Genomic DNA, 56,084 nt, shown 5'->3' with positions numbered 1-56,084 from the left:
GCGCAACGGCGAGTACGTGGTGGCCCTGGGCGAGTCCCGAGGCAGGGGCGTGGGAACGGAGGCGACCCGGCTGGTGCTGGACTACGCCTTCCACGTGACCAACCTGAGGTGCGTGTACCTGACCGTCCTCGAGCCCAACGCCGGAGCCATCCGCGCCTACGAGAAGGCCGGATTCAAGCGGCAGGGAATGCGACGCAACTCCAACCAGTGGCTGGGTGAGACCGTCAACGAGGTGCTGATGGACGCGATCCCCGAGGAGTTCGAGGGTCCCTCACTCGTCAAGGCCCAGTTCCAGGTGTGAGCATCCGGTGCCCGCCGAGCACGGCGGGCACGACGGGTACCGGGACTCAGTCCGTGTGCAGGCCGCCGAGGAAGTGAGCCCACGCGCCCGGGGTGAAGTCCAGCGGATCCAGGTGGGGGTTCTGGTTGTCCCGGACCCCGTTCACGGGCCCCTCGGAGACCTCCACACAGGTCCCGGCCTCGTTGCTGTAGCTGGACTTGTGCCACGGCGTGGTCTGGGTGCTCATGTGGGGAACCCTCCTCAGTCGAGTGCGGCGATCCGGTTCCGGATCAGGTCACGGCACGCCCCTTGGCCAGGGGGCGGCCTGCGGAACTCGACGCCCTGATCGAGCTGGTCAGCATCTGACGCAGCTAAGGAGACACGGCCCGTGCCCCTCACCTGGGAGGACGGAGCAAGGGATTATGCGTGCGTGGGGTGCGGGCCGTGACCAGCGGACTCCGGACCGACCGAGGCGGCAGGGACCGGTCTGGGCGGGTTTGAGTAGGGCGTTGCTCCGGTGTGCTCCGGCGAGGTGGAGGCACGGCCGAGGCTGAAGAGCACACATGGAGCAATCACCCAGCCCTGAGAACGAGAAAACCCCGAGTCGGGGACCTTGAAAAGGGCCTCTGAACTGGGGTTTTACGGGTAGGCCCCCAGGGGCTCGAACCCTGAACCCACGGATTAAAAGTCCGTTGCTCTGCCAATTGAGCTAGAGGCCCGCGATACGACTCGGAGCGTGGTCCTGGCCGTCGCCGGAGCCAACTCTACCGTAGCCATACGGGTTCTCGATGGCTGGTACACCCCGCCAGGACCCCAAGCTGCCCACTGCTCCACGCACCCACACCCTCACCCGGGAAGGCACGGCAGCGACAGCGGAGCTACCACCGAGCACACCAACACCACCTCATGTCGACGGCACCTTCTTGGTTCGGCACGCAGCAAGGCCCCCGCTCGGGCGTTGGTGCCGTTGGCCTGAGCGGGGGCCGGTGGTGTGCCCGCGCCTACGCCTTCCGTATGGCGGGTTTGAGCATGGCCGCGGTGGCCTCAGCGGCGGCCTTGGCTACGTCCGGGAACACCGTCTGGTAGGTGTCCTGGGTGAAGTGGGTGGTGGCGTGGCCGAGCTCGGCCGAGACCACCTTGACGTCCACCCCTGCGGCCAGACTCATCGACGCCGCCCCGTGGCGCAGCCCATGCAGGCTGATCGGCGGCAGGCCCGCCGCGTGGGCGATACGGGCGAACCAGTCGGTGGCCTGGGCCGGGTGCCAGGCAGTGCCGTCCTGGCGGGTGAACACCAGCCCGGTGTCCTTCCACTGCGGGCCTGCGGCGAGTTTGGCCTCCAACTGGTGGCGCCGCCAGGCGCGCAGAACCCGGACGGTGTCGGCGTCCAGAGTGATGGTGCGCTCCCCGGCCACGCTCTTGGGCGTGCAGGTACGGGTTTCCCAACCGAGTTGGACGATCTGGGTACGGATCGATCTCGGCGTCGGTCAGGCGGGTGTTGGCCCAGGGCAGCCCGACCACCTCACCGCGCCGCAGACCCTTAACCGCGATCAGATGGAAGAGTGTTTCGTGCCGGGTGTGATGGAGGCTCTGGTGTGGGCCGGGTTCCGTGGAGCCGCGTTTCTGGATCCTCGGGCCACGGTGCTCGGTTGTCTCTTCTCGAACTCTTTCCGGCTTACCTTGTCGGCCATCCCTGTAGGTCGGACACGGCAGCGGTTACTGTCGAGCCGGTGCTGAGAGGGCACCGCAGCGCGCGGGGGTACGCCGACCATGAAGGGCTGATCGCATGAGCCAGACCTGACGCTACGACGAGGACCGCACCTACCGGGGCTACCGGAAGGGTCGATGGCGCTCGTTGATCGATGTGGAGTTGGCCGAATACGGCCCGACCGAGCGCAAAGGGTGCGGGTGATCAAGACGATCACCAGTTGCCTTGGCGCACAGCCGGTTGCGCGCACGTGCGAACGTCCCGGTTCGGGGTGTGAGCAACATTGGAACGAAAACCCACGCTGAGCGCCGGATCCTGGTCCGATGCTCCTCAACCCCATGAAGGCGCGGGCGTAGCGTGGCTGACATGACTGCTCATCTGTCCCACGGCGAACGACTCCTCGCGGTCAACGGCGTCGAGCTGTGTGTCGAGACCTTCGGAGAGCACACGGACCCGGCGATCGTGCTGGTTGCCGGGGCCTCTGCCTCAATGCTGTGGTGGGACGCCGAACTGTGCGGGCGGATCGCCGCCCGCGGCCGGTTCGTGGTCCGCTTCGACCACCGCGACACCGGCCGCTCGACCTGCTACCCGCCGGGCCAGCCGGCGTACTCCTGCACCGACCTGGCCCAGGACGTGCTCGGCATCCAGGACGCCCTGGGCATCGAACGCGCCCATGTGGTCTGTCAGTCGATGTTCGGCCAGAGCGGCCTCATCCTCGGCGTGGACCACCCCCACCGGGTCGCGTCGCTGACGTTCGTCTCGAGCTCGACCGGGGCTGAAGACCTGCCACCGCCCTCCAGCGACCTGGCCATGCCCGCCCAACCGCGTTCCTCCGACACGGCCGCGGTCGTGGAGTACGTAATCGCCGATGCGCGGGCCTGCGCCGGCGACTCGCCGTACTTCGACGAGGCCGCGGTCCGGACGCTGGTCGAACGCGACGTGGCACGCGCCAGGAACTACGCGTCTACGCTGGTCAACCACTACGCCATCGACCTCGACGGACCGGCCCGCGGCGGCTTCGGCGACATCGCGGCGCCCACGCTCGTGGTCCACGGCGACCGAGACCCGCTCCTGCCGCCGGCGCACGGCGAGGCGCTGCGCGCGGCGATCCCCGGGGCCGACCTGCTGGTCCTGCGGGGGGTCGGTCACGACCTGCCCGGGCCGGTGTGGGACGACTTCGTGTCGGCCCTGGTCCGGCACACACGAACATGAGGACGATGAGGAGCTGCGATGGCTCGCCGAGCAGGAGAAGGCGGCTGGGTCGTACGGACACCCGCCCCGGACGACGGCCGCTACACCCTCGCCGAACTCACCGGCGTCGGCTTCGACCTCGTGCGCTTGGCAGCACCCACACCTGCGCTCCGTGCGCCGCATCGTCCTCGACTGGCTCAACACGACCGACCAGAAGGCTCTCGCCCGCATCGCACAGAAACCCAGCATCGTCCCCGACGGCCTCGGCTGACAGCCGTCCCGTGCGACGACCCGAGGCGATCGGGTCCAGGTGAGAACCAGCGCGTCGACCCGCCTGTACCTGTACGGCCTCCGGTCCCCGGCCATCCGGGTGGCCGGGGACCGGGGCCGCAGGAGCACCCGAACGCTACGGTGCCTGGGGCGCGACCGGCGCGGCATGCCAGCTGCGCACCACCAGACCCGCGGGCACCGCGGCGAGGACGAAGAGCACCCCGGCCATCAGGACGTAGAGGTACACGCCGGTCGCCGTGCTCACCGGGGCACCGTCGGCGACGATCCCGGGGACTCGGGTGGCCTTGAGGAGTTCGCCGCCGGCGAAGCTGAAGACGACCGAGCCGAGGGCGAACATGACCGACACCAGACCGGAGACCGTGCCCTGCCGCTCAGGCGGCGCCAGGCCGGTCGCCAGGTTGTAACCGGACGTTCCGATCGCGCCGGCGGCCATGCCGACCATGGCCCCGCAGACGGTCGCCAGCGGGAGCGCCGACACGCCCGCCAGCATCATGAAGGTCGCCACCGCCCCGACGGCGATGGCGACGAGGAGGGGCCGTGCGGGACCGAACCGCCCCGCGACCCATCCGGCGAGGATGCCGCCGACCATGATGCCGAGCGAGGGTGTGGCGAGCAGGACCGCCACCGCTCCTCCGTCGCCCAACCCGTAGCCGAGCCCCAGTTCGGGAGGCACCTGGGCGACGATGCTCGTCAGTTGCAGCATGCTCCGGAAGGAGCCCGCGGCCAGTACCAGGGCCAGCAGTGTCAGCAGGACCGGCCGACTGAGGGCCCGGATGTCGATGATGGGTTCGGCGACCCGCAGGGCCAGGACCGCCCAACCGGCCAGGGCGGCGACACCGGCCGCCAGCAGCACGACCATGCCCGCGGACAGCCACCCGGCGTCTCCGCCGAGGCTGGCGTAGGCGAGCACGGAGCCGAGGCCGCCACCCAGCAGGAGCGCCCCGCCCACGTCGATCCGGCCGGTGCCGCGGATCGGCGACTCCGGGATGAAGGAACGCACGCAGAGCGCTGCCACCGCGGCGAGCAGGGCCGCCACGACGAACACGCTCCGGTAACCGAACAGGTCGATGACCGGCACCATCAGGAACGGCTCGATGATCCCGACGACCGCCGAGCCCGACGTCACGAGCCCGATCACGGGCATGGCCACCCGCGGGGCGCAGATCTGGCGTGTGAGGGCCACCGTGATGAAGATCGCGGCCAGGGCTGCTCCCTGGAGGAAACGCCCCGCCAGGAAGATCCAGAGGTTGGGGGCGACGAGGCAGACCAGCGCGCCCGCGCACGCGGTCAACAGCGTGATGACGAGCAACCGGCGCTTGCCGAAGACGTCGGAGCTCTTCGCGAGCAGCGGCGACCAGATGGCCCCGGCCAGCATCGCGCTCGCGTTCAGCCATGCGGCCTGGTCGGTGCCGAAGTGTTCGAGCAGCTGGGGCAGCACCAACAGGGGGGAGGCGATGGCCACGTCGGCCAGGACGTTGGCGAGGATGAGAACGGCGACCCAGAGGACGAGTCGCCTGCTCCATCGGTGCTCCTGAGCGCCGGCAGCGGGCTCTTCCAGCGTGTCCTTCACGTCTATCCTCTCCAGCGCGTCAGGGGTCGAGAACTCTTCGCGCGGGGTTCAGCGCGTGCTGGTGTCCGCCGCGCGCAGGGCCTCGTTGCGGGCGGCGATGGCGGACCAGCTGGTCGGCAGCATGCGGTCGCGGCCGCCGTGGACGCTGGCCTGGGCGAAGGTGACGTAGGGGCGCTGTCGGGCCTCGTACCGTTCGAACGCGGCGGTGTGGTCGCCGCCGCACCGGTCGAGTTCCTCGGCGAGGATGCGGGCGCCGGTGAGCGCGAGTGACGTACCCCGGCCGGAGAGGAAGGCCGGGCTGTACCCGGCGTCCCCGACGAGGGCGACGCGGCCGCGGTGCCAGGAGGGCAGGTGGATCTGGCTCGCGGAGTCGAAGAAGAAATCGGGGTCGGCGCGGACCGCGTCGAGCAGTTCCGGGATCCTCCACGACCGGTGGTCAGCGAAGGCGTCGATGACGATCTTCTTCTGGGCGTCCAGGTCGTGGCGATCGTAGTCGAGCGGTTCCGAGCGGAACTGGAAGACCGCGACGGCCCTGTCCCTGTACCAGAAGGTGCCCGCCAGCCTGCTGGGGACGTTGTGTATCGAGTTGACGCCCTCGGTTCGGGCCTCGCCGGGGAGGGCGGCGAGCGCGATGTAGACACCGAGGTGGTGGAGGTAGTCCTCCTCGGGTCCGAACACCAGCCTGCGTACCGCGGAGTGCTGGCCGTCGGCACCGAGCACGAGGTCGTACCGACCGGTGCGGCCGGAGGCGAAGCGCACGCTGACACCGTCGCCGCTCTCGGTCAGCGCCTCGATCGAGTCCCCGAAACAGAGCGCCGCGGTGCCCGGGAGCGCGGCGGCGAGGATGCGCATCAAGTCCTCGCGAAGGATCTCGATGTCGTCGTCGGAGTCGCTTATCTGGGCTATGGGGATGCGGCCGACCGGCTCGCCCTCGCTGTCGACGAACCGGGTGGACTCGGTCATCCGCACCCGTTGCTCCTGGATCCTGGCGAGCAGTCCCATCCTCTCCACGGTTTCGACCGCGTCACCGCGGATGTCGATGGGTGTGCCCGCGAGCCGGAGGTGGCGGTCGTACTCGACGACGGTGACGTCGTGGCCGCGGGTGCCGAGTTCACGTGCGGCGGCGAGGCCGGCGATGCCGGCTCCGGAGACGAGGATGTTCACGGTGTGTGCTCCAGGTGTGTCTGGGCGGACGTGCCGGTCGGGTCGCTGGTGGCCCGCCGGTGGGCGGGGGAAGCACGGGGCAGCGCGGTCGGCTCATGGGCCGCGGCCGCGGTGACCCGAAACTTAAAGCAACTATATGTAGCTTTTAAGGAGCTTACTGGCGACCGGCTTGCACCGCAACGCCACGCCTGGCCACAATCGGCACCTGAGCAGAGAACGGGAGGTGAGCGTGGAGATGGCCGACGGGACCGCTGACCGGCCGCCCGCGCGGCGCCCCGGCGGCCGCAACGCGCGGGTGCGGGCGCAGGTCCTCGCCGCGACCGCCGAGCTCGTCGCGCGCGACGGCATCGTGGGCTTTCGCTACGAGGAGGTCGCCGAGCTCGCCGGCGTGCACAAGACCAGCGTCTACCGCAACTGGCCCGACCGCGAGGAGCTGGTCGTCGACGCCATGCTGCGCTACGCCGAGGACCTCGCCTCGATCGCCGACACCGGCGACCTCCACCGGGACCTGGCGGACTTCCTGATGGGCCTTGCCGGTGGCCTGGAGACGCCGTTCGGCCGGACGCTCGAACAGGCCATCCAGCCCACCCACCAGAGCCCCACCGTCCGGCAGGCGCTGGCCAGGATCCTCGACCAGCGCGTGGCCGCCATGCAACGGCGGGTGGACACCGCCGTCGACCGGGGTGAACTGCCCCCGGTCGACAGCTCCTTCCTCGGCGAGATGATCTCCGGCCCGGTGCACCTCGTCGTCAACCGCGGCCTGCGCGCGTTCACCCGCACGGACGCGGAGCGCGTCGTCGCCGTGGTGCTCGCCGGAATCCGGGCCACGGCACCGCACGGCTGAACCGCGTGACTGGCTCAGGGTTTCCTGGAAAGACCAGAGCTCTGGGCCACCGTTTCTGATGACCTCCGGGAGCACGCCGGAGCTTCGGGGGTACTGTGCTGGGAACTTCGGATCGTGGGAGCGGCGATGTGGGCGGTACTGGGTATCTGCGGCAGCTTGCGCCGGAACTCCTACAACGCCGAACTGCTGCGCCTGGCTGGCCGGAGCAACCCCGACATCTCCGTGATCGGCGGCGACCTGGCCGGCCGTCTCCCCCTGTTCAACCCCGACCTGGACGACGACGAGGACCTACCGGAGGCCGTCACGAGGTTCCGGTCCTGCGCTGACCAGGCCGAAGGCGTGATCATCGCGACCCCCGAGTACGCGCACGGCCCCTCCGGAGCCACCAAGAACGCCATGGACTGGCTGGTCGGGTCTGGGGGGCTCGCGGGAAAGCCGACCCTCCTCATGAGCGCGTCACCGGGACAGGCTGGCGGTATGCGCGGCCACCTCGCACTGATTCCCACGCTGACCCTGATGGGGAGTGTCCTGGTCGACTCGGTCACGGTTTCCGGGGCTCCCGCCCGGGTGGACTCCCATGGTGAGTTCCGCGATCCGGCGGTGCTGGAGCGGGTCCGGTTGGCCATGGACGAGATGGCCACGGCCCTTTCCTACTCCCAGCAGAGGACGACGGGCCTGCTCCGGGAGTAGCCACGCTCTTTCACCGGCTTCGTGGGCACCAGGGCACCGCCACGTCCCCGGCCGGGCCCGTCCTGCTGGCCGCAGCCGCGGCCACGGGGCCGTTCCGGCTGCCAGGACCGGTGCCCGGCACGTGCCCTGACCCGCACACGGCCCCGGCGGGCGACGCCGACCGATCCTGTGCGAGGTGTGGGAGCGGTGTGACTTCTGCGAAACGGGGAACCTCCTCATTCCCCCCTCCTGTCGAACACAGCAGATAACGGAGTGAAGTCAGCGTGCGCATCCAGCAGACAGCCCCCCGCATCGCGGCGTCGGCGCTCATCGTGGCCCCCGTCCTCGCCCTGGGAACCCCGGCACAGGCCGAGCAGGTGACCGACTGCCTCGGTGAGGACGGTGCCACCGTCGAGGAGGCGCGGGTCGTCGAGGAGGTCCCCCAGGAGATCCTGCGCAGATCCGGGTTCGTCATGAGCGTGGACCGCTTCACGCGGGAACTGTGCGCGGCGTCCGGCGCGGACGAGGCGAGCGCGGTCGTCGAGCGCCACGGGGACGCGCTCTGGCGGAAGGCGGTGGAGCGGGTCCAGGGCAACGGGAACGTCGAAGGGAGCCTGAGCGCAGGGGACGACCGGCCGGTCTACTGGGCCCGGCTCGCCATGACCTCGGCCCTCAACCGCTGGGAACCGGGCTTCGAGCTGGGCGAGGCGGACCGCGCCGGACTCGTGGCCGACATGGACCGCCGCTCCCGTGGCCACGACGACACGGACTTCGCCGAGGTTCCGGGGGAGCCCGAGGTCCTCCACGTCGTCGTGACCGGCTTCGACCCGTTCCGCCTCGACAACGACATCCGCCAGGCCAACCCCTCCGGTGCTGCCGCCCTCGCCCTGGACGGGGCGGTGGTCGAGACCGACGCCGGAGTCGCGGTCGTCGAGACCATGCTCTTCCCGGTGCGCTGGCGCGACTTCACCGACGGCATGGTCGAGGAGGCCCTCCTGCCGCACTACACCGGCGACCGGCCGGCCGACGTGGTCATCACCGTCAGCCAGGGCCGACCGGACCAGTTCGACCTCGAGGCCCACAACGGCGCCTGGCGCGGCGGTGCCGCGGACAACGAGTCGGTCGGCACGGAGGAGATGATCCCCGTCCCCGACGGCGTTCCCACCGTCACTCCGCAGCCGCAGTGGTCGGACTCCTCCCTGGACCACCCCGCCATCGTCGAGGAGACCACCGGCGCGCCGTTCCCCGTGGTCGACAACACCACGGTGACCGAGATCCCCGAGGGCGAGACCGAACCGGTGGTGAGCGTGGACGGTCCCACCCCCGGCTCCGAGGCACGGGCCGGAGGCGGAGGCGACTACCTCTCCAACGAGATCGCCTACCGCAACACCCTGCTGCGCGACGCCACCGGCCTGGACATCCCCGCCGGCCACGTGCACACCCCGGTCCTGGAGTTCGGCCCCGGCGACAGCGTCACCGACCCCGAGTTCGAGGGGAACCGCGCGGCGATCGTCGGTCAGGTCGAGGACATCGTCGCGGCCGCCGTCCGCGGGTGACGTCCGGGGCCGGTGAGACCGTGGTCGAAGAGCCGGTTCCCCGACACGGTCCGTCCGCCTCGGGCGCGTCGCCGCGTCCGCCTCGGGACGTGTTGGTGTACTCGAGACCATCGGCGTCAACCGACGACAAGGAGTGACATGGCGTTCTCAGAGAAGCAGCAGGCGGTCCTGCGCAAACCGGCCTTCGGACACGTGGCCACGCTCGGCCCGGACGGCTCCCCCCAGTCCAGCCCCGTGTGGATCGACTGGGACGGCGAGTTCCTCAGGTTCAGCCAGACCACGACGCGGCAGAAGCTCCAGAACCTCAAGCGCGACGGCCGGATCTCGGTCTCGGCCACCGACCCCGACGACGCCTACATGTACGTGGAGGTCCGCGGCGTGGTCGACCGGGTGGAGGAGGACCAGGACAAGGCCTTCATCAACGAGATGGCGCAGAAGTACCTCGGAACGCCCTACCCGTGGGACAACCCCGACGAGGAGCGTGTCATCGTCTACGTCCGGCCGGAGCGCTTCGTCGGCCGCTAGGACACGGGCGCGGCCCCGCCCCCGGCGGGGCCGCGCGCTCCGGTGCGCGCGGTCTCCGTTCCTGGGGGATACTTGTGGGAAACTTTGCATGGACTGCAAGGATCGACCTTGTACGGGAGAGGACCATTGGGGCTTCGCGAACGCAAGAAGCAGGCCACGCGCCGTGCCCTCCAGGACGCGGCCGTCCGCCTCACGCTGGAGCGCGGCCTGGAGAACGTGACCGTGGAGGAGATCGCGGCAGAGGCCGACGTCTCCACCCGGACGTTCTTCAACTACTTCGCCACCAAGGAGGACGCCCTCCTCGGTGAGGTCCCGCGGTGCCCCGACGAGGACATGCGCAGGCAGTTCGCCGAGGGCGGCCCCACCGGTGACTTCGTCGAGGACCTCATCACCATGCTGATCGCGTTCCTGGTCAGCACCGACGACCTCGACACCCAGCGCGACGACATGCGCCTGCGCAAACAGCTCATGGACCGCGAGCCACAGCTCGTCCCCAGGATGCTCGCCCGCTTCCACACCGTGGAGATGGAGCTCGCCGCCACCATCGCCGAGCGGACCGGCGTTCCCGCCGAGGACGACCGCTCGGTCGTGGTCGCGGCGGCGGCCATGGCGGTGATGCGCCACACGATGAGGCGCCTGCGCTTCTCGGAGAACGAGGAGGCGGCGGACGTCCGCGCCAGGCTCCGCACCGACTTCCGCTTCCTGGGCGAGGTCTACGGGCGGCCCGGCCCCGCTGACTGACCCGGGGCCCCGCTCAGGCCCTCCGTTCCCGGACTCCGCGCCCGGATCTCAGGGACCCGGACTCCAGTCTCCGCCTCGCCCGCGGCACGGTCTCCGCGCCCGGTGTGCTCCACGCCTCAGCACCTGGCCGGAACGCCGCGCGCCCCCGCCCGCGTCCAACCCCCTGCGGGGCGCGTCAGCACCCCGTGTCCGGCCCCTCCGGGGGGCTCGGGGGGATGTCAGGGGACGCCCAGGGCTGTCCCGGATGGGAATCGTCGTCAGGAGGGGGCAGGGTGGAGACATGAACCAGAACTTCCAGAGCAAGCGCTTCCGACGCAGCGGAAGCGACCGCTACCTCGCCGGTGTCTGCGGGGGGATCGCCGAGTTCCTCAACGTCGACTCCACGCTGGTCCGCCTGGCCTTCGTGGTCCTGACGGTCCTCGGGTTCAGCGGCGTCTTCGTCTACATCCTGGCCTGGCTGATCATGCCGGCCGAGAACGAGAAGCGCTCCTTGCTGGAGCAGATCATCCGCAACTTCCAGGGAAAGCCGAGTCAGAACTGATGTGGACCCTCAGAGCACAACCGGGTTGGAAGCGACGTGAGCTGCGCACCCCGCGGGAGGAGCGCGAGGTCGAGCAGACCTGCGAAGCCCCCGCGGAGTGCGGCAAGGAGCGCTAGGAACCCCGTGCGGCGGGGATCCTAGGCGCCGTCCCCGGTCGCGTTCATCTGATCGATGGTCTCACCGGCCATCCGCGACCACGGGAGCGCCAGGAGCAGCGCGCAGACCACGCCGATGGCACCGGCCGCGGCGATGACGACACCGGTGCCGAACTTCTCGGCGAAGAACCCGGCCACCAGGATGCCCACGCCCTGCGCGGCCTGGAGTCCGGCCGCGACCAGCCCGAAGGCCAGTCCGCGGCCCTCCTTGGGCACGCACAGCACGAACGCCGCGTTGGCCACGAACTGGTAGGAGCCCGCGACGCCGCAGAGCGCGAGTGCGGTCACCATCAGCCACAGCGGCGGGTCGGCCAGCCACAGCAGCAGCGGCGCCGAGGTGAGGACGGCCAGCGGGCCGAGCAGGCGCATGCGGGTGGGCGGCGGGATGAACCGGGTGAGGACGAACCCGCCGACGAAGGCGCCGATCGCCGAGCCCGCCATGATGAACCCGGCCGCGGCCGCTCCGGCACCGATCTCCTCGGCCATCGGGTTGGCGAGCCCGTAGGGGATGCCGTACAGGCCGGCGAGCCAGGCGAGCAGCGCCAGGGTGCGCAGCCTGCGGTCGGCGAAGACCAGCTTGGCCCCGTCGCGGGTCATCGCGGCGAACCCCGGGCGGCCCTCCTGCTTCCCGCGGGGCGCGGGGCGCGCGGCCACACCCAGCAGCACGGTGAGCGCGGACAGCACGAAGAGGACGCCGGTCGACATCACGGCGATGTTGGGGCCGATGACGGCGACGATCAGGCCGCCGGCGACCAGTCCGGCGAGCATGCCCAGCTGCGAGGTGAGCTGGATGATGGCCGTGCTGGCGACGTAGCGCTCGCCCTGGATGATCTCGGCCATCATCGCGGCGCGGGCCGCGGCGAAGGGGACCGACGGCAGCACCGAGCAGAAGAGCAGTATCCAGACGGCCCAGATCGGCATGCCGGGGATACCGATGAGCACGATCACGGCCGCGCGCGCGAGGTCGCAGGCGATCATGACGCGGCGGCGGGGGAGGAGGTCGGCGAGCCCGGAGATGAGCGGGCTGATGATCGGGGGCAGGAAGGTCAGGGCCAGGGTGACGCCCGCGGCCAGCGCGGAGCCGGTGATCTGGAAGACGAGCACGCTGGTGGCGATGTTCAGCAGGTTCGTGCCGATCACCGAGAGCGCGTGGGCGAGCCAGACGGACCGGAACTCGGCGATCGCCATGACGTCGCGGTAGCTGCTCCGCCAGTCGTCGTTGTTGGGGGCGCTCGAAGACTCGTGGTCTCCGTTGTCAGGTGTGTTGTCGAGGCGCGGATTGGCCACCCGGCACTCCCTTACTGTTACAGGGTTGTAATCACGCTGTGTCGTGTCCCAATAACCAACAGTTCCGGAAGGTGAGCTTCGTCGCAAGCCGTTCTGGGGAATTCGTGTCTGATTCGTTGCTGTGGGTGAGGAATGCCGGGTGGATTCGTCCGTGTTGTCGAGCCGCCTTGGGCGGATTGTTTTCGCTGGTCGCGCCGTGTCTGTGTGGAGTCGCGTGCCTGCCCCGGAATGTCGTGCATGAGCATAATGTTGATAAATATGTGCGAAGAGTGACGAAAAGCGTGATCCGAAGGAGACCGCGGTCCGGGGGCGAAGGGCCGGAGGAGCGCCGGGTTCAGCCCCAGCCGAGCTCGGTCAGGCGGGAGTCGTCGATCCCGAAGTGGTGTGCGATCTCGTGGATCACGGTCACGAGCACCTCCTCCACCACCTGCTCGGGGGTCTCACAGAAGGCACAGATGTTGCGCCGGTAGATGAAGATCTGGTCGGGGAGCACGCCGAAGTAGGAGTCGCCCCGCTCTGTCAGGGGGATGCCCTCGTACAGGCCGAGCAGCCCCTCCGACGACTCGTCCTCCACGGTGATCACCACGTTGTCCATGAGCTGCGCCAGCTCGGGCGGGATCTGGTCGAGGGCGTCGGCGACCAGTTCCTCGAAGTCCCTGCGCGTCAGTTCCACCACACCTGCCATTGTGCTGCCTCCCCGCGACGCACCGGAAGCGACATAACACTCTCGAAGGGGAGGAAACACGGGAGCGCCTCCCCCGGAGGGGCATGATGGGGGTGTGTTGTCTTGGGAAGCGATCCGCGGATACGACCTTCGCGGAGCCCTCCGACGGCTCCGCGGCACCTTCGACCGGCTGCGCTCCGGCCGCGCGTGGCGGTGGGGGTGCGTCGTCGTCGCAGGCCTGGTCGGCGGCTGGCTGGGCCTGGCCCTGGGCGGCCAGGTGGTCACTCCCATCGGCCCCGCGGACGTCACGATGAGCCTGAGCCCCCAGTGGCGGGGTGAGACGGTCGTCGACGTGGCCCCGCTGGGGCAGCTGGCCTTCGACACCCACAGCGCCCCGATCAAGCTGGAGGCGAGGATCTCCAACATCCGGCTGTCCGCGGCCGAGGAGGTGTTCGCCGACCCCGAGGCGATCAACCGCATGGCCGCGGGGATCGGTTCCGACCTGCGCGCCGGTGTGATCGGCCTGCTGGTGCGCGCGGTGCTCGCCGCGGCCCTGGGGGCCGCCGTGGTGGGACTGCTGCTCTTCCGCAACGTGTGGCGGGCCCTGGCCAGCGCCCTGGTGTCGCTGGGCGTGCTCGTGGCCTCCGGAGCGGTGGCCGCCAACACCTTCAACCCCAGCGCCATCGCCGAGCCCCGCTACACCGGACTGATCGCGGGAGCCCCGCAGGTGGTGGGCAGCGCGGAGGAGGTGGTGGGCCGTTTCAGCCAGTACCAGGAGCAGCTGGCGGGGCTGGTCGGCAACGTCGCGATGATCTACGAGGCCACTTCCACCCTCCCCGTGTACGAGAAGGACGAGTCGGTCATCACCGTGCTGCACGTGTCCGACATCCAGCTGAACCCGGCCTCGTGGAGCATCATCCGCACGCTCCGGGAGCAGTACGGGGCGGACGTGGTCGTGGACTCGGGGGACCTCACCGACCGGGGGAGCGCGGCCGAGGACACGTTCGCCGACGAGATCGGCGAGCTGGACGTGCCGTACGTGTGGGTGCGCGGCCGACACGACTCCATGGGAACGCAGCGCGCGGTGGCGGCGCAGGAGAACGCCGTCGTGCTGGACGGTGAGGCCCGGGAGGTGGGCGGTCTGACCTTCTACGGGTCGGGGGACCCCCGGTACGTCCCGGACGCGACCCGGCTCAACCCCGACGCCTCCGAGGTGGCCGCCCGGGGCGAGGAGGAGGCCGAGAAGGTGGTCGACTCCCGCGAGGACGTGGACGTGGTCGTCATGCACACGCGCACGCAGGCGGAGGCCTTCGACGGGGTGGTGCCGCTGGTGCTGACGGGCGACGACCACCTGCGGTCCACCGAGCTGACCGACCTGGGCACCCGGTTCCTCGTGCAGGGGTCCACCGGTGGGGCCGGTCTGCGTGGGCTGGATCACGGTCCCGGCCGTCCGACCCCCTACCAGGCGTCGGTGCTGTACTTCGACGCCGAGACCGGGCGCCTCCAGGCCCGCGACGACATCGACCTGGGCGGCATCGGACTGACGTCGGCACAGGTCGAGCGGCACATCGAGACCGACCCGCAGCGCCCGGTGGGCGAGCCCTCCGAGGAACCGGAGGAGGAGGCCAGCGACGGGCAGCGGACTCCCTGACCGGCGCGTCGCCGCAGGTGGAGGAGGCGGCGACTGGCCGGGCTTATCACTTTGGTGTTGGTTGCTAATCTCCCCTATGCTTGGTGTGTCACACGGGCCCCCATCGTCTAGCGGCCTAGGACGCCGCCCTTTCAAGGCGGTAGCGCGGGTTCGAATCCCGTTGGGGGTACGAGGCGGTTCGAGCACTACCGGACATCTGGCAGAATGAGAACCGCAGCAAGAGCACGGGGCCCGGCGCCCGGTGCGACAACTGAACAAGGTCCTGTGGAGCAGTTAGGAGTGCTCGCCACCCTGTCAAGGTGGAGGCCGCGGGTTCAAATCCCGTCAGGACCGCCGTCGCCGAAGCATCGGCGAGTGCGGCTAGGTAGCTCAGTTGGTACGAGCGTCCGCCTGAAAAGCGGAAGGTCGGCGGTTCGACCCCGCCCCTAGCCACTCACTCTGAGCAGTGCGAACGCCCGGAAGGCCTCACGGCCCCGGGCGTTTTCGGTGTTCGCTGCCAGGGGGCGTCCATCAGGCGGTTCTCCCAGGCCCAGGCGGCGACCTCGACGCGGTTGCGCAGGCCGAGGCGGGCCTGGACGGCGGACACGTGGCCCTTGACCGTGCTCAGGGAGATGAACAGCTCGTCGGCGATCTCCTGGTTGGTGCGGCCGCGGGCGATGGCGAGCACGACCTCGGTCTCGCGGGCGGACAGCGGGTGCGGTCGGCCGCCTCCGGGCGGGGTGGCCGCGGCGGTGAGGTGGCGCAGGAGCCGCAGGGTGATCGACGGTGAGATCAGGGCGTCCCCGGCGTGCGCCGAGCGGACGGCCTCCACGAGCAGGCTCGGGCCCGCGTCCTTGAGCACGAACCCCACGGCGCCGCCGCGCAGCGCCCCGTAGACGTACTCGTCGAGGTCGAACGTGGTCACCACGACCACCCGCAGTGGGTCGGCCGCCCTCGGACCGGCCAGGGCGCGGGTGACCTCCAGGCCGTCCAGGCGCGGCATGCGGATGTCCACCAGGCACACGTCGGGGCGCAGCCTTCGGGCAAGCTCCACGGCCTCGGCTCCGTCGGCCGCCTCGGCGACCACGGTGAGGTCGGGCTGGCTCTCCAGGATCCGGCGCAGACCGCCTCGGATCATCGCCTGGTCGTCGGCCACCAGGACCCGGATGGTCATCGGTCCCTCCGATCCGGAGCGGGGAGGACCGCGAGCACGGACCAGCCGCCCCCGCTGGGCGGGCCTGCGCGCAGTGTGCCCCCGAGGGCTTCGACCCGCTCGCGCATCCCGACCAGCCCGTACCCGACCCGTCGACGGTGGCGGGACGGGGCCGGGGCGTCGTCGGTGACCTCCACGGTGAGGCCCCGCCCGTCCCGGACCACCCGGACGGCGACCGAGCCCGCGTCCGGGGCGTGGCGCGCGACGTTGGTCAGCGACTCCTGGACCACCCGGTAGACGGTGGCGGCGATCTCGGGCGGCCAAGCCCCCCCGTCCTCCGGCAGGCGCAGTTCCACGGCGGGGCCGCCGCGTTCGCGGAACCGCTCGACGAGCGCGGCGAGCCGTTCGGGGCCGGGCGCGGTGAACGCCGCCCCGTCGGTGTCGCGCAGCAGGCCGACGACGCTGCGCATGGCGGTCAGCGCCTCGGTCCCCGCGCCCTCGATGGCGGCGAAGGAGGCCCTCGCCCGGTCGGGCTGTCCGATGGCGTCGAGCTGCCCGGCCTGCGCCTCGATCACGATGCCGGTGATGTGGTGGGCGACGACGTCGTGCAGCTCCCTGGCCAGTTCCAGCCGTTCGTCGCGGCGCACCCTCTCGGAGATCCGTCGGTGGCGGGCTGCCAGGAGCCGCGGCACCAGGCCGCCCGCGACACCGCCCAGCCACGTGAGCGAGTTCAGTATGACCACTGGCATGCCGGAGGAGGATCCCAGCTGGGTGAGCAGGCTGACGCCGATCACCGCGAGCCCCCCGGCCGCCACCGCGCAGGCCGACCGGGCAGGGAGTTCCCTGACGGCGGATCCGGTGAGCACCGCCAGCGCGAGGGCCATGGCCGGGCCGGGCTCGGAGGGCAGGCCGAACGCCCAGGCGATCAGCGTCGAGACCACAGCCACGGCCAGTCCCGCGGTCGCGGCCACCGCCCGGCCCCGGCAGCGCACCAGGGCGAGCACGCTCACCACCGCGCCCGCGGCGGCGTCGAACCACCAGTAGCCGCCTCCCCAGGTCGACGCGAGCCTGGCCGCCTGGAAGACGAGCGCCAGCGCGAAGACCGCGGCGAGACCGAGATCCGCCACCCAACCGAGTCGCCTCAGCCACACGGGACGCCCGGGCCACAGCAGCCACTCCGGCCGCACCGGTCGCCCCGGCGAACCGGGTGACCCGAGTTGGCCTTCCCCACTGTTCACACCACTCAGCCTAGAGAGGCCTCCCCACCGCCGAACCGGCCGAAAGTACCGTTGTGGGCGTCACGAACCCTTCTTTCGCCCCGTGACCGGGCCCGTGCCACCCCTCAGGCTTGGATCTCATGACAGACAACGTTTCCCTTGCGGGGCACGGCGCCGAGGCCCCACCCGGCCGGGCCCGCATCGTGGCGCTCGACGTGCTGCGGGGGTTGGCCCTGTGCGCGATCCTGGTGGCCAACATCCAGTTGATAGCCAACGCCGGCACCGCCGTCGCGGAGCGGCCCACGGGTGACGTGCCGGCCTGGCTCGGGCTCCCGGTCTTCTCCCTGCTGTTCGGCATCGGGTTCTCGCTGCTGCTGGACTCCGCCGTGGACCGCGCCCCGCGCCCGCGGCTGGTCCTGCTGCGTCGGCTCGTGGCGCTGCTCGCGATAGGTCTCGGGCACATGCTGCTGTGGCGGGGCGACATCCTGACCGACTACGCCGTCGTCGGCCTGCTGGTGCTGCTGCCCTCGACCTGGCTGCCGCGGTGGGCCGTGGCCGCTCTCGCCGCCGCACTCGTCCCGACGGCGCTCGTCGGCACCGGGGGCGGACCCCTGCTGATCGCCGGGCTGTTCCTGGCGGGTTCGGCACTGGTGCGGTACGGGGTGGTCCAGCGGATCGAACGATCCACCCGGGGGCCGCTCCTGGTGGGCCTGGTCTTCGCGGCGGGGGCGGCCCTCACCCTGTGGGTGCAGGCCGACGCGCCCACCGGTCCGGGTGCCATGCAGCCGCCGCCCCTGGCGTTCATGCTGGCGGAGCTGCTGCTCACCGGGGTGTACGTGTGTGTCCTGCTGATCCTGCTCAGAACGCCGCTGAGACCGCTGCTCCTGGCCGCCTTCGCGCCACTGGGGAGGATGGCGCTGACCAACTACCTGACCGCCACGCTCCTGGTTCAGGCCGGCGCCCACGTCCTCGGCCTGCCGATCGGCCAGTCCGTGGAGACGGCGTTCCTGGCCGTGGGAGCCATTCTCGCGATCCAGTTGCTGTTCTCCACCCTGTGGCTGCGCCGGTACCGCCAGGGGCCGGTCGAGTGGCTGTGGCGCTGGGCGACCTGGGCGCACCGGTCACCGCTGCGCGCCGAGGTCCGGGATACGCGGAGAGCGCAACCCCGGTCCGCGCCCCGGCCGCCGGGCGCGTGAACCACCGTGGGGACGGCGGACGGGCGGACCGTCCTGGGCGCCGTGCCACGAACCCCCGGGCCGCTCCGGGCGTCGGGGTGACGCCGACCACGGCGTGCGCGGAGCTCCTCGGGTAGTGTCCGGACCCGTGAGCCACGTGACCGCAGCTGACGGAACCCGCATCTGGTACGACGTCCTCGGGCAGGGTGATCCCCTCCTGCTCCTCAACGGACAGTCCCTCGACCACGAGATGTGGGACGGGGTGCACACCGACCTGGCCCGGCACCACAGGGTCGTGCGGATGGACTTCCGGGGGACCGGCGGCAGCGACGCGCCCCTGGACGAGCCCTACACCTTCGGTCTGTTCGTGGACGACGCCCTCGCCGTCCTGGACGCCCTGGGGATCTCCCGTACGCACGTCTACGGGTTCTCCATGGGCGGGAAGGTCGCCCAGACCTTCGCGGCCACCGCACCCGGGCGCCTCGGCGCGCTCGTGCTGGGCTCCACGGCGCCGGGTGGGGGCAACGAGGTCGAACGCCCGAGGTCGGCCACCCTCGCGCTGCGCAGGGCCGGTACGGCCGAGGGGCGCGACATGATCGCCGAACTCTTCTACGGCCCCGAGTGGGCCGCCGCCCACCCCGACACGGTCACCCGCGTCCTGCCGCGCGGACCGCTGCGCGCCCAGCGCCTGCACTTCGGCGCGAGTTCGGGCTACGACGGCTGGGACCTGCTGCCCTCCGTCCAGGCGCCGACCCTGGTCGTGCACGGTGAGGACGACGTCCTCACCCCGGTCGGCAACGCCGCCCTCCTGGCGGAGCGCGTCCCCGGCGCCCGGCTGCTGGTTCTGCCCGGCATGCGCCACGGCTACCTGCACGAGGACGCGGCCAAGGCCACGCACGAGGTGCTGGACTTCCTGGCGGAGCACCCGCTTCCCCAGCAGGACTGACCGTTGGGGCTGACCGGCGGGACCGACCGGCGGGGTCCGAGCCCCGGGCGTGGCCGTTCCCGCTGGCCGGTCCCGCCGGCCGTGCGCTACGGCGCGCCCGTTCCCGCCGACCGGTTCCCCCGGCCGTGCGCTACGGCGCGGGCGGGCCCGGCGGGAAGTCGCTGCGCAGCCTGTCCAGCAGGCGGCGGTCGCGCTTGGTCGGCCTTCCGGCTCCCCGGTCGCGCCTGATGACGGGCGTGGTCGCCTGCGGCGGGGGCGTCGGCGTCCTGTCGGTGTAGCAGCGGGCGGCGATCGGCGCGCTCACGCGCTTCTCGATGACATGACCCACATCGACCGTGCGCGTGGTCCCGTGCAGCCGGACGCGCACCTCGTCGCCGACCTTGACCGTGGTGGCGGGCTTGGCCGGGCGGTCGTTGACGCGCACGTGCCCGCCGCGGCAGGCCTGGGCGGCGTCCGAGCGCGTCTTGGTGAGGCGTACGGCCCACATCCAGCGGTCGACCCGGGTGCTCTCCGGGCCCGACGGCAGGGGCGCCGAGAACTCGTTCACGCCGGTTCCTTCCACTCTCCTGGGACGTTTCCCGCCACTCTAGGCGGCCACCGGTACGAAGTACTCCGAAGTCGCGCTAGAGTTGTCCATGCAGCGAGGTCCTGTGGAGCAGTTAGGAGTGCTCGCCACCCTGTCAAGGTGGAGGCCGCGGGTTCAAATCCCGTCAGGACCGCATGGTGAAGGCCCGGTGTCGTTTTCAGACACCGGGCCTTCGGCGTTCTGCGGCCGACACGGACACAGAAGGGCATGAGGGACCTTGGGTTACCGGTACGCCGTCGAGCGGACCGACCACTCGGCCCTGGCGAGCGGACACGTGCTGCGGTCCGCACCGGGCTTTCCGGGTTTTCCGGTGCGGCTGGCCAGTGAGCTGTTCCAGCGCGCGATGGTGCACACCGGAGGGGAGGCCGTCCGCCTGTGGGACCCGTGCTGCGGCAGCGGGTACCTGGCGACGGTGCTGGGCCTGCTGCACCGGGACCTCCTCACCGGCGTCCGCGCCACCGACGTGGACGCCGAAGCGGTCGCCCTGGCCGCGCGCAACCTGCGGCTGCTGACGGCCGAGGGGCTCGCCGAACGCGAGGAGGAGCTGCGCCGCTCCGCCCGGGACTTCGGCCGCGTGGCCTTCGTGGAGCGCGCCGAGGCCGCCCGCGAGCTGGCGGCGGGGCTGGCCGCCCAGGGCGGCGACCTGCCCCACGAGGCGGCCGTGGCCGACGTGTTCTCCCTGGACGAGGGTGTGGACGCGGACCTGGTGGTGACGGACGTGCCCTACGGCGAGATGACCCGGTGGGAGGGGAACGTTCCCGGCGGCGCGGGGGAGCCGATGCGGGGGCTGCTGGCCTCCCTGGGGCGGGTGCTGCCCGATCACGCCGTCGTGGTGGTGACCGCCCGCACGCGGCGGGTCGTCCTGCCCGAGGGCGTGCGCGCGCTGGAGCGGGTGAAGGTGGGCAACCGGGCCGCGGTGCTGGTGCGCGCCCGCGACATCGTGCCCTAGTTGGACCGACCGGAACCGCTGCTGGTGTGACACGAGGGCCCGGCGAACCTCTGTGGTCACCCAGGCAGCCGGGCCACGGTCTCCGGCCGCGGCGCTTCGTCCACAGGCTGTGGACAACCGTTCGCGCTGACCCGCTCCGCGCGTGGTCTCCGCTTCCTGACCCCGTGTACGGTTCCCCGGCGCGGCACGGGACTGCTGCCTCGGCGATCGGACCCGCCCCCGGCCGCCTCATCCCCGCACGTGGGCGAAGGCCCTCCACGCGTACAGGGCCACCGCCAGGGCGACCGCCGCCAGCAGCACGAAGCCCAGCGTGTAGGCCCCCGTCGCCTGGTACACCGCCCCCATGAGCAGCGGCGGGAAGTAGCCGCCCAGCCCGCCGGCCGCACCCACCAGACCCGTGACCGTGCCGACCCTCGACGGCTCCACCAGCTTGGCCACCAGCGCGAACACGGCTCCGGTGCCCAGTCCCAGCGACAGCGCGATCAGGACGAACGCCGCACCGGCGGGGAACTCCGCGGGCGGGTGCAGGGCCAGCACGACCGCGAACACGCAGGTGCCGACGAACGAGACCAGGCACACCCGCACCGGTCCGATCCGGTCCGACAGGACGCCGCCGACCGGCCGGGCGGCCACGGCGGCCACCGCGAACCCGGCGGTGCGCAGCCCCGCGGCGGTCTGCGCGTAGTCGTAGGCCAGCGTCAGCAGCGTCGGCAGGTAGGTCGAGAAGGCCACGAAACCGCCGAAGGCGACCGCGTACAGCAGCGACGCCTGCCAGGTCGCCCGCAGCCGCACCGCCTCCCCCATGCGCGGCAGCGCGGGCTCCGTGCGCGGCCGCCACTCCGGTGAGTCCCGGCACAGCAGCCACATCACCACGCCCATGGCCGCCAGCGCGACACACAGCAGCAGGTGGGTGGTGAACAGCCCCACCGAGTCCACCAGCCAGGGGGTGAGGAAGGACGACAGGGCGGTGCCGCCCATCCCCGCGCCGAACACGCCCGTCGCGAACCCGCGCCGGTTCGCCGGGTACCAGGCGTTCACGAACGGGATGCCGACCGCGAACGACGTGCCGGCGACGCCCAGGACGAAGCCCCACAGCAGCAGCATCCCGTAGGAGTCCCCCGACACCCCCACCAGGAACGTCGGCACGATGCTCGCGAAGCACAAGGCCGTGAACATCAGCCGTCCGCCGTAGCGGTCGGTCAGCGCGCCCACGGGGATGCGCCCCAGCGCCCCCACCAGCACCGGGAAGGCCACCAGGATCGAGGTCTGCGTGGGCGTCAGCCCCAGGTTCTCGGTGTAGGTGCGCGACAGGGGACCGATGAGGTTCCACGCCCAGAAGGTGAGCGTGAACGCCGCCGTGGCCAGCGCGAGGTTGCCGCCCGCCGTGCCGCGGCGCGACACCCTTCTCCCCGATTCCGTACGCATCCGCGCGCCCCTTCCTCCGCCGTTCCATGCGATTGTCACCCGATCCGGTGTGGGATGCGTCTTTTTCACGCCGGAGAAGGCATATTTGTTGGCGGAATGCAGTGGGTTCTGGCCCGGCGTCCCCGCTGGGGGCCAAGGAACGGTAAATGAGGTGTTGTCCGTATGGCGGCGGAAAGCAAAAAAGGCGGCGCGGGGAACGCCCTTCTGGCGCTGGGTAACCACCTCACCCGATCGGAGCCGCTGGACGGCGACCGCGCCCAGGTCAGGAAGGGCGGACGCCAGGGCGACTCCTTCTACCGCGACCGGTGGAGCCACGACCGCGTGGTCCGTTCCACGCACGGCGTGAACTGCACGGGATCGTGTTCCTGGGACGTTTACGTCAAGGACGGAATCATCACCTGGGAAACGCAGGCCACCGACTACCCCTCCGTCGGTCCGGACCGTCCCGAATACGAACCGCGCGGATGCCCGCGCGGCGCCGCATTCTCCTGGTACACCTATTCGCCGACCCGTGTCCGCTACCCCTACGCGCGCGGCGTCCTCGTCCAGATGTACCGCGAGGCGCGCGCCCGCCTGGGCGACCCGGTGGCGGCCTGGGAGGAGATCACCACCGACCCCGACAGGCGCGGCCGCTACCAGCGGGCGCGGGGCAAGGGCGGCCTGGTCCGGATCACCTGGGACGAGGCCCTGGAGATCGTCGCCGCCGCGCACGTGCTCACCATCCGAAGGTACGGACCGGACCGCATCGCCGGGTTCTCCCCGATCCCCGCGATGTCGATGGTCTCCCACGGCGTGGGCGCGCGCTTCGTGAACCTGCTCGGCGGCTCCATGCTGTCCTTCTACGACTGGTACGCCGACCTGCCCGTCGCCTCGCCGCAGGTGTTCGGCGACCAGACCGACGTCCCCGAGTCCGGTGACTGGTGGGACGCCGCCTACCTGGTGCTGTGGGGCTCCAACGTCCCCGTCACCCGCACCCCCGACGCCCACTGGATGGCCGAGGCCCGCTACCGGGGCCAGAAGGTGGTGGTCGTCTCCCCGGACTACAGCGACGCCACCAAGTTCGCCGACGAGTGGCTGGCACCCCACCCGGGCACGGACGGGGCCCTGGCGATGGCCATGGGGCACGTGATCCTCAAGGAGTGGTTCGTCGACCGCACCACGCCGCGCTTCGACGACTACGTGCGCCGCTACACCGACCTGCCGTTCCTGGTGGCCCTCGACAGCCGCGACGGCCGCCTCGTCCCCGACAAGTTCCTCACCGCCGCCGACCTGGGGGACACGGGGGAGAACGCCGAGTGGAAGCCGGTGTTCTGGCCGGAGGGCGAGGACGCCCCCGTCGCGCCCAACGGCACCGTCGGCCACCGCTGGGGCGAGGCCGGGACCGGCCGGTGGAACCTGGACCTGGAGGGCCGCGTCCCCGCCCTCACCCTCTACGCGGAGGGCGGGGAGGCCGCCGAGGTCGCCCTGAACCGCTTCGACAACCCCGGCGGCGCGGCCGAGGTCCTCACCCGCGGCGTCCCGGTCCGCAGGGTCGGCGGACGCCTCGTCACCACCGTCTTCGACCTGGTCCTAGCCCACTACGGGGTGCGCCGGCACGACCTGCCCGGCGTCTGGCCCACCGGCTACGACGACGCCGCCGAGCCCTGCACACCCGCCTGGCAGGCCGAGCTCACCGGGGTCCCCGCCGACCGGGCGGCCCGCATCGCCCGCGAGTTCGCCGACACCGCCGAGGAGTCCGGCGGCCGGGCCATGATCATCCTCGGCGCGGGCACCAACCAGTGGTTCCACGGCGAGAACGCCTACCGCGCCTTCCTGTCCCTGCTGCTGCTCACCGGGTGCCAGGGCGTCAACGGCGGCGGCTGGGCCCACTACGTCGGCCAGGAGAAGTGCCGCACCTCCGCCGGGTGGGCCGCGTTCGCCTCCGCCGCGGACTGGACCCGGCCGCAGCGCTTCATGGCCGGAACCTCCTACTGGTACCTGCACACCGACCAGTGGCGTTACGACACCTACCGCGCCGACGCCCTCGCCTCGCCGCTCGGCCCGGGACGGGTGCGCGGACAGCACACCGCCGACCTGGTCGCCGCCTCCGCCCGGATGGGGTGGATGCCCTCCTACCCGACCTTCGACCGCAACCCGATCGAGCTGGGACGCGAGGCGCGCGAGCGCGGGCAGGACCCCGCGGAGTACGTCGCCGACCAGCTCCACAGCGGCGGCCTGCGCTTCGCCGCCGAGGACCCCGACGCCCCCGAGAACTGGCCCCGGGTCCTCACCGTGTGGCGGTCCAACCTGTTCGGCTCCTCGGCCAAGGGCAACGAGTACTTCCTCAAGCACCTGCTCGGCACCCGCTCCAACCTGCTGGCCGAGCCCGCCGGGCCGGGGGACCGGCCCGCCGACGTCACCTGGCGCGAGGACGTCCCCGAGGGCAAGCTCGACCTGCTGCTGTCCATCGACTTCCGGATGACCAGCACGACCCTGCTGTCCGACGTCGTGCTGCCCGCCGCGACCTGGTACGAGAAGCACGACCTGTCCACCACGGACATGCACCCCTTCGTGCACTCGTTCAACCCGGCCATCGACCCGCCCTGGGAGACCCGCACCGACTTCGACGCCTTCCACGCCCTGGCCAGGACGTTCAGCGCCCTGGCCGCCGACCACCTGGACGAGGTCACCGACCTGGTGGCCGTCCCCCACCAGCACGACACCCCCGGCGAGCTCGCCCAGCCGCACGGCGTCCCGCCGGACTGGAAGGCGGACGGCACGCGGCCCGTCCCCGGCCGGACCATGCCCGCCGTCGTGCCCGTACGCCGCAACTACTCCGAGGTCGCGCAGAAGCTGGCCGCCCTGGGGCCGCTGGCCGAGTCCCGGGGGCTGCCGGTCAAGGGCGTGTCCTTCACCCCGGACCTGGAGGTGGAGTGGCTGCGCCAGCGCAACGGCGCCGTCCGGGGCGGGGTCGCCGACGGCCGCCCGTCCCTGGACACCGACGTCAAGGCCTGCGAGATGATCCTGGCCCTGTCCGGCACCAGCAACGGCCGCCTGGCCGCGCAGGGCTTCCGGCTCCTGGCCGAGCGCACCGGCACCGACATGGACGAGCTGATCCACCAGGCCGCAGAGCGCCGGGTGGTCTTCTCCGACGCGAGCAGGGGGCCCACGACGGTGGGCACCAGCCCGGAGTGGTCGGGCAAGGAGGCCCCCGACCGCCGGTACTCGCCGTTCACCATCAACGTCGAGCACGACAAGCCCTGGCACACCCTCACCGGCCGCCAGCACTTCTACCTCGACCACGACTGGATGCACGAGTTCGGCGAGGCCCTGCCGGTCTACCGGCCGCCGCTCGACATCAGCCGCCTGTTCGGCGAGCCGCGTCTCGGTCCGACCAGCCAGCGCGAGGTGGTCGTGCGCTACCTGACCCCGCACTCCAAGTGGTCGATCCACTCCGAGTACCAGGACAACCTGCTGCTCCAGACCCTCTCCCGCGGCGGCCCCACGATCTGGATGAGCCCCGCCGACGCCGAGGCGATCGGCGCGGCCGACAACGACTGGGTGGAGGCGGTCAACCGCAACGGCGTCGTGGTGGCGCGGCTGGTGGTCTCCCACCGGATGCCCGCCGGGACCGTGTACATGTACCACGTCCAGGAGCGCACCATCGACGTGCCCAAGTCCGAGACCACCGGCAGGCGCGGCGGCATCCACAACTCGCTCACGCGCCTGCTGGTCAAGCCCACCCACCTCATCGGCGGCTACGCGCAGCTCACCTACGCCTTCAACTACCTCGGCCCGACCGGCAACCAGCGCGACGAGGTCACCGTCGTGCGCAAGCGGACCACGGAGGTGCGTTACTGATGGCACAGGCCCACGGCAGCGGGGACGGGACCGGCGGCTCCGGAGGGGAGCGGCCGATAGGCAGGGTCATGGCGCAGGTCGCCATGGTGATGAACCTGGACAAGTGCATCGGCTGCCACACGTGCTCGGTCACCTGCAAGCAGGCCTGGACCAACCGCAGCGGCGTCGAGTACGTGTGGTTCAACAACGTCGAGACGCGGCCCGGACAGGGCTACCCGCGCACCTACCAGGACCAGGAGCGCTGGAAGGGCGGCTGGGTCCTCGACGCCAGGGGGCGCCTCAAGCCCCGCGCGGGCGGGCGGCTCAAGCGGCTGTCCACCATCTTCGCCAACCCGGTGATGCCCTCCCTCCAGGACTACTACGAGCCCTGGACCTACGACTACGAGACGCTGACCAACGCGCCCCTGGGGGACGACTTCCCGGTGGCCGAGCCGCGGTCGGCGCTCACCGGCGAACCCATGAAGGTCAGCTGGAGCGCCAACTGGGACGACGACCTCGGCGGCGGGCCCGAGCTGACCCGCCAGGACCCGATCGTGCGCAGGCTCGGCGACAAGGTGCGGTTCTCCTTCGAGGAGACCTTCATGTTCTACCTGCCGCGCATCTGCGAGCACTGCCTCAACCCCTCGTGCGTGGCCGCCTGCCCCAGCGGAGCCCTGTACAAGCGGGTCGAGGACGGCATCGTCCTGGTCGACCAGGACCGCTGCCGGGGCTGGCGCATGTGCGTCACCGGCTGCCCGTACAAGAAGGTCTACTTCAACCACAAGACGGGCAAGGCCGAGAAGTGCACGTTCTGCTATCCGCGGGTGGAGGTGGGCATGCCCACCGTCTGCTCCGAGACGTGCGTGGGGCGGCTGCGCTACCTGGGCGTGGTCCTCTACGACGCCGACCGGGTCCGCGAGGCGGCGTCGGTGGCGGACGAGAGGGACCTGTACCGCGCCCAGCTCGACGTGTTCCTCGACCCCTCCGACCCCGCCGTGCGCGCCGCGGCCCAACGCGACGGCATCCCCTACCGCTGGGTGGAGTCGGCCGTCCGCTCCCCGGTCTACGCGCTGGCCAAGCGCTTCCGGGTGGCGCTGCCACTGCACCCGGAGTACCGCACGATGCCGATGGTCTGGTACATCCCGCCGCTGTCCCCGGTGGTGGACACGCTCTCCTCCACCGGGCACGACGGCGAGGACGCCGACAACCTCTTCGCCGCCATCGACACCCTGCGCATCCCCGTGGAGTACCTGGCCGAGCTGTTCACCGCGGGCGACACCGGCCCCGTGGACCTGGTCCTGCGGCGGCTCGCGGCCATGCGTTCCCACATGCGCCGGATCAACCTGGGCCGGGAGCGCGACGACTCCATCGCCGCCTCCGTCGGGATGACCGGCACCGAGATCGAGGACATGTACCGGCTCCTGGCCCTGGCCAAGTACGACGAGCGCTACGTCATCCCCACCGCCTACGGGGTGGACGAGGCCGACCGCGGGGTCATCGACGAGGTCGGGTGCAGCCTCGACTTCGAGGGCGGGCCGGGCATGGGCGGCATGGGCGGGAGCGTGCCCTTCGGCGAGGCCTCCGGGCAGCCCGAGGCCGCGACCGTGGAGAACTTCCACGCCCTGCGCACCCGCCAGACCAGCGACGCCCAGGCGGACACGAGCGGCCGGGTCAACCTCCTCAACTGGGACGGCAACGGCCGCCCCGCAGGGCTCTTCCCACCCCGACGGGGTGGCGACGACGACGGCGGTGGCGGCGACGCCGCACCGCGGAAGAGGGGGAGAGGATGAGCACCACCGCTGACGCCGACGGAGCTGGCGGGACGGTACGGAGCGGCACCGGGTGGCTGGGAGCGGCGCGCACCATCCGCCGGGCGCACCGCGTGGCGGTCACCCACCAGTCCGCCTCGGTCCTGCTCGGCTATCCCGACCAGGTCTTCTTCGAACGCCTGCCGCTGGTGGCCCGCGCGGTCGCCGAGCTGCCGCGGGGAGGGGTGCGCGCGGCGCTCCAGGAGTTCTGCGACCACGCCTCCACCGCCTCCGAGCTGGAGCTGTGCGAGCACTACGTGGACGTGTTCGACCTGCGCAGGCGCAGGACCCTGTACATGACCTACTACACCGACGGCGACACCCGCCGCAGGGGGCACGCCCTGGCCGAGGTCAAGCGCGTCTACGCCGAGGCCGGGTGGCGGGTGGAGAACCGCGAGCTGCCCGACCACCTGGCGGTGGTCCTGGAGTTCGCGGCCCGGGGGGACGCGCGCGCGGGCGAGGCCCTGCTGCTGCGCTTCCGGCCGGGCCTGGAGCTGATGTCGCGGACCCTGCACGACCACGGCACCCCGTACGCGCGGATCGTGGACGCGGTCCGCATGACCCTGCCCGCGCAGGACCGCGGGGACCTGGAGCTCGTGCGCAGGCTCGCGGCCCAGGGGCCGCCCGCCGAGGACGTGGGCCTGGAACCGTACGGGGTGCGGGCGCCGCGGCCGCGGACCGAGGCCCCCGGCCGCGACGGGGAGGAGCGGTGAACGGGTACGGCGCACTCGACCTGCTGCTGTGGGGCGTGCTGCCCTACGCGGTCCTGGTCCTCGTGGTGGGCGGTCTCGTCTGGCGGTACCGGTACGACCGGTTCGGCTGGACCACCCGCTCGTCCGAACTGTACGAGTCCAGGCTGCTGCGGATCGGCAGCCCGCTGTTCCACGTCGGCCTGCTCCTGGTGATCGGGGGCCACGCGGTGGGGCTGCTCGTGCCCGAGGGCTGGACCCGGGCGCTCGGGGTGTCCGACACCGTCTACCACGTCACCGCCCTGTCGCTCGGGCTCGTGGCGGGGGTGTGCACGCTCGGCGGGATCGCCCTGCTGATCTGGCGCCGCCGCACGACGGGCCCGGTGTTCAGCGCCACCACGCGCAACGACAAGCTCATGTACCTGGTGCTGGTCCTGGCCATCGTCACCGGGCTGGGCATGACCGCCTACTTCGCCGGGGTGGAGGTGGCGGGCGGACACACCCAGGACTACCGGCGGACGGTGTCGCCGTGGTTCCGCTCCATCTGGGTGCTCCAGCCCGACGTCGCGGCGATGTCGGGGGCCGAGGCCCCGTACAAGCTGCACGCCCTCGTAGGCCTCGGGCTGTTCGCCCTGCTGCCCTTCACCCGCCTGGTGCACGCGTTCAGCGCGCCGGTCGGCTACCTCTTCCGCCCCTACGTCGTCTACCGCACGCGGGACCGGTACCCGACCGCCGCAGGGCAGGCGGAGCGGCCCGCCCGCCGGGGCTGGTGACCCGGCCGCCCGCGCGGTCCGGGAGGCTCGCGGGCCTCCCAGATCACGGACGATGACCGCGCGACCGGGGTGTGCGCGACGGTTATGTGTGGGAACGTGGTCATTGGCCCGCGCACACCGCGTGCGCGAACACGGGGAGTGGGAGAGAGTGCCATGGACCTGACGGTCGTCGACGTTCCGGAACGCTCGCGCTACGAGGTGAGCGTCGACGGGGCGGTGGTGGGGTTCTCCGCCTACCACCTGATCGACAAGGGCGTGTACGCCCTGCCGCACGTGGAGGTCGACCCCTCCTTCGAGGGCAAGGGGGTGGCGAGCCGCCTCATGCGCGACTCCCTGGACCACATCCGCTCGCGCGGGCTCAAGATCGTGCCGATCTGCCCGTTCGCGCAGGCCTACCTCAAGAAGAACCCGTCCTACGCGGACCTGGTCCACGAGGGCTGAGCCCGCGGGTCCGCGCGGGGCACTCCGGGGCGGCTCCGCGGGCCGGAGGCGAATAACGGGAACATCACCATCCGGGCACGGCGTGTCCCGGATGGTGATTCCGTGCACTTCACGGGTATGTGGGGGCGGTTGTCCTCTTACGGAGCAAAGGAGCCCCGCCCCGTGTTGCCTGCCGACCAAGCCCCCACCCTGGATGCGCGCCTGACCGACGCGATAGCCACGTTCAACAACGACTTCTTCTGGTCCTGGATCCTGATCCCGCTGCTGGTGGTGGTGAGCGTCTACCTCACCATCCGGACGGGAGCCGTCCAGTTCCGGATGCTCCCGGAGATGTTCCGGGTGCTCAGGAGCAAGCCCGAGACCGCTCCCGACGGGGGCAGGGCCGTCTCCTCGCTCCAGGCGTTCATGATCTCGGCCGCGGCCCGCATCGGCACGGGCAACATCGTCGGCGTGGCCGTCGCCATCTCCCTGGGCGGTCCGGGCGCCGTCTTCTGGATGTGGGCGATGGCGATCCTGGTCGCCGCGGCCAGCTTCGTCGAGTCCACCCTGGCCCAGCTCTACAAGGTCCGGGACTCCACCGGCTACCGGGGCGGCCCGGCCCACTACATGGAGAAGGGCCTGGGGCAGCGCTGGATGGGCGTGCTCTTCGCGATCGTCCTCATCCTGACCTTCCCCATGGTCTTCAACGCCGTGCAGAGCAACACCATCGCCGGGGCCGTCACCAACTCCGCCGAGAACCTGAACGTGGGCTCGGGCCTTGGCCTGTCGGCCGTGGTCGGCCTCCTGCTCGTCGTGGTCACCGCGCTGGTGATCTTCGGCGGCGTCCGCAGGATCGCGCAGACCGCCCAGGCCCTGATCCCGGCCTTCGCGCTGATCTACCTGATCATGGGCGTCATCATCGTGGGGATGAACATCGAGCAGGTCCCCGGAATGTTCGCGCTCATCTTCGAGCACGCCTTCGGCGTCCGCGAGTTCGCCGCCGCCGGTCTGGGCACGGTGATCATCCAGGGCGTGCGCCGGGGCATGTTCTCCAACGAGGCGGGCCTGGGATCGGCCCCCAACGCCGCGGCCAGCGCCGCGGTCACCCACCCCGCCAAGCAGGGTCTGGTGCAGACCCTCGGCGTCTACTTCGACACCCTCGTGGTCTGCTCCGTCACGGCCTTCATCATCCTCATCGGCTACGAGAGCGGTTCCGTGCGGGAGCTGGAGGGCGACCTCACCCAGATCGCGGTCACCGAGGCGCTGGGCCCCTGGGCGCTGCACCTGATGACGCTGATCATCCTGCTGGTCGCGTTCACGTCGGTGCTGGGCAACTACTACTACGGCGAGTCGAACCTGGAGTACCTGACCGCCGACCGGCGCGTCATGCTCGGCTACAAGATCGTCTTCCTCGTGGCCAGCTTCCTCGGCTCGCTGGGCTCGATCGACCTGGTCTGGACGCTGGCGGACACGACCATGGGCATGATGGCGCTGATCAACCTCGTGGCCATCGCACCGCTGGCCGCGATCGCGGCACGGGTGCTCAAGGACTACAACGACCAGCGGCGCCAGGGCATCGACCCCGTGTTCACGCGGGACCGGCTGCCCGACCTGCGCGGCGTGGAGTGCTGGGAGCCCAGGGAGAGGGAGACGGCTGCCGAGTCCGACCGGGCCTGAGGGCCGCGGGACGGAGCCGGGACCCGTGCTCCGCCCGGCCCCCGGCCGTCCCGGGCTCCGGCCGGGGTTCTGATCCGTCCGTCGGCGGGGCGGGGGGTTGTAGCATCTCCCGCCCCACCGGCGTCTTCAACGGGGCATTCAGTGACAGAACCCACCAGGTAAGGCTTTTCAGTGCATCTGTGTTCTTTCGGTCACGGCGAATAATCGCTAGTGTGCTGGATCACAGTTGTGGCGGCCCGTGTGTCTCGTCGAGGGAGTCCGATGTCCATCGTCTCAATCGAGCCCGCCACCGCCGAGCGGTGGGAAGACCTGGAGAACCTGTTCGGACCGACCGGAGCCTACGGGCACTGCTGGTGCACCTTCTTCCGGAGGCGGGCCAAGGACCACACGGCCAGCACCTCCTGTGACCGTTCCCAGCGCGGTGTGGACAACAAGGAGGAGCTGCGGCGCCTGACCCTGGACGGGCGGGTGCCCGGCCTGCTCGCCTACGACGAGGACGGCCCCTGCGGGTGGGTGTCCGTGGCCCCCCGCGAGGACTTCATCCGGCTGTCGCGGTCGCGGTCCCTGCGTCCGGCCGATCCCCGTGAGCCCGGCGTGTGGTCGCTGGTCTGCTTCTGGCTCCCGCCCCGCCGGCGCAGACGCGGCCTGGGCAGCCGCCTGCTGGACGGGGCGATCGAGTACGCCAGGACCAACGGGGCGCGCGTTCTGGAGGCCTACCCGGTGGACACCGCCGGGGGCAGGGCGCCCAGCGCCGAGGTCTACACGGGGACGGTGGAGATGTTCCGGCGGGCCGGGTTCGCGCTGAGCAACCACCACGCGAGCGAGCGCGTGGTCGCCCGCCTGGAACTCAAAGCCGAGTAGCTTCCGCCCCCTCTTTTTCCTTTCCCTGATCCGCCTCCCACCCCCTGAGCCCCCACCCCCTGAACCCCCGCCCCCCATCGCAGCCCCCTTCCGGCTTCTGACAGTCCCGCCCCGCGGAACCCGGTGCACCCGCCGCCCCCGCTCTCCGGTCCGAACACGGGCCGCCCCCGGAGAACGGGGGGAGGGTATCCGGAACACCCGTCGGGGTTCGCGGACGCCTCCCCGTTCCCCGGGGGCGCCGCCCGAGGTCCTCGCACGTCGCGTGCGGGGGCCTTCGTCGTTCCCGGGGGCGGCGCGTTCGGCGGACATTTGACAGCACCATACCCCTGAGGGGTATGTTGAACGCATCGGAGCCCGGTCCCAGGAGGACCGGCACAGCACACATGCCCCAGGAGGCGAAATGGCTGCCACCACCACCGCTGTTTACACCGTTGACGGCATGAGCTGCGGACACTGCGTCAACTCCGTCACCGAGGAGGTCGGCGGGGTCGCGGGGGTCACCGACGTCAAGGTCGACCTCGACAACAAGAAGGTGACCGTCACCAGCGACGGCCCGGTCGACGACGCGTCGGTCCGCGCCGCCATCGACGAGGCCGGCTACGAGGTGCGCGGCTGACGCGCGCAGCGGACCCCGCGGTCCGGGCGGAGACGGCGCACAGCTGGTCCCGGCCCGCGGGGGAGTTCCGGCGCGGAGGCGGGACCCCCGCCCGCGCCGGGCCCCGGGGCCGCCCGGCCCCGGAGCACAGAACCGTCCACGGGAACACGGGGACGTCACGGAGGACCGAGGAAGGGCTATGAGCAGCAGCGCAGCCGCGGCGGGCCGGGCCGACACCGCACCGGTCGAACTGGACATCGGCGGCATGACCTGTGCCGCCTGCGCCAACCGGGTCGAGAAACGGCTCAACAAGCTCGACGGGGTCACCGCCACCGTCAACTTCGCCACCGAGAGGGCCCGCGTCTCCTTCGACGGCTCGCCCACCCCGGTGGAGGACCTCGTCGCCCAGGTCGAGAGGGCGGGTTACACCGCCACCGTGCCCCGGGCCGAACCCGAGACGGCCGAGGGCGCCGCGGAACCCGCCGACCCCGCCCGCGCCCTGCGCGACCGGGTGATCGTCAGCGCGGTGCTGTCGGTGCCGGTCATCGCGATGGCGATGGTCCCCGCCCTGCAGTTCACCTACTGGCAGTGGGCCTCCCTGACCCTGGCGGCGCCCGTCGTCGTCTGGGGCGCGCTGCCCTTCCACGTCGCCGCCTGGAAGAACCTCAGGCTGGGCAGCGCCACCATGGACACGCTGGTCTCCCTCGGGGTGTCGGCCGCGTTCCTGTGGTCGCTGTACGCGCTGTTCCTCGGGACCGCGGGCATGCCGGGGATGACGCACCCCTTCGAGTTCACCGTCGCCCGCGGCGACGGCTCGGCCAACATCTACCTGGAGGTGGCCGCCGGGGTCACCACCTTCATCCTCCTCGGCAAGTACTTCGAGGCCCGCTCCAAGAGGCGCGCGGGCGCCGCCCTGCGCGCCCTGCTCGAACTCGGGGTCAGGGAGGCCACCGTCCTGCGCGGCGCGGACTCGCGGCAGGAGTCGGTGCCCGTGGACCGGCTCGTCGTCGGCGACCGCCTCCTCGTCCGGCCGGGGGAGAAGGTGGCCACCGACGGCGTGGTGGAGGAGGGCACCTCCGCCGTGGACATGAGCATGCTCACCGGCGAGTCGGTGCCGGTGGAGGTCGGGCCCGGCGACTCCGTGGTCGGCGCGACCGTCAACGCGGGCGGGCGCCTCGTCGTGCGCGCCACCCGGGTCGGCTCGGACACCCAGCTCGCCCAGATGGCGCGCCTGGTGGAGGAGGCCCAGAACGGCAAGGCCGAGGTCCAGCGCCTGGCCGACCGCGTCTCCGGGGTCTTCGTCCCGATCGCCATCCTCGTCGCGCTCGCCACGCTCGTCCTCTGGCTCGTGCTGGGGGCGTCCGCCCCGGCCGCCTTCACCGCCGCGGTCGCGGTGCTCATCATCGCCTGCCCGTGCGCCCTGGGCCTGGCCACGCCCATGGCCCTGATGGTGGGCACCGGGCGCGGCGCCCAGCTGGGCATCCTCATCAAGGGCCCGGAGGTGCTGGAGGACACCCGCCGCGTGGACACGGTCGTGCTGGACAAGACCGGCACCGTCACCACCGGCCGGATGACCCTGACCGGCGTGTTCACCGCCGAGGGCGAGGACGAGGAGGAGGTCCTGCGCCTGGCCGGTGCACTGGAGGACGCCTCCGAGCACCCCATCGCGCGGGCGGTCGCCGCCGGGGCCGCCGACCGTGTGGGCGCCCTCCCGACCCCCGAGGACTTCGCCAACGCCGAGGGCCTGGGCGTGCGGGGGACCGTCGAGGGCCGTGCCGTGGCCGTCGGCCGGGTCGCGCTGCTGGAGGAGGACGGCGCCGTCCTTCCCGAGCTGCTGGCCACCGCCCTCGGGGAGGCCGAGGCCGAGGGCCGCACCGCCGTGGCCGTGGGCTGGGAGGGTCGCGTCCGGGGTGTGCTGGTGGTGGCCGACACCGTCAAGCCGACCAGCGCCGAGGCCGTCCGCAGGTTCCGTGAACTGGGGCTCACCCCGATCCTGCTCACCGGGGACAACCGGGCGGTGGCCCGTTCGGTGGCCGACCAGGTCGGCATCGACGAGGTGGTCGCCGAGGTCCTGCCCCGCGACAAGGTCGAGGTCGTGCAGCGGTTGCAGGGCGAGGGACGCACGGTGGCGATGGTCGGCGACGGGGTCAACGACGCCGCCGCCCTGGCCCAGGCGGACCTGGGGCTGGCGATGGGCACGGGGACGGACGTGGCCATCGAGGCCAGCGACCTGACGCTCGTGCGCGGCGACCTGCGCGCCGCCGCCGACGCCATCCGCCTCTCCCGCAGGACCCTCAGCACCATCAAGGGCAACCTGTTCTGGGCCTTCGCCTACAACGCCGCCGCGATCCCGCTGGCGGCGGCGGGACTGCTCAACCCCATGATCGCCGGAGCCGCCATGGCCTTCTCCAGCGTCTTCGTCGTCAGCAACAGCCAGCGGCTGCGCCGGTTCCGCCCGCTGGCGCGGGACGGGGCCACCGACCGGGCCTCCTGACCGGCGCACGGGGAAACGACAAGGGGGGGAGGGGCGCGGGCCTTCCGCGTCCCTCCCCCCCGGCCGTGGGGAGGGACGCCCTCCGTTCCGCCGCGCCAGGTTCCGCCGCCCCCGGTCCCACCGCGCCCAGCCCCGACACGGCCTGACGGTGACCATGTGTGTTTTTTCGGACACGAAAAGAAGCACCGGAAGTGGACCGAAACCCGACCCGAGGGGCTCCTGCCTTGGCGAAGGACGTGAGGTGGGTCTCGCGCCCGCCCGGGGCGGGCCGCTAGGGTTGCGCGAGGCCGCACGGTCCGGGCGTGCCCGGGCGAACGGTGCGGCTCCGCCGTCCCCGTACGCCCCCGCACACGCGGCCCCCGCCCCGGCCGCCGAGCCCCTCCCCCCGCCTCCTTCGACCTCCCACGTGAAGGACGGACCCCAGCCCGTACCCGATCGCCCCCAGCCGAGGTACCCGTGTCCCCTGGATGTCCCCGAGCCGCGCTGCACCACAGCGAGCCGCACCCCGACCCCTACGCCGTGTACGCCAGGATGCGCGCCGACCACGGGCCCGTGGTCCCGGTCGAGCTCGAACCCGGTGTGCACGGGTGGCTGGTCACCGACTACGCCACCCTCATCTCCTGGTCCCGGGACACCACCGCGTTCAGCCACGACTCCAGGCTGTGGCGCGACTTCACCGAGGGACGTGTCAGCCCGGACTCCGCGCTGCTGCCGATGCTGGCCCCGCGCACGAGCGCCCTGTACGTCGACGGCGTGGAGCACCAGCGCTACCGCAGGGCCATCACCGACGGCCTCGGCAGCGTCGACACCGAGCACCTGCGCCGGATCACCAGCCGCTACGCCGACCGGCTCATCGACGAGTTCTGCGCGCGGGGGCGGGCCGAACTCCTCGACGAGTACGCGCGCATGCTTTCGCTGCTGGTCATGAACGACCTCTTCGGCTTCGACGAGGGCCAGGGGACGCGCTTCGTCACCGCCATGCGCAACCTGTGGCTCGGCGTGGACGCGGAGAGGTCCAACGCCGAGGCCGAGCGGGTGCTGTCGGAGGTGGTGACGGCCAGGCACCGCGAACCCGGTGACGACCTCACCACCCGGCTGATCCAGCACCGCGCCGCCCTCAGCGACGAGGAGGTGATCATGCAGCTCCTGCTGGTCACCGCCGCCGCCAACGAGCCGACCGCGAACCTGATCGACGCTGTCCTGCGCGCCGTCCTGACCGGCACCTCCGGGCCCGGCACAGCCCCGCCCTCCGACGCCTCCCTGGCCGAGGTCCTCGACCGCGTGCTGTGGCGGGACCCGCCGATCACCAACTTCCCCGTCCTCTACCCGCGCCTGGACGTGCCCCTCGACGGCGGCCGGGTGATCGAGGCCGGGTCCCCCGTGCTGATGGCCTTCGCCGCGGCGAACCACTTCTTCGCCCGGGAGAACGCCGAGCGGATGGAGGAGACCGCCAACCGGGCGCACGTGGCCTGGGGCGCGGGGCCGCACCGGTGCCCCGCCATTGACGAGGCGACCACCGTCGCCAGCGTCGCGGTGCGCGTCCTGCTCCACCGCCTGCCCGGTCTGCGCCTGGCCGTCCCGCCCGAGCAGCTGCGCTGGCGGCTGTCGGCCCTGTCCTGGTCCCCCGTCCGGCTCCCCGTCGAGTTCGCCCCGCAGGCCCCCCTTCCCCACGGGCCCGAGGAGGCGGCGCCGCTCCCGGCCGACCCGCCCGCGGGCGCCCCCGGGTCCGGCCAGCAGGCCTTTGGCGGCCTGTCGTCCCTGTCGAACTTCCTGGTGCGGCTGCTGCGCAGGTCGTGAGGCGGCCTCGTCCGTGCGCCCGTGCGGCGCGGGCCGGGCGGACACGCCCGGTGATCCCCGTCCCGCCGGTCCGGCGGAGCCTGGAGCCGTCGTTGGTATCCGCCCATTTCAGGGGCGTGCGTCCGGACGTTCCGCACCCGGGGAAGACACATGACACCGCGGCGGGGAGCGCCAACAGTGGCCGGGGGATCCTAGACTCGCTAGGGCTGTGAGGTCTCTCCTCCGCCGAGCCCCGAACTCCCCACACCGCCCCTCCCCACAGAGGAACAGCGCCTTCATGAACAGTTCCGAAGCCGACCCCGGTCGTCTCCTGGCCAACCGGTACCGCCTGGACGAGGTCATCGGCTCCGGCGGCATGGGGCGGGTCTGGCAGGGCACCGACACCCTCCTGGACCGGCCGGTCGCCGTCAAGGAGCTGACCACGCCGCCGAACCTTCCCCCGCACGAGGTCGAGGTGCTGCGCACCCGCATGCTGCGCGAGGCGCGCAGCGCGGCGCAGCTCAGCCACCCCGCCATCATCACGGTGTTCGACGTGGCCGACGAGGACGGCCGCCCGTGGATCGTCATGGAACTGGTCCGCGGCCCCTCCCTCGGTGACCTCGTCCGCGACGAGGGCGCGCTGCCGGTCCGGAGGGCAGCCGCGATCGGCGAGCAGATGGCGGCGGGGCTGGCCGAGGCGCACGCCCGCGGCATCGTGCACCGCGACATCAAGCCGGGCAACGTGCTCATCGCCGGGAACGACCGCGCGGTCCTGACCGACTTCGGCATCGCCCACCTGGACGGCTCCACCCACCTGACCAGCACCGGCCTGCTGATCGGCTCCCCGAGTTACCTGGCCCCGGAGGTCGCGCACGGGCACTCGGCCACCCCGGCCTCGGACATGTGGGCCCTGGGCGTCACCCTCTACCAGGCAGTCGAGGGCACCCTGCCCTTCGACCGGCCGACCCCGATGGCGACGCTGACCGCCATCGTCACCCAGGACCTGCCGGAGCCGGTCAACGCCGGTCCGCTGCGCCCGGTCCTGGAGGCCCTGTGCGAGAAGCGCCCGGAGGACCGGCCGTCGGTCGGCGAGGTGCGCGCCCTGCTGCGCGAGATCCGGGACGCGCACGACACCCCCGAGACGGTCACCCCCACGCTGGTCACCAGCGTGCCCACGCCGGAGCCGGAGCAGATCGCCGAGTCGGCCGTCCGCGCCGAACCGCTGGGCCCCGGCCCGGCCGCCCGCCCCGCCGTCCGCCGTGAGAAACGCCCCGGTTCCGTCCGGCGGACGCTGCTGGTCACCGCCGCCGTGTTCGTGCTGCTCGTCGTGGGCGCCACCACCAGCCTCCTGGTGAGCATGAACCGCTCGGGCGGGCCCGACACCGGGCTGGTCGACGGATCGGGGCAGGAAGCCGCCGCCGATCCCGGCGCGGAGGCGTCGGAGCCCCCCGCCGAGGAGAGCGCGTCCGCCGCCGAGGAGACGCCGCAGGAGTCCCCGGAGACCTCGGACGAGGAGTCGGAGGCCGAGCGGGACGAGGGTGGTGTGGAGGAGGCCTGGGGGCCCCTCACCCGCCACGAGGACTCCAGCGGCTTCTCCGTGGACGTCCCCGAGGGCTGGAACGTCGAGCGGGAGGGCCACATGGTCTACTTCCGCAACCCCGACGGCGGCTACCTGCTGGTGGACCAGACCGACGACCCCAACCCCGACGCCGGGGACGACTGGCGCGAGTTCGAGCCCGTCGGCAGCGGCAACTTCAGCGGCTACGAACTGATCGGCATCGAGGACGTCGAGGCCGACTGGACGGAGGACTACGTCAGCGCCGCCGACTGGGAGTTCACCTTCGGCAACGGCGACATGCACGCCATCAACCGGGGCTTCCACACCGAGGACATCGGCTACGCCCTGTTCCTGGTCTCCAGCAACGACCACCCCGAGGAGAACCGGGCGCTGCTGGACCACATGTCCCGCAGCTTCGAACCGGCCGACCAGGACGACTGAGCGGTCAGAACACCGAGCAGTTGGTGATGTCGGTGAAAGCCTCCAGGGCCAGCGCCGCCGTCACCGAGTTGCCCTTGGCGTCCAGGCCCGGGCCCCACGCCGCCACGGAGCAGCGCCCCGGCACGATCGCGAGGATGCCGCCGCCCACCCCGCTCTTGCAGGGCAGGCCGACGCGGTAGGCGAACTCGCCCGCGGCGTCGTAGGTGCCGCAGGTGAGCATCACCGCCATGACGCGGCGCGCTTCGGAGCGGCTGAGCAGCTGGGAGCCGTCCGCCCGCCTGCCGTGGCGCGCCAGCAGCAGTCCCGCCCGGGCCAGCTCCTCGCAGCTGACGGTGATCGCGCACTGCCGGAAGTAGTGGTCCAGCACCTCCGGTACCGGGTTGTGCATGTTGCCGAAGCTCGACATGAGGTAGGCCAGCGCCCGGTTGCGGTCCCCGTGCTCGTCCTCCGAGCGCGCCACCAGGTTGTCCGCGTGCAGGTCGGTGTCGCCCGTCTCCGCGCACAGCAGCTCCCCCAGGGCGCCGACGGCGTCCCCGGTGTCGGTCAGCAGCTGGTCGGTGACGATGAGCGCGCCCGGGTTGATCATCGGGTTGCGGGGCACGCCGCTCTCGAACTCCAGCTGGTACAGGGAGTTGAAGGAGGTGCCCGAGGGTTCCCGGTGGACCCGCTTCCACACGCTGTCCCCGGACCTGCTCATCACCAGGGCAAGGGTGAACACCTTGGTGATGCTCTGCATGGAGAAGCGCGTGCTGGAGTGGTCGCCGACGCTGTACAGGTCGCCGTCCACCGTGGCCACGGAGAACCCGAACTCGTCCGGGTCCACGCAGGCCAGTTCGGGGATGTAGTCGGCGACCCGGCCCTCGCCGATGTGCGACCGCACCCTCTCCATGACGGCGTCGAGCACTTCCCCGTAGTCGTCGCAGTCGCTCACCTCGGCCGCTGCCCCCTCCCGTGTCGGTGTGCCTCACCCCCCGGCTACCCAGGACGGGCTCCGGCATGGCTCGGTACGGCCTCGGAGGGGGCGGGAGACGATTCGGGGCGGCCGCGGAGGGGGGACGGGAGGCGGGTCAGCCCCTTCCGTCCAGGAGCTGGGCGTCGTGCACGAGCAGCGCCACCTGCACACGGTTGTTGAGCCCGAGCTTGGTGAGGATACTCGACACGTGCGTTTTGACCGTCGGCACGCTCAGGAACAGGGCCGAGGCGATGTCGGCGTTGGACCGGCCCTCGCCGACCGCCACGGCCACCTCCACCTCCCGGCCGTTGAGCGCCGAGAGCCGCTCGCGCGCACGCAGGGCCCTCTCGCCGCGGTCGTTGGCGCCCACCCGATCGACCAGCCGCCGCGTCACCGTCGGGGACAGGACCGACATGCCCCGGGACACCTGGCGCACCGACTCCACGATCTCCGCGGGAGGGGTGTCCTTGAGCAGGAACCCGGCCGCGCCCGCCCGCAGCGCGCGCAGGACGTGCTCGTCGGCGTCGAAGGTGGTCAGCACCAGCACCTCCGGCGGGTCCTCCAGGGCCCGCAGCCGTTCGGTGGCGGTCAGCCCGTCCACCGTCGGCATCCGGATGTCCATCAGGACCACGTCGGGGGAGTGGCGCGCCACCAGGTCGACCACCGCGCTCCCGTCCTCGGCCTCGGCCAGCACCCGGATGTCGGGCGCGCCGCCCATCATCATCACCAGGCCGACCCGGACCAGCGCGTCGTCATCGACGAGCACGACCCCGATCTCCCGCTCCGTCTCGCTCATGTCGGCCACGGTAGCCATGCCGCCAGCCGCCAGCCACCCCGGCCGTCCGTTCCGTGCTCCAGCCGCCCCGAGGCCAGGGACACCCGCTCGGCGAGCCCGACCAGGCCCTGGCCGTCGCCGTCCCCGCCCGCCGCCGCGAGAGGGGCGCCGGGGGAGGGGCCGTTGCCCACCTCCACCAGCAGGCCGTCACCCGGCGCTCCCCGGACCAGCACGTGCGTGGTGGCGCCCGGGGCGTGCTTGCGTACGTTCGTCAGCCCCTCCTGGACGATCCGGTAGGCGGTGCGCCCGGTGCGCTCGGGGACCGTCCCCGCGCACTCCTGCACGAACTCCACCCGGGTCCCGGCCTCGTCGGCCTCCTCCACCAGCTGCCGCAGGTCGGCCATGGTCGGCTGCGGCAGCTCCCCGACGGGCGCGCGCAGCACGCCGATCACCTCGCGCAGGTCCTGGAGGGCCTGGTGGGCGCTCTCGCGGATCACCTTCGCCGACCGGGCCACCTCCTCGGCGGGGGCGTCCGGCCGGTACTCCAGGGCGCCCGCGTGCACGCTCAGCAGTGACAACCGGTGCCCGAGCACGTCGTGGATCTCGCGGGCCATGGCCTCGCGGACCTGGTGCTGGGCGTGCTCGGCGCGCAGCTGCGCCTCCGTCTCGGCGTGCACGGCCCGGTCGCGCAGCGACTCCACCAGCTCGCGCCGGTGCTGGACGGTGAGCCCCCAGCCGGTCACGGCGCCCTGGAGGGCGGCCCCCAACAGGAAGATCACCAGGAGCGGGGCGTGCGGGTCGGGCCACAGCGTGGCGTGTACGAGCGAGGCGCCCACGCTCAGCCCGTACACCGCCAGGCTGGTGCGGGGCGGACGGCGCACGGCCAGCGAGAACAGGGCGATGAGCAGCACGCCCGAGGCCAGGCCGGAGACGGCGGAGTACAGGACGAGCACGACGGCGAGCTGGACCGGCCAGCGCCGCCGCCACCACAGCGCCAGGCAGGCCAGCAGGGTGAGGGCCGCGTCGGTGGCCTTGAGCCACACGGGCAGGACCGGTCCCCGGGCGGGCAGGTCGGGGAACTCGGCGGCGTTCATCAGCACGGAGAGGAGGGCGATCAGGAAGATGGAGGAGTCCACGATCCAGTCGCGCGCGCCGCACCGCCCGGCCATAGCGTTCATCGCGCTGAAGTCTACGTTCGGCGCCGGACCCGGAGGTCGGGAGCCGGGCAGGGCGGTGGGGGGCGCCGGGGCCGCCGCCGACCCCCTCGGCCGACCGGCCGAGGGGGTCGGCGGACGGCCGGGCAGGGCTGGTCGGTCGGCCGATGCGCCGCGCGCGGCCCGGTGTCTAACGTCGGAGGTATGCGCAAGGTCATCCAGGGCGTCGGCGTCCTGCTTCTCCTCGTCGGCGTCAGCGGCGCCGTCGACCACCTCTGGTACCAGCCGTTCCTGGGTGTGGTCCTCAACTCGTTCAACCGCTTCGTCGTGCCCCACGTGGCGGCCTTCGAGGGCTACGAGGTGCTCGCCAACCTGGGCGTGGCCGCCGTCGGCGCCGCCCTGGCCCTGGGGATGGAGGCGCGGCGGCCGCGGAGCCGGGCCTGAGGACGGGACTGGCCCGCCGGTGCCCGCGCTCGGCCCGTCGCGGCGAGGACGGTTCGTGTCCGGTCCGCGCGTCGGTACCTTGTAACCGATGAGCACTCTGGTCACCGGAGCCACCGGAATGGTGGGCCGCCGCGTCCTCACCCAGCTGAGGAGCCGCGGCCTGCCCGCGACGGGCGCGTCCCGCACCTCGAAGACGCGCCTGGACTGGACCGACACCTCCAACTGGGACGAGATCCTCGACGGCGTGAAGAACGTCTTCGTGGTGACACCGGTCGGGAGCGCCCTGGGCAACCGGGTCGCCGGGTTCCTGGAGAGGGCCGCCGCGGCCGGTGCCGTCAACGCCGTGGTCCTGACCGCCATGGGCAGCGAGTACGCGCCGTCGGACTCCGACCAGCGCGCCGCCGAGCTGCGGGCCAAGGACCTGTTCGGCCGGTGGACCGTGCTGCGGTCCAACTGGCTCTTCCAGGACTTCACCGAGGGGATGTTCGCCGGTCTGGCGCGTTCGCGCAACGGGCGCCTCGAACTGCCGGTCAAGAAGAGGACCGAGGTCAGCTTCGTGGACGCCCGCGACGTCGCCGACGCCGCCGTCGCGGCCCTGCTGGGCGACCACAGCGGTAGGGAGTACACGCTCACGGGCCCGCAACCGCTCACCTTCCGCGAGGTCGTCAAGCAGACCCGCGGCACGGAGAGCCCGGTGTGGCGGTTCAAGGCCGTCGACGAGGCGGGCTTCTACTTCCGGGCCGCGGACCGGGGGTGGAACGACCGCTTCATCGACACCCTCAACGAGCGCTTCGCCGCCGCGGTCCGGGGCAGGGCGGCCGAGGTCACCGGGGACGTGCGCGCGGCGCTCAGCCGCGACCCCATCCCGCTGGGCCGCTTCGTCCGCGAGGCCACGCTCTGACCCCTCCCTCGGACAAACCCGGGAAACACTTCCTTCGTCTGGGCCGGACCCGGTTACGCTGAGCCTATGGAGCGCACTCTGCATCTGAACGCGACGGTGGTACCGGATCCCGAACTCGGTGGGTACGTTGCCCGTGCCGTCGAGGTTGAGGTCGCCTCCCAGGGAGAGACCGTGGAAGAGGCCGTCGCCAACCTCCGGGAGGCGTTGGAGTTGTACTTCGAGGACGAGCAGACGCCTGACCTGCCGGAACTGACCATGCTCACTCCGGTCGACGTCCGAGTCCCCGCCTGATGGGACCGCACTTCCCGGTTCTGTCCGGACACGAGGTCCAGCGAGCGTTGAAGAGGGCCGGATTCGACCATGTACTCGACACGTGGGGACCACGCCAAGCTGCGTAAGGACTCGAGGGTCGTCATCGTGCCGATGCACAAGGAACTCAAACGGGGAACACTCAACTCGATCCTGACCCAGGCAGGGTTGGGACTGGAGGAGCTGCGCTCGCTTCTCTGAGAACCGGTACGGGCGCCCGTACCGACGGAACGGGCACCCGTACCGGAGACGCGCCTACTTGAGCAGCTGGCGGGCCATGACCATGCGCTGGATCTGGTTGGTGCCCTCGTAGATCTGGGTGGTGTTCGCGGTGGGGGAGAGTCACCAGGGAAAACGTCCGTTGCGAGCTTCTGACCTGCGCTAAGACTTCTTGCGGCTTCTCGTTGATTCTCGGGTCTTTCCGGCCTCCAACGGAACGGTGACGGAACAACACGCCTTCACCCGACTCTCTCCCCGCCCTTCCCCCTCTTCTCTGCCTTCTGCGCTTCCCTGGGGCCTCCTGCCGCGCGTTGCCAGGCTCCCTGGTGACTGTTCTGGCCTGGTTGTCTGGAGCTTGACGCCTGTTGGCCTGTGTCCCCTGGACTGCTTGCTGCCCTTGGTTCGCTCACCCCGTGACGAACGCCGTGCCCGATCTCCTTGGGCACGGCGGGGCGCGCGAGGACGCGCCGCGCGGGACGCAGGCGAGCGCGGACGCGGCGCGCCTACCGCCGGACACCCGTCAGGGTGTCCAGCAACCGCGCTTGCGCACTCTTGGTTGCTCGGTACATCAACACGCTCGCACTCATCCTCTGAGGAGAACGACCGCTCCTGCCCCGCGCCTCCTTCTCCTCGAACACCACCCCCGCCGCCGGCATCCCCACCTCGTTGAGCGCTTCGCTCTCCGCACACTCGGCCCGGCCTGCCTCATCCGCTTCGCGCTTCGACCCGCTCGGGTCGTATCAGCAAAGGAACCAGGCTCACCCCCCACCTCCCCCTCCCCACCACAGCCCCACCTGCCCCTCTTCCCGTCACCCTTCGTCCGCGCACCGCGCGACCGCGCCGCTCAAGGGCCATACGGTGGAGCGCCCCACTGTCCGAACGACCGTATGGCCCTTGAGCGGTGTGGTAGGTCTCTGACCGGACGAAGGGTGAGAGGGAAGAGGGGCGCACCACCACAGCAGACCTGCGCCGTGCGCAGCCTCCCCCCGCTTCCTGGAGCCCGGAGTCCCCGCCGGAGGCACTGCCCGATCAACCACAGGGCCGCAGTCGCCAGCAACGCGCTCGACCATCCGCACGCCTGGCCGCGTCCCGCACCCGACCACCTAGCCCAGCCGTAGGCTGCCCCGCACCGCAGGTGCGGGCTTGAAGACGTAAGGAAACTTCTCATCACCCGGCTCCGGGCATGAAGAAACCCGGCTCACCTTGCGGTGGCCGGGCTCTTGTTGTGCTGTCTAGTTGGCAGGCCACTCGTAGTGGAGTTCCCACTGGTAAGTGGGCATGACGTGAACACAGATCTCTACCGCCCGGTCGTTCTCGTCCCACGCCGTGTGAAGGATCTCGAACACCTGCTGCTCGGGGTCGGACTTGAGGAAGTCCGCTTCGTCCGGAGTGACGGTACGAATCCTGATGGCTTCGGTGAAGCGGGCAGGACCATGCCCCTTCTCGGCCAGCCGTGAGTAGGTACCACCCGGGCCAGTGTCCTCTTCGAGGATCGCTGTGCCCTCCGCGAGGTCCCACGGGATGTAAGAAGTCGCTACCTGCACGGGTGTTTCGTCTGCGCGCATGTGTCGCTTGCGGATGGCGACCGGTGCGCCTTCCTCAAGTCCGAGCGCCCGAGCCGCGTGCTTGGGAGCTTCGACACGGCCGTGCTGGACCAAGGATGTCGTGGTCTCGTGGCCACGTTCACGGAGCTCGCTGTCGAAGGCACCACGGGCACCATCGGCCTCTCGGCTGGATGTGGTGTAGCGCTTGTTGGCGAACCGGGGGATGGGTGGGACCTCACGGACGTATGCCCCGACGTTGTCCACGACGCGAACCAGCCCTTCTCGGCGAAGCACCGCGATTGCGCTGCCTACAGTGCGCTGGGTAATGCCGAACTCTTCGGCAAGCTTCGGTTGGCTCGGCAGCTTCGACCCGGGTCGGTACTCCCCGCTCCCGATGGCTGCACGGATGTGGTCTGCGACCTGCTGGTATCGGTGACGCGGCGTTTCCAAGCTCATACCTAGCTCCTTCCCCCTAGCTCGGAGGACCACCCTACAGGGCGGGCAAAGTGTCCGTTTTTGAGACAGGTGCTTCTTACCTTCAAGTTAGCTTTTGCCATGTCGGCTTGCCTCCTAGCAACTAGGGATGTACTGTCAAGCTTGTTCCTAGCAACTAGGAACTAGCCACTAGTTATAAGGATGGCGCTATGCGAAACATTCCCGTGGACACGTCCCAGATGGTCTTCATCGCGGCCGGTTCCCCGCGCCCCAAGGTCAAGGACCGCCAGACCGGCGAGATCAAGTACAACGCCGACGGCTCCCCGATGTGGCAACTCAAGGTCCTCGCGCAGGTGGAGGACAACGACGCCGAGACGCTGCTGGTCAGCTTCCCGGCCACCCACGCCATCACCGCCCGTCTGGGCACCCCGCTGACCGTGCAGAGCCTGACCGCGATCCCGTGGGAGACCAACGGTCGCCACGGTGTGGCGTTCTCGGCCTCCTCGATCGCGCCCCTGGACCTGCGCAAGGCCGCCGAGTAATGCCCGCCTGCTCGGTGTGCGCGGGCACCGGGGAGGTCCGGCACATGCCCGGTTACCACCTCGCTCTGTGCCCGACCTGCCACGGCAAGGGCGAAACCCCCTGAAAGGAGAAGACTGATGTTCCCTGAGATTCTGTGGGCGGTGCCTCCGGTCGCCGCTGCGGTGCCGCTCTCGGCCGCCGCCTGGCACCACTGGTCACCCCACACCTGGTCCTATGGCCCCGGCCTGGTCGGCTCCGCGTTGCGGGTTCACCTGACCTGGGAGCACGTGGCGCAGGGGTGCGGGCTCTCGCACACCCGCCGCAAGACCAAGGTCAAGGGCGGTATCCAGAGGGTGAGCGTGGAGAAGAAGCCGCGCCTGTCCCGGTTCCGCCCGACCCCGTTCGGGTTCCGGGTCCGCGCCCGGCTGCACGACGGGCAGACCCCCGACGACTACGCCCAGGCGCTCACCCGGCTCGCGCACGCCTGGCGGGTGGACTCGGTGCGGCTGCGCACCTCCGGCCCCGGATGGGTGGAGCTGGCCGCCTCCCGACGTGACCCGTTGGGCACCGTGACCAACGCGGGACCGCTCGCGGCGGACTGGGAGTTGCTCAAGGTCCGTATGGGCACCCTGGAGACCGGTGACCCGTGGATCATCGACTTCCGCGCGGTGCCGCACTGGCTGATCATGGGCGCCACCCAGTCGGGCAAGTCCACCGACATCAACGCTCTGGTGTACCAGCTCGCGCCGCAGCCGGTGGCGCTGGCCGGGCTGGACCTCAAGGGCGGGGTGGAGCTGACCCCCTACGCCCGGCGCATGTCCAAGCTGGCCACGACCCGCACCGAGTGCGTGGGGCTGCTCGATGACCTGATGACCATGCTCACCGACCGTATGACGTTGTGCCGTGAGGCGGGGGTGCGCAACATCTGGCAGCTCCCCGAACAGGTGAGGCCCACGCCGGTGGTGACCGTGGTCGATGAGGTCGCCGAGTTGTACCTGATGACGGACAAGTCCGAGAAGGACGAGATCGCGCGCACCTCGACTCTGCTGCTGCGCAACGCCCAGCTCGGCCGCGCGTTTGGCCTGTACCTGGTCGTGGCCGGACAGCGGGTCGGCTCCGACCTGGGCCCGGGTGTGACGGCGCTGCGCGCTCAGATCACCGGCCGGATCTGCCACCGGGTCAACGACGGCGAGACGGCCAAGATGGCGCTCGGTGACCTGGCTCCGGACTCGCTGTCGGCCGCGTTGAAGATCCCCGCCGAGATGCCCGGGGTCGCGGTGACCGTGGGATCTGACGGGCGCTGGTACCGGGGACGGTCGGACCTGACCACGGAACAGATGGCCGAAGAGGCCTCTGCCGAGTTCGCCCACATGGCCCCGGTCTGGGACCTGCTCGTCGCGGGCCAGACCCACACCGCCGAGAACACCACCGCTTCGACCGATGACATCGACTGGAACCGACTGGAAGAGGAGCTGACCTGATGACCTGCGAGTTCTGCACCAAACCGGCGACCACGCGCGCCATCTCCGGGGGTGAGTCCTCCTGGGTGTGCAACACCCACTACGCCGACATGGACGCCAACTTCGACGGGGACCTGCGTGGGTTCCGCAAGTGGCTGTGACCGGCTATGGGGCTCTCCTACTGGTGCGCTTACTGCACCAAACCCTCGTACACCAAGACCACCAGCACGAACGAGTGGGTGTGTGAGGCCCACTACCGCGAGATCGAGAGGGGGTGGTGAAGGTGCGCAAGGCACTGGCGGTGTCGGCGGACTGGGCTCCGATCCTGGTCCTGGCCGCCATCGCAGCGGCGGGCTCCTTCACCCACATCCGCGACCTGGCCCAAGCCTCCGGGCAGCACGGGTGGATGGCCTGGGCTGTGGCGGTCTCCATCGACCTGACCTGCGTCATGGCCGCTCGGGAACGCCAGCGTGACGCTGCCCGGGGTGTCAAGGACGGGGTGACCTGGCCGACCGTGGTCCTGGTCGGCGCGGTGGTGCTGACCTTGGCCGCGAACCTGGCCACTGCCCAACCCACGGTGTGGGGCTGGATCATGGCCGCCGTTCCGGCCGCCGCGTTCCTGGTTGCTGTGTCGATGCTTGAGCGTCGCGCCGCTCACCGTCCCCAGCAGCAGGACGAACCGGAGTCCGTGCCCGCTGAAGCGGTGTCCTCCGAGCGTGAGGAGTTTCGGGTCACCGAGGTGCACTGGCAGCACACCGAGCCCGCCCCGGCTCCCGCGCCCGAACCCCCACCGGCCCCGGTGGCCCCGGCCCCGCAACCGGCCCCGGCCGCCGTGGAACAGGGTCACCCGCTGGCCTCCTACGCCGCCCAGCTGGCGCAGGACTACCGCGTCACCCACGGCCGCGAGATCACCGTGACCGCACTGCGCTCCCGCCTGGGGGTCTCCGAAACGGTGGCCGCGACCCTGCGTGACCAGATCACCCACTGACCAGGAAGGAAGTGAAGGGATGCCCTGCCACACCTGCGCGGGAACCGGCGTCAGCCGCACCGGGGACTGCGCGAACTGCCACGGAACCGGCACGACCTGAAAGGCCAACGCCATGAAGAACAAGACCGTGATGTGCCTGAACTGCTCCGGCACCAAGCGCGTGCTCGTTCAGAAGATCGGGCTCCTGGTGCGTAAGTACAGCACCTGCCCCACCTGCAAGGGAACCGGGACGGTGCGGCTGTGAAGGACTGCCCGCAGTGCACGGGGACCGGACAGGTCGTGGAAGAGGTGCCCATGCGACGCAAGGATCTGCCCGGACAGCAGGCTTGGTGCCTGTCCTGCATGGGCACCGGCAAGACCCCCGCGAACGAGAACTGAACTGAGGAAGGCAGAACAACCATGTCAAAGATCAAGCACGAGACCTGCATCATCTGCAACGGCACCGGCCGAGTCGTGGTCGAGAAGCTGGGAATCCTCGGCGGGCGCAGGTACGGGACCTGCGGCAAGTGCGACGGTTCCGGCAAGACCATCCGCTACACCCGCTGAACCCGCGATGACTGCGTCCGACAGCCACCTGTGCTCGGCCTGCTACGGCCACGGCATCACCAGCGAAGGCCACACCTGCGCTGACTGCTCCGGCCTGGGCCACACCCCGACCTGACCTGGTGGGCGGCCTGCTTCCACACACCCGCCGACCCGCCACCCGCTTCGCCTGACCAACCAACCCAACACGCGAGACCGAACGAAAGAGAGATCACCGTGAACTGCTGGGAGAAACCGACCAAGGGCGACGACGACACCAAGCTGACCGTGGGGAGGCCGACCCGATGAGGCGCACCGAGACCTGCCGCAACTGCGGACACCCGGTCAGCTACAGCGGCCCGCTCGGCACCGTTCCGGAGCGCTGCTACAGCTGCCCCAAGTTGGCCTAGAACCCGCCCGGCCATCCGGTTGATGGCCATGCCGCCCTACGGGGCGGTGTGGGGACCAACCGGGTCCACCAAGAGATCAAGAGGTGCTGATGAAGCTGTGCGAAAGCTGCGACGGGACGGGACTGGCTCCGATCACCGGCCGCCGGTTCGCCTTTGTGAAGGACATCGCGTGCCGCGACTGCGAGGGCACCGGCTACCAGAAGTAGCCCGAAACCCAGAAATGCCCGGGGTGCGGCGCTGCTTCCACACACCCGCCGCACCCCGGTTCACCTACCCAACGAACCCAACACGCGAATGCAAGGAACGAAAGGGGCTCGATCAGCCTATGACATCCCACGCCTTCCCCGCCGTGTTCGCCGCGATGACGGCCGCACATCACGTGGGTGACTACCTGCTCCAAAACGACCACCAGGCCCAGCACAAGATGGAGTCCTGGAAGGCCAACCAGGCGCACGTGGCCAGCTATCACCTGGCCCAGCTCGCCGCTGTCGGCCTCACCTCCCGCGCCTTGGGGCTGCGGCTCTCCCCGGCCCGGCTGGCCGCTGGGGTGGCGGTGTCCTGGGTGACGCACTCGGTGATCGACCGCCGCTGGCCGGTGCGCTGGTGGATGACCCGCACCGGTTCCAAAGGCTTCTACGAGGCCGGGGGCGCTCCGCACGTGGATCAGGCCATGCACCACGCCGCCCTGTTCGCCTCCGCGCTCATCGCCACCAGCGGCACCCAGGACTTCCGATGAGGTGCCCGAGCTGCCACGGCAAGGACATCACCGAGTACAGCTACGACGGCGGCAAAACCGTCACCGGCTACGAGTGCCGCGACTGCGAGACCACCTGGTAGTCGCTGCTCCCTGATCGTTCCTCGGCCCCGGCGACGGCCCTGCTTCCACAACACCAGCCGCGCCGGAGCCTCACCTATCCACGAAAGGCCTCTTCGCCATGCCCGAACCCGAACACATCGGCGGACTCCTGGGCCCCGCACTGGCTCGCATCACCGCCCTGGACGAGAACCACCTTGACCGGTGGATCACCCGCACCCGTGCCCTGCGCGGCTGCGCCTGCCCCGTGCGCCTGACCGGTGAGACCACCCGTGTGGACGCCTCCACCGGGGAACTACTCTCGCGCTACTCCACCGCCACCGAACCCGGCAACGAACTGCTCATGCGGTGCAAGAACCGCCGGGCCTCGCGCTGCCCCTCCTGCTCGGAGGAATACCGGGCCGACACCTACCATCTGGTCAAGGCCGGGATCGTCGGCGGGGACAAGGGCGTGCCCACCTCGGTCGGTGTGCACCCCCGGGCGTTCGTCACCCTGACCGCTCCCTCCTTCGGCGCGGTCCACCGTGGCCCCGGCAAGGACAGCCGTACCCGGGTGTGCCACCCTCGCCGCACCGGTGCGGCCTGCTTCACCCACCACCGCACCGATGACCCCCTCATCGGTCAGCCGCTCGACCCTGCCCGCTACGACTATGTCGGTCACGCGCTCTGGCACGCCCACACCGGGGAGCTGTGGCGGCGCTTCACCCTGTACCTGCGCAACCACCTGGCCTCGGCCGCCGGTCTCTCGCGCACGGCTTTCTCCAAGCGGGTGCGCATCTCCTACGCCAAGGTCGCCGAGTTCCAGTCTCGGGGCGCGGTGCACTTTCACGCCGTGATCCGGCTGGACGGCTACACCAAGGACCCCACCGGCTGGCCGCCGCCTCCGGTGTGGGCCAGCATGGACATGCTCACCGCCGCTGTGGACTCGGCCGCCCGCACGGTCTCGCTCACCTCTCCTGAGATCAACGGTCGCACCTGGACGCTGGCGTGGGGTGAGCAGGTGGACGTGCGCCCGATCGAGGACTTCGGCCCTGACCGGGCGCTGACGGACACGGCCGTGGCCGGGTACATCGCCAAGTACGCCACCAAGGCCGCTGAGGACACCGGCACCCTGGACCGGCGTATCTACGACATCGACCACGTGGACATGACCCAGGTGCGCCCGCACGCAGGCAAGCTCATCTACACCTGCTGGCGGCTGGGGAACACGCGCCTGTACCCCCAGCTCGAAGACCTCAAGTTGCGCCAGTGGGCGCACATGCTCGGGTTCCGGGGCCACTTCTCCACCAAGTCCCGGCGCTACTCCACCACCCTCGGTGCGCTGCGTCAGGTGCGCTCCGACTACGCCGCCGGGCGCCCCTGGGACACCGAGACCTTCACCCCGCTCATGGTTCAGGGCGAAGAGGGTTCGACGCTGACCCTGGGCAACTGGCACTACCTCGGGCAGGGCCTCACCCAAGGAGAGTGGGCGCTGGCGTCCATGGTCGCCGGGATGGGCCGCTCCACCGAAGGGGCGGAGGTGGATCGGTGAAGACCCTTGAGCGGCTGTGGACCCTGGACGAAACCGCGGCTTACCTCGGCATCCCCGCCAAGACCCTCTACCAGTGGCGCTACCTGCGCACCGGACCCCCGTCTCACCGCGTCGGCCGCCATGTCCGCTACGAACCGACCGAAGTCCGCGCCTGGGTCCTGGAACAGGACTGAGGTGCACTGATGGCGTTCACCAAGGACCTGTGGATACGCAGGGTCAAGCACTCGGATGGGTCGGTGACCAGGGAGAAGAGCACCCGTTACGGCAAGGGCAAGCGCTATCTGGCCGTGTGGATCGACCCGGACGGCAACGAGAAGTCCAAGGCCTTCAAACGCAAGGGTGACGCTGACCGACACGGCGAAGCGATGGAGACCGATAAGGCGCGCGGGGAGTACCAGGACCCCAACGCCGGACGGATCACCTTCGATGAGCTGTTCGCCAAGTGGCACGCCTCTCTCACCGTGGACCCTTCCAGCTCTCTGCGTTACGCGGAGGTCTACCGGCTCCACATCAAACCCGTGATCGGCCGCCGCGCGGTCAAGAGTCTGCGCCCCTCCGACATCAAGACCCTGCTTGGGAAGCTGCGAAAGATCCGGGCCGCCAGCACGGTCAACACGGTTCTGCTCGTGATCCGGGGTGTGCTCGATCTGGCCGAAGCTGACGAGTCGATCAAACGCAATCCGGCTAAGTCCAGCATCATCAAGCGGGCTCGTGATCACGCGGTCAAGGTGCAGGTTTGGGCTGATGACCTGGTGCGAGACCTCATCGACGTGCACCCCGAACCCTTCCGCCTGCTCCCGATCGTCGCTGCGGGCTGCGGCATGCGACAAGGGGAGGTCTTCGCCCTGGCCCTGGAAGACCTCGACCTGGACAACGAGGTCATCTACCTGCGTCGCCAGATCAAGAAGCTCGGACCGGTTGAAGTCTTCGCCCTGCCCAAGAACGACCGGGAGCGCACGATTCCCATGCCCCAGTGGGTGGCGGAGAACCTGCGGGCCTTCATTGAAGCCAACCCGCCCCAGCCCTACACGCTGCCGTGGGAGAAACCGGACGGTAAGCCGCACACGGTCAAGCTGCTCTTCCGGTGGACCGATGACCTACACATCCGCGCTCGGTCGCACAGCGAGACTCTTTGGAAGCCGGTCCTTGTCCAGGTCGGGGTGATCCCCGAACCCGAGCGCGACAAACGGGGACGGCTTCGCTACGAGACCGACCGCAAGCAGGGCATGCACCAGCTACGCCACTACTACGCCTCGATCCAGCTTGATGCCGGAGTCTCCATCCCGGCCTTGGCCGAGGCGCTGGGGCACCACCCGAGCGTGACCCTTTCGACCTACGGTCATCTCCTCGACAGCTCCGAGGATCGGATACGCCGCGCGATCGATGACCGGTTCCGGCGCGAGTGACCGAACGGAACATAGACGGAACAGACCCCCGGGAGCATGGTTCCCGGGGGTCTTCTGCTGCCACTTCACTACCAGACGGTGAAGGCGAAAACCAAGGTCAACGGCCTACTTGAGGAGCTGGCGGGCCATGACCATGCGCTGGATCTGGTTGGTGCCCTCGTAGATCTGGGTGATCTTGGCGTCGCGCATCATGCGCTCCAGCGGGAAGTCCTTCACGTAGCCCGCGCCGCCCAGCAGCTGTACGGCGTCGGTGGTGATCTCCATGGCGGCGTCGGAGGCGAAGCACTTGGCGGCGGCGCCGTAGAACGGCAGGTCGTCGTCGCCGCGCTCGGACTTGGCGGCGGCCACGTAGACCATCTGCCGCGCGGTCTCCAGCTTCATCGCCATGTCGGCGAGCATGAACTGCACGCCCTGGAACTCGGCGATGTGCCTGCCGAACTGCTTGCGCTCCTTGACGTAGGCCACCGCCTGGTCCAGCGCGCCCTGCGCGATGCCGACGGCCTGCGCGCCGATGGTGACGCGCGTGTGGTCCAGGGTGCGCAGCGCGATCTTGAGGCCCTCGCCCGGCGCGCCGACGATGCGGTCGCCGGGGACGCGCACGTTGTCGAAGAACAGCTCGCGGGTGGGGGAGCCCTTGATGCCGAGCTTGCGCTCGGGCTCGCCCAGGGTGAAGCCCTCGTCGTCGGCGTGCAGCACGAAGGCGGAGACGTTGCGGCCGCGCGGGCCCTCGGGGTCGGTCACCGCCAGCACCGTGTAGTACTTGCTGACCCCGGCGTTGGTGATCCAGGACTTCTGGCCGTTGACGATCCAGCCGTCGCCGTCGGCGACGGCCTGGGTGCGCATGCTCGCGGTGTCGGAACCGGCCTCGCGCTCGGACAGGCCGTAGGAGAACATCGCCTCACCGCTGGCGACCTCGGGCAGGTAGCGCCGCTTGACCTCCTCGGAGGCGCCCAGGATCAGCGGCATGGTGCCGAGCTTGTTGACGGCGGGGATGAGGGAGGAGGAGGCGCACACGCGGGCGACCTCCTCGATGACGATGCAGGTGGCCAGGGCGTCGGCGCCCACGCCGTCGTACTCCTCGGCGATGTGCGGGGCGTGGAAGTCCGTGGCGACCAGGGCGTCGAGGGCGTCCTGCGGGAAGGCGCTCCTCTCGTCGACCTCCGCCGCGTGCGGGGCGATCTTGTCCTCGGCGACGGAGCGTACGGCCTCGCGCAGCTCCTCGTGCTCCTCGGTGGTTCTGAACAGGTCGAAGTCGCTCATCTGCATTCCTCCCCGGGCGGCGGTCCCGGCCGATGGCACTGCGTGCCATTCTTTGGCATTCGGTGCCAGGATAAGGGGTGGAAGGGATGAAGTACACAGATGGGGTCGGAGAGCCCTTCCAGACGCCGGACGAAGGGGGCACAGCCCATGGAGAACACGGGAGGCCGAGGCGGCCAGACGCGTGCGGACACCCGCGTTGTGGTGCTGGCCGCGGTGCGGCTGTTCACCGAGGACGGGTTCGAGGCCACGACGATGGACCAGATCGCGGCGGCCACGGGCGTGAGCCGACGCAGCCTGTTCCGCCGCTTCGGCTCGAAGGAGGACATCCTCTTCGCCGAGCACGACGAGTTGTTCGCCACGGTCGCGAGTTTCCTGGAGGCCTCCCCGGACGACCCGCTGACGTCGGTCCTCTCCGCCACCCGTCTGGTGCTCCAGGGGTACCTGGGCGATCCGGAGATCACCGTGCCCCGCTACCGCCTGGTCCGCGCCCACGCCCGCCTGCGCGACCGCGAGGTGGCGATGACCGCCCGCTACCAGGCCGCCTTCAGCCGCTACCTGGCGCGGCGCGGGGGAGGCGGGGACCGCTCGCTGGCCGCCGGGGTGGTGGCCGCGTCACTCATCGCGGCGCACAACCACGTCCTGCGCGGATGGCTGCGCGACCCGGAGCAGGACGTCCGAGAGGTGTGGGCGCGCTTCGACGAGGCCGTGGACTTCGTCCGCCGGTCCGCCGAGCCGATGCTGCACACCTCGCCGGAGTCGCGGCGCGACCGGGTGCTCGTGGCGGTCTACCCGGGGGACACCGGCCGCGAGGAGCTGCTCCGCCGTGTCGCCGAGGCCGTCCGGGAGTCCGAGGAATCCGGGAGGGCGGAGGGGCCCGCGAGGACGTAGGGGCCGAGGGCTCCGGAAGGTGCGGGAAGGCCAGGGAGGCCGGAGAAACCCGGGAGGTCCGGAGGGTCCTGAGTTCGCGGGCCGGTCCGCCGCCCGTCCCTCCCCCCGATCCGCGCCCCGGCCGGGCCCCGCGCGGTCGGGGCCGCGCTCCGACGAGCGTAGGCTGGTGGGCCGGGAAACGGGTAGTCACACGAGGCGGATCGGACAGCGGAAATGAGCGTGGACACGGCGGGCGCCACCAAGCAGGAGTCTGAGGTCGTGCGTGAGGCGTCCCGGCGGCGCACGTTCGCGGTGATCTCCCACCCCGACGCCGGCAAGTCCACCCTGACCGAGGCCCTGGCCCTGCACGCGGCCGCGATCTCCTCCGCCGGAGCC

At 71.0% G+C, this 56,084-nt stretch carries 54 protein-coding genes, 5 tRNA genes and 1 pseudogene (1 of these 60 running past the window's edge); 44 read left to right on the top strand and 16 right to left on the bottom strand.

The window, feature by feature from the left end:
• Nucleotides 1-301, top strand: the 3' portion of a protein-coding gene (locus ACSIH6_RS24180) for a GNAT family N-acetyltransferase (RefSeq protein ID WP_435110588.1). Its footprint begins 275 nt before the window's first position; 301 of the gene's 576 nt are visible here — the last part of the coding sequence; the start codon falls outside the window, past its left edge; its stop codon occupies nt 299-301.
• Between the two features lie 46 nt (nt 302-347).
• Here ACSIH6_RS24180 and ACSIH6_RS24175 read toward each other — a convergent pair whose 3' ends face one another.
• From ACSIH6_RS24175 to ACSIH6_RS24165, 3 genes and pseudogenes are all read right to left on the bottom strand, one after another.
• Entirely contained in the window at nt 348-527 is a 180-nt protein-coding gene (locus ACSIH6_RS24175) for a DUF397 domain-containing protein (RefSeq protein WP_435110587.1), read from the bottom strand.
• Nucleotides 528-926: 399 nt separating this feature from the next.
• Nucleotides 927-999 (bottom strand) — tRNA-Lys (locus ACSIH6_RS24170).
• Nucleotides 1,000-1,281: 282 nt separating this feature from the next.
• A pseudogene (locus tag ACSIH6_RS24165) lies at nt 1,282-1,840 on the bottom strand (site-specific integrase); the annotation flags it as partial.
• A gap of 511 nt (nt 1,841-2,351) precedes the next feature.
• Here ACSIH6_RS24165 and ACSIH6_RS24160 point away from each other — a divergent pair.
• Nucleotides 2,352-3,197 (top strand): alpha/beta fold hydrolase, encoded by an 846-nt coding sequence (locus tag ACSIH6_RS24160; RefSeq protein ID WP_435110585.1) that lies wholly within the window; start codon nt 2,352-2,354, stop codon nt 3,195-3,197.
• Nucleotides 3,198-3,582: 385 nt separating this feature from the next.
• Here the strand turns inward: ACSIH6_RS24160 and ACSIH6_RS24155 are convergent, their stop codons facing one another.
• Nucleotides 3,583-5,037, bottom strand: a complete 1,455-nt coding sequence (locus tag ACSIH6_RS24155) for an MFS transporter (RefSeq protein WP_435110584.1) — start codon at nt 5,035-5,037, stop codon at nt 3,583-3,585.
• Nucleotides 5,038-5,085: 48 nt separating this feature from the next.
• Entirely contained in the window at nt 5,086-6,201 is a 1,116-nt protein-coding gene (locus ACSIH6_RS24150; protein ID WP_435110583.1) for an FAD-dependent monooxygenase, read from the bottom strand.
• 223 nt (nt 6,202-6,424) lie between these two features.
• On the opposite strand from ACSIH6_RS24150, the gene ACSIH6_RS24145 reads away from it, so the two are divergent.
• The 6 genes from ACSIH6_RS24145 to ACSIH6_RS24120 all read left to right on the top strand — a co-directional run bounded on the left by ACSIH6_RS24145 (nt 6,425) and on the right by ACSIH6_RS24120 (nt 11,077).
• Nucleotides 6,425-7,045, top strand: coding sequence for a TetR/AcrR family transcriptional regulator (locus ACSIH6_RS24145; protein ID WP_435110582.1), 621 nt, complete (start codon nt 6,425-6,427; stop codon nt 7,043-7,045).
• A gap of 126 nt (nt 7,046-7,171) precedes the next feature.
• Complete coding sequence (locus tag ACSIH6_RS24140) at nt 7,172-7,735, top strand: NADPH-dependent FMN reductase (RefSeq protein WP_435110605.1); 564 nt, start codon at nt 7,172-7,174, stop codon at nt 7,733-7,735.
• Between the two features lie 263 nt (nt 7,736-7,998).
• Entirely contained in the window at nt 7,999-9,270 is a 1,272-nt protein-coding gene (locus ACSIH6_RS24135) for a PA0049 C-terminal domain-containing protein (RefSeq protein WP_435110581.1), read from the top strand.
• A gap of 138 nt (nt 9,271-9,408) precedes the next feature.
• Entirely contained in the window at nt 9,409-9,795 is a 387-nt protein-coding gene (locus tag ACSIH6_RS24130) for a PPOX class F420-dependent oxidoreductase (RefSeq protein ID WP_435110580.1), read from the top strand.
• Nucleotides 9,796-9,921: 126 nt separating this feature from the next.
• Nucleotides 9,922-10,536, top strand: coding sequence for a TetR/AcrR family transcriptional regulator (locus ACSIH6_RS24125; protein ID WP_435110579.1), 615 nt, complete (start codon nt 9,922-9,924; stop codon nt 10,534-10,536).
• A 280-nt stretch (nt 10,537-10,816) separates the two neighbouring features.
• Nucleotides 10,817-11,077: a PspC domain-containing protein gene (locus tag ACSIH6_RS24120; protein WP_435110578.1), complete on the top strand. Its 261-nt coding sequence runs from the start codon at nt 10,817-10,819 to the stop codon at nt 11,075-11,077.
• Nucleotides 11,078-11,214: 137 nt separating this feature from the next.
• On the opposite strand, the gene ACSIH6_RS24115 is transcribed toward ACSIH6_RS24120, so the two are convergent.
• Nucleotides 11,215-12,519, bottom strand: coding sequence for an MFS transporter (locus ACSIH6_RS24115; protein ID WP_435110577.1), 1,305 nt, complete (start codon nt 12,517-12,519; stop codon nt 11,215-11,217).
• A gap of 334 nt (nt 12,520-12,853) precedes the next feature.
• Nucleotides 12,854-13,204 carry a metallopeptidase family protein gene (locus ACSIH6_RS24110; RefSeq protein WP_435110576.1) on the bottom strand — a complete coding sequence of 117 codons (351 nt, stop codon included), beginning with the start codon at nt 13,202-13,204 and terminating at the stop codon, nt 12,854-12,856.
• 97 nt (nt 13,205-13,301) lie between these two features.
• Here ACSIH6_RS24110 and ACSIH6_RS24105 point away from each other — a divergent pair, with 97 nt between their 5' ends.
• The 4 genes from ACSIH6_RS24105 to ACSIH6_RS24090 all read left to right on the top strand — a co-directional run bounded on the left by ACSIH6_RS24105 (nt 13,302) and on the right by ACSIH6_RS24090 (nt 15,266).
• A complete protein-coding gene (locus ACSIH6_RS24105; RefSeq protein WP_435110604.1) occupies nt 13,302-14,834 on the top strand; it encodes a metallophosphoesterase family protein in 1,533 nt (510 codons plus the stop codon).
• Nucleotides 14,835-14,930: 96 nt separating this feature from the next.
• A tRNA-Glu gene (locus tag ACSIH6_RS24100) sits at nt 14,931-15,003 on the top strand.
• Between the two features lie 89 nt (nt 15,004-15,092).
• Nucleotides 15,093-15,167, top strand: a tRNA-Asp gene (locus tag ACSIH6_RS24095).
• A 25-nt stretch (nt 15,168-15,192) separates the two neighbouring features.
• Nucleotides 15,193-15,266 (top strand) — tRNA-Phe (locus tag ACSIH6_RS24090).
• A 1-nt stretch (nt 15,267) separates the two neighbouring features.
• Here the strand turns inward: ACSIH6_RS24090 and ACSIH6_RS24085 are convergent.
• Together ACSIH6_RS24085 and ACSIH6_RS24080 are read right to left on the bottom strand one after the other, a co-directional pair.
• Entirely contained in the window at nt 15,268-15,987 is a 720-nt protein-coding gene (locus ACSIH6_RS24085; protein ID WP_435110575.1) for a response regulator, read from the bottom strand.
• The gene (locus ACSIH6_RS24080) at nt 15,984-17,093 is read right to left on the bottom strand and encodes a sensor histidine kinase (protein WP_435110574.1); all 1,110 of its coding nucleotides are present in this window, start codon (nt 17,091-17,093) and stop codon (nt 15,984-15,986) included. Before ACSIH6_RS24080 ends, ACSIH6_RS24085 begins: the two co-directional genes overlap by 4 nt.
• A 230-nt stretch (nt 17,094-17,323) precedes the next feature.
• Here ACSIH6_RS24080 and ACSIH6_RS24075 point away from each other — a divergent pair, with 230 nt between their 5' ends.
• Together ACSIH6_RS24075 and ACSIH6_RS24070 are read left to right on the top strand one after the other, a co-directional pair.
• Nucleotides 17,324-18,379: a DUF418 domain-containing protein gene (locus tag ACSIH6_RS24075; RefSeq protein WP_435110573.1), complete on the top strand. Its 1,056-nt coding sequence runs from the start codon at nt 17,324-17,326 to the stop codon at nt 18,377-18,379.
• 127 nt (nt 18,380-18,506) lie between these two features.
• Nucleotides 18,507-19,304 carry an alpha/beta fold hydrolase gene (locus ACSIH6_RS24070; protein ID WP_488186022.1) on the top strand — a complete coding sequence of 266 codons (798 nt, stop codon included), beginning with the start codon at nt 18,507-18,509 and terminating at the stop codon, nt 19,302-19,304.
• Nucleotides 19,305-19,434: 130 nt separating this feature from the next.
• On the opposite strand, the gene ACSIH6_RS24065 is transcribed toward ACSIH6_RS24070, so the two are convergent.
• Nucleotides 19,435-19,851, bottom strand: coding sequence for an RNA-binding S4 domain-containing protein (locus tag ACSIH6_RS24065; RefSeq protein WP_435110571.1), 417 nt, complete (start codon nt 19,849-19,851; stop codon nt 19,435-19,437).
• Nucleotides 19,852-19,948: 97 nt separating this feature from the next.
• Here ACSIH6_RS24065 and ACSIH6_RS24060 point away from each other — a divergent pair.
• A tRNA-Asp gene (locus tag ACSIH6_RS24060) sits at nt 19,949-20,023 on the top strand.
• Between the two features lie 84 nt (nt 20,024-20,107).
• Entirely contained in the window at nt 20,108-20,839 is a 732-nt protein-coding gene (locus ACSIH6_RS24055; RefSeq protein WP_435110570.1) for an rRNA methyltransferase, read from the top strand.
• Between the two features lie 228 nt (nt 20,840-21,067).
• Here ACSIH6_RS24055 and ACSIH6_RS24050 read toward each other — a convergent pair whose 3' ends face one another.
• Nucleotides 21,068-22,264, bottom strand: a complete 1,197-nt coding sequence (locus ACSIH6_RS24050; protein WP_435110569.1) for an MFS transporter — start codon at nt 22,262-22,264, stop codon at nt 21,068-21,070.
• A gap of 162 nt (nt 22,265-22,426) precedes the next feature.
• Between ACSIH6_RS24050 and ACSIH6_RS24045 the strand changes: the two genes are divergently transcribed.
• The 11 genes from ACSIH6_RS24045 (at nt 22,427) to ACSIH6_RS23995 (ending at nt 39,175) form a co-directional block, all read left to right on the top strand.
• Entirely contained in the window at nt 22,427-26,104 is a 3,678-nt protein-coding gene (locus ACSIH6_RS24045; protein WP_435110568.1) for a nitrate reductase subunit alpha, read from the top strand.
• A complete protein-coding gene (gene narH / locus ACSIH6_RS24040; RefSeq protein WP_435110567.1) occupies nt 26,104-27,873 on the top strand; it encodes a nitrate reductase subunit beta in 1,770 nt (589 codons plus the stop codon). The genes ACSIH6_RS24045 and narH overlap by 1 nt, the downstream gene beginning before the upstream one ends.
• A complete protein-coding gene (narJ, locus tag ACSIH6_RS24035) occupies nt 27,870-28,604 on the top strand; it encodes a nitrate reductase molybdenum cofactor assembly chaperone (protein ID WP_435110566.1) in 735 nt (244 codons plus the stop codon). The genes narH and narJ overlap by 4 nt, the downstream gene beginning before the upstream one ends.
• On the top strand, nt 28,601-29,353 hold the full coding sequence (narI, locus tag ACSIH6_RS24030) for a respiratory nitrate reductase subunit gamma (RefSeq protein ID WP_061081586.1): 753 nt from the start codon (nt 28,601-28,603) through the stop codon (nt 29,351-29,353). Before narJ ends, narI begins: the two co-directional genes overlap by 4 nt.
• 153 nt (nt 29,354-29,506) lie before the next feature.
• Nucleotides 29,507-29,794 carry a GNAT family N-acetyltransferase gene (locus tag ACSIH6_RS24025; RefSeq protein WP_248772533.1) on the top strand — a complete coding sequence of 96 codons (288 nt, stop codon included), beginning with the start codon at nt 29,507-29,509 and terminating at the stop codon, nt 29,792-29,794.
• 162 nt (nt 29,795-29,956) lie between these two features.
• A complete protein-coding gene (locus tag ACSIH6_RS24020; RefSeq protein ID WP_435110565.1) occupies nt 29,957-31,450 on the top strand; it encodes an alanine/glycine:cation symporter family protein in 1,494 nt (497 codons plus the stop codon).
• A gap of 261 nt (nt 31,451-31,711) precedes the next feature.
• Entirely contained in the window at nt 31,712-32,311 is a 600-nt protein-coding gene (locus tag ACSIH6_RS24015) for a GNAT family N-acetyltransferase (protein WP_435110564.1), read from the top strand.
• A gap of 400 nt (nt 32,312-32,711) precedes the next feature.
• Nucleotides 32,712-32,927: a heavy-metal-associated domain-containing protein gene (locus ACSIH6_RS24010; RefSeq protein ID WP_435110563.1), complete on the top strand. Its 216-nt coding sequence runs from the start codon at nt 32,712-32,714 to the stop codon at nt 32,925-32,927.
• A 178-nt stretch (nt 32,928-33,105) separates the two neighbouring features.
• A complete protein-coding gene (locus tag ACSIH6_RS24005) occupies nt 33,106-35,400 on the top strand; it encodes a heavy metal translocating P-type ATPase (protein ID WP_435110562.1) in 2,295 nt (764 codons plus the stop codon).
• Between the two features lie 519 nt (nt 35,401-35,919).
• Complete coding sequence (locus tag ACSIH6_RS24000; RefSeq protein WP_435110603.1) at nt 35,920-37,197, top strand: cytochrome P450 family protein; 1,278 nt, start codon at nt 35,920-35,922, stop codon at nt 37,195-37,197.
• A gap of 277 nt (nt 37,198-37,474) precedes the next feature.
• Nucleotides 37,475-39,175 (top strand): serine/threonine-protein kinase, encoded by a 1,701-nt coding sequence (locus ACSIH6_RS23995; RefSeq protein WP_435110561.1) that lies wholly within the window; start codon nt 37,475-37,477, stop codon nt 39,173-39,175.
• 4 nt (nt 39,176-39,179) lie between these two features.
• Here the strand turns inward: ACSIH6_RS23995 and ACSIH6_RS23990 are convergent, their stop codons facing one another.
• The 3 genes from ACSIH6_RS23990 to ACSIH6_RS23980 all read right to left on the bottom strand — a co-directional run bounded on the left by ACSIH6_RS23990 (nt 39,180) and on the right by ACSIH6_RS23980 (nt 42,071).
• Nucleotides 39,180-40,106, bottom strand: a complete 927-nt coding sequence (locus ACSIH6_RS23990; protein WP_435110560.1) for a glutaminase — start codon at nt 40,104-40,106, stop codon at nt 39,180-39,182.
• Nucleotides 40,107-40,242: 136 nt separating this feature from the next.
• Nucleotides 40,243-40,941 carry a response regulator transcription factor gene (locus ACSIH6_RS23985; protein WP_435110559.1) on the bottom strand — a complete coding sequence of 233 codons (699 nt, stop codon included), beginning with the start codon at nt 40,939-40,941 and terminating at the stop codon, nt 40,243-40,245.
• Complete coding sequence (locus ACSIH6_RS23980; protein ID WP_435110602.1) at nt 40,920-42,071, bottom strand: sensor histidine kinase; 1,152 nt, start codon at nt 42,069-42,071, stop codon at nt 40,920-40,922. Before ACSIH6_RS23980 ends, ACSIH6_RS23985 begins: the two co-directional genes overlap by 22 nt.
• Before the next feature lie 189 nt (nt 42,072-42,260).
• On the opposite strand from ACSIH6_RS23980, the gene ACSIH6_RS23975 reads away from it, so the two are divergent.
• The 4 genes from ACSIH6_RS23975 to ACSIH6_RS23960 all read left to right on the top strand — a co-directional run bounded on the left by ACSIH6_RS23975 (nt 42,261) and on the right by ACSIH6_RS23960 (nt 43,911).
• On the top strand, nt 42,261-42,500 hold the full coding sequence (locus tag ACSIH6_RS23975; protein WP_017563809.1) for a hypothetical protein: 240 nt from the start codon (nt 42,261-42,263) through the stop codon (nt 42,498-42,500).
• Between the two features lie 88 nt (nt 42,501-42,588).
• On the top strand, nt 42,589-43,401 hold the full coding sequence (locus ACSIH6_RS23970) for an NAD-dependent epimerase/dehydratase family protein (protein WP_435110558.1): 813 nt from the start codon (nt 42,589-42,591) through the stop codon (nt 43,399-43,401).
• A 66-nt stretch (nt 43,402-43,467) separates the two neighbouring features.
• Nucleotides 43,468-43,692, top strand: a complete 225-nt coding sequence (locus ACSIH6_RS23965; protein ID WP_435110557.1) for a type II toxin-antitoxin system HicB family antitoxin — start codon at nt 43,468-43,470, stop codon at nt 43,690-43,692.
• 69 nt (nt 43,693-43,761) lie between these two features.
• The gene (locus tag ACSIH6_RS23960; RefSeq protein WP_435110556.1) at nt 43,762-43,911 is read left to right on the top strand and encodes a type II toxin-antitoxin system HicA family toxin; all 150 of its coding nucleotides are present in this window, start codon (nt 43,762-43,764) and stop codon (nt 43,909-43,911) included.
• Between the two features lie 1,250 nt (nt 43,912-45,161).
• Here the strand turns inward: ACSIH6_RS23960 and ACSIH6_RS23955 are convergent.
• Nucleotides 45,162-45,929, bottom strand: coding sequence for a GntR family transcriptional regulator (locus tag ACSIH6_RS23955; protein ID WP_435110555.1), 768 nt, complete (start codon nt 45,927-45,929; stop codon nt 45,162-45,164).
• A 188-nt stretch (nt 45,930-46,117) separates the two neighbouring features.
• On the opposite strand from ACSIH6_RS23955, the gene ACSIH6_RS23950 reads away from it, so the two are divergent.
• From ACSIH6_RS23950 to ACSIH6_RS23900, 11 genes are all read left to right on the top strand, one after another.
• Nucleotides 46,118-46,450: an SCO3933 family regulatory protein gene (locus tag ACSIH6_RS23950; RefSeq protein ID WP_435110554.1), complete on the top strand. Its 333-nt coding sequence runs from the start codon at nt 46,118-46,120 to the stop codon at nt 46,448-46,450.
• Between the two features lie 117 nt (nt 46,451-46,567).
• Nucleotides 46,568-47,911 (top strand): FtsK/SpoIIIE domain-containing protein, encoded by a 1,344-nt coding sequence (locus tag ACSIH6_RS23945; protein ID WP_435110553.1) that lies wholly within the window; start codon nt 46,568-46,570, stop codon nt 47,909-47,911.
• The gene (locus ACSIH6_RS23940) at nt 47,911-48,051 is read left to right on the top strand and encodes a hypothetical protein (protein WP_435110552.1); all 141 of its coding nucleotides are present in this window, start codon (nt 47,911-47,913) and stop codon (nt 48,049-48,051) included. The genes ACSIH6_RS23945 and ACSIH6_RS23940 overlap by 1 nt, the downstream gene beginning before the upstream one ends.
• Before the next feature lie 122 nt (nt 48,052-48,173).
• Nucleotides 48,174-48,878, top strand: coding sequence for a DUF2637 domain-containing protein (locus ACSIH6_RS23935; protein WP_435110551.1), 705 nt, complete (start codon nt 48,174-48,176; stop codon nt 48,876-48,878).
• Nucleotides 48,879-48,990: 112 nt separating this feature from the next.
• Nucleotides 48,991-49,122 (top strand): molecular chaperone DnaJ, encoded by a 132-nt coding sequence (locus ACSIH6_RS23930; protein WP_435110550.1) that lies wholly within the window; start codon nt 48,991-48,993, stop codon nt 49,120-49,122.
• Nucleotides 49,119-49,256 (top strand): hypothetical protein, encoded by a 138-nt coding sequence (locus tag ACSIH6_RS23925; RefSeq protein ID WP_435110549.1) that lies wholly within the window; start codon nt 49,119-49,121, stop codon nt 49,254-49,256. Before ACSIH6_RS23930 ends, ACSIH6_RS23925 begins: the two co-directional genes overlap by 4 nt.
• 21 nt (nt 49,257-49,277) lie before the next feature.
• On the top strand, nt 49,278-49,424 hold the full coding sequence (locus ACSIH6_RS23920; protein WP_435110548.1) for a molecular chaperone DnaJ: 147 nt from the start codon (nt 49,278-49,280) through the stop codon (nt 49,422-49,424).
• 711 nt (nt 49,425-50,135) lie between these two features.
• On the top strand, nt 50,136-50,546 hold the full coding sequence (locus ACSIH6_RS23915; RefSeq protein ID WP_435110547.1) for a DUF3307 domain-containing protein: 411 nt from the start codon (nt 50,136-50,138) through the stop codon (nt 50,544-50,546).
• Nucleotides 50,547-50,745: 199 nt separating this feature from the next.
• Nucleotides 50,746-52,155, top strand: coding sequence for a replication initiator (locus ACSIH6_RS23910; RefSeq protein WP_435110546.1), 1,410 nt, complete (start codon nt 50,746-50,748; stop codon nt 52,153-52,155).
• Nucleotides 52,152-52,328 (top strand): helix-turn-helix transcriptional regulator, encoded by a 177-nt coding sequence (locus tag ACSIH6_RS23905; protein ID WP_435110545.1) that lies wholly within the window; start codon nt 52,152-52,154, stop codon nt 52,326-52,328. The genes ACSIH6_RS23910 and ACSIH6_RS23905 overlap by 4 nt, the downstream gene beginning before the upstream one ends.
• 9 nt (nt 52,329-52,337) lie before the next feature.
• A complete protein-coding gene (locus tag ACSIH6_RS23900) occupies nt 52,338-53,561 on the top strand; it encodes a tyrosine-type recombinase/integrase (RefSeq protein WP_435110544.1) in 1,224 nt (407 codons plus the stop codon).
• 105 nt (nt 53,562-53,666) lie between these two features.
• On the opposite strand, the gene ACSIH6_RS23895 is transcribed toward ACSIH6_RS23900, so the two are convergent.
• Nucleotides 53,667-54,821 (bottom strand): acyl-CoA dehydrogenase family protein, encoded by a 1,155-nt coding sequence (locus ACSIH6_RS23895; RefSeq protein ID WP_435110543.1) that lies wholly within the window; start codon nt 54,819-54,821, stop codon nt 53,667-53,669.
• A 147-nt stretch (nt 54,822-54,968) separates the two neighbouring features.
• On the opposite strand from ACSIH6_RS23895, the gene ACSIH6_RS23890 reads away from it, so the two are divergent.
• Complete coding sequence (locus ACSIH6_RS23890; protein WP_435110542.1) at nt 54,969-55,709, top strand: TetR/AcrR family transcriptional regulator; 741 nt, start codon at nt 54,969-54,971, stop codon at nt 55,707-55,709.
• Nucleotides 55,710-55,922: 213 nt separating this feature from the next.
• A partial coding sequence (locus ACSIH6_RS23885) for a GTP-binding protein (RefSeq protein WP_435110601.1) occupies nt 55,923-56,084 on the top strand: 162 nt, incomplete at its 3' end.

The organism is Nocardiopsis synnemataformans (assembly GCF_965343085.1).
Taxonomy (GTDB): domain Bacteria; phylum Actinomycetota; class Actinomycetes; order Streptosporangiales; family Streptosporangiaceae; genus Nocardiopsis; species Nocardiopsis alborubida.
This window is presented reverse-complemented; position numbering and strand designations above follow the sequence as displayed.

Bases quoted from the DNA above. Each gene is read 5' to 3' on its own strand.
- ACSIH6_RS24175 (WP_435110587.1), bottom strand. From the start codon at position 527: ATGAGCACCCAGACCACGCCGTGGCACAAGTCCAGCTACAGCAACGAG.
- ACSIH6_RS24160 (WP_435110585.1), top strand. From the start codon at position 2,352: ATGACTGCTCATCTGTCCCACGGCGAACGACTCCTCGCGGTCAACGGC.
- ACSIH6_RS24140 (WP_435110605.1), top strand. From the start codon at position 7,172: ATGTGGGCGGTACTGGGTATCTGCGGCAGCTTGCGCCGGAACTCCTAC.
- ACSIH6_RS24130 (WP_435110580.1), top strand. From the start codon at position 9,409: ATGGCGTTCTCAGAGAAGCAGCAGGCGGTCCTGCGCAAACCGGCCTTC.
- ACSIH6_RS24120 (WP_435110578.1), top strand. From the start codon at position 10,817: ATGAACCAGAACTTCCAGAGCAAGCGCTTCCGACGCAGCGGAAGCGAC.
- ACSIH6_RS24110 (WP_435110576.1), bottom strand. From the start codon at position 13,204: ATGGCAGGTGTGGTGGAACTGACGCGCAGGGACTTCGAGGAACTGGTC.
- ACSIH6_RS24085 (WP_435110575.1), bottom strand. From the start codon at position 15,987: ATGACCATCCGGGTCCTGGTGGCCGACGACCAGGCGATGATCCGAGGC.
- ACSIH6_RS24075 (WP_435110573.1), top strand. From the start codon at position 17,324: ATGACAGACAACGTTTCCCTTGCGGGGCACGGCGCCGAGGCCCCACCC.
- ACSIH6_RS24050 (WP_435110569.1), bottom strand. From the start codon at position 22,264: ATGCGTACGGAATCGGGGAGAAGGGTGTCGCGCCGCGGCACGGCGGGC.
- ACSIH6_RS24045 (WP_435110568.1), top strand. From the start codon at position 22,427: ATGGCGGCGGAAAGCAAAAAAGGCGGCGCGGGGAACGCCCTTCTGGCG.
- narH (WP_435110567.1), top strand. From the start codon at position 26,104: ATGGCACAGGCCCACGGCAGCGGGGACGGGACCGGCGGCTCCGGAGGG.
- narJ (WP_435110566.1), top strand. From the start codon at position 27,870: ATGAGCACCACCGCTGACGCCGACGGAGCTGGCGGGACGGTACGGAGC.
- ACSIH6_RS24025 (WP_248772533.1), top strand. From the start codon at position 29,507: ATGGACCTGACGGTCGTCGACGTTCCGGAACGCTCGCGCTACGAGGTG.
- ACSIH6_RS24015 (WP_435110564.1), top strand. From the start codon at position 31,712: ATGTCCATCGTCTCAATCGAGCCCGCCACCGCCGAGCGGTGGGAAGAC.
- ACSIH6_RS24010 (WP_435110563.1), top strand. From the start codon at position 32,712: ATGGCTGCCACCACCACCGCTGTTTACACCGTTGACGGCATGAGCTGC.
- ACSIH6_RS24005 (WP_435110562.1), top strand. From the start codon at position 33,106: ATGAGCAGCAGCGCAGCCGCGGCGGGCCGGGCCGACACCGCACCGGTC.
- ACSIH6_RS23995 (WP_435110561.1), top strand. From the start codon at position 37,475: ATGAACAGTTCCGAAGCCGACCCCGGTCGTCTCCTGGCCAACCGGTAC.
- ACSIH6_RS23985 (WP_435110559.1), bottom strand. From the start codon at position 40,941: ATGGCTACCGTGGCCGACATGAGCGAGACGGAGCGGGAGATCGGGGTC.
- ACSIH6_RS23980 (WP_435110602.1), bottom strand. From the start codon at position 42,071: ATGGCCGGGCGGTGCGGCGCGCGCGACTGGATCGTGGACTCCTCCATC.
- ACSIH6_RS23975 (WP_017563809.1), top strand. From the start codon at position 42,261: ATGCGCAAGGTCATCCAGGGCGTCGGCGTCCTGCTTCTCCTCGTCGGC.
- ACSIH6_RS23970 (WP_435110558.1), top strand. From the start codon at position 42,589: ATGAGCACTCTGGTCACCGGAGCCACCGGAATGGTGGGCCGCCGCGTC.
- ACSIH6_RS23965 (WP_435110557.1), top strand. From the start codon at position 43,468: ATGGAGCGCACTCTGCATCTGAACGCGACGGTGGTACCGGATCCCGAA.
- ACSIH6_RS23960 (WP_435110556.1), top strand. From the start codon at position 43,762: ATGTACTCGACACGTGGGGACCACGCCAAGCTGCGTAAGGACTCGAGG.
- ACSIH6_RS23955 (WP_435110555.1), bottom strand. From the start codon at position 45,929: ATGAGCTTGGAAACGCCGCGTCACCGATACCAGCAGGTCGCAGACCAC.
- ACSIH6_RS23950 (WP_435110554.1), top strand. From the start codon at position 46,118: ATGCGAAACATTCCCGTGGACACGTCCCAGATGGTCTTCATCGCGGCC.
- ACSIH6_RS23945 (WP_435110553.1), top strand. From the start codon at position 46,568: ATGTTCCCTGAGATTCTGTGGGCGGTGCCTCCGGTCGCCGCTGCGGTG.
- ACSIH6_RS23940 (WP_435110552.1), top strand. From the start codon at position 47,911: ATGACCTGCGAGTTCTGCACCAAACCGGCGACCACGCGCGCCATCTCC.
- ACSIH6_RS23930 (WP_435110550.1), top strand. From the start codon at position 48,991: ATGAAGAACAAGACCGTGATGTGCCTGAACTGCTCCGGCACCAAGCGC.
- ACSIH6_RS23920 (WP_435110548.1), top strand. From the start codon at position 49,278: ATGTCAAAGATCAAGCACGAGACCTGCATCATCTGCAACGGCACCGGC.
- ACSIH6_RS23915 (WP_435110547.1), top strand. From the start codon at position 50,136: ATGACATCCCACGCCTTCCCCGCCGTGTTCGCCGCGATGACGGCCGCA.
- ACSIH6_RS23910 (WP_435110546.1), top strand. From the start codon at position 50,746: ATGCCCGAACCCGAACACATCGGCGGACTCCTGGGCCCCGCACTGGCT.
- ACSIH6_RS23900 (WP_435110544.1), top strand. From the start codon at position 52,338: ATGGCGTTCACCAAGGACCTGTGGATACGCAGGGTCAAGCACTCGGAT.
- ACSIH6_RS23895 (WP_435110543.1), bottom strand. From the start codon at position 54,821: ATGAGCGACTTCGACCTGTTCAGAACCACCGAGGAGCACGAGGAGCTG.
- ACSIH6_RS23890 (WP_435110542.1), top strand. From the start codon at position 54,969: ATGGAGAACACGGGAGGCCGAGGCGGCCAGACGCGTGCGGACACCCGC.